The organism is Streptomyces sp. NPDC107654 (assembly GCF_055639035.1).
This window is the reverse complement of the sequence record NZ_JBVKBI010000002.1, coordinates 456184-511456: the sequence shown is the minus strand read 5'-3', so window position 1 is coordinate 511456 and position 55273 is coordinate 456184. Positions and strand designations below refer to the sequence as shown.

At 72.3% G+C, this 55273-nt stretch carries 50 protein-coding genes, 3 tRNA genes and 5 pseudogenes (2 of these 58 running past the window's edge); 34 read left to right on the top strand and 24 right to left on the bottom strand.

The features are described 5' to 3' along the window. On the top strand, positions 1-171 hold the end of the coding sequence (locus ACZ7N4_RS05430; RefSeq protein WP_471354029.1) for an MFS transporter. Its footprint begins 1380 nt before the window's first position; 171 of the gene's 1551 nt are visible here — the last part of the coding sequence; its start codon lies beyond the left edge, outside the window; its stop codon occupies positions 169-171. 373 nt (positions 172-544) lie between these two features. Here ACZ7N4_RS05430 and ACZ7N4_RS05425 read toward each other — a convergent pair whose 3' ends face one another. After that, on the bottom strand, positions 545-1051 hold the full coding sequence (locus tag ACZ7N4_RS05425; RefSeq protein ID WP_471354026.1) for a hypothetical protein: 507 nt from the start codon (positions 1049-1051) through the stop codon (positions 545-547). 331 nt (positions 1052-1382) lie between these two features. On the opposite strand from ACZ7N4_RS05425, the gene ACZ7N4_RS05420 reads away from it, so the two are divergent. Next, a complete protein-coding gene (locus ACZ7N4_RS05420; protein ID WP_471354024.1) occupies positions 1383-2333 on the top strand; it encodes a GlxA family transcriptional regulator in 951 nt (316 codons plus the stop codon). 10 nt (positions 2334-2343) lie between these two features. Here ACZ7N4_RS05420 and ACZ7N4_RS05415 read toward each other — a convergent pair whose 3' ends face one another. Next, a complete protein-coding gene (locus ACZ7N4_RS05415; RefSeq protein ID WP_471354021.1) occupies positions 2344-2649 on the bottom strand; it encodes a hypothetical protein in 306 nt (101 codons plus the stop codon). A gap of 149 nt (positions 2650-2798) precedes the next feature. Between ACZ7N4_RS05415 and ACZ7N4_RS05410 the strand changes: the two genes are divergently transcribed. The 7 genes from ACZ7N4_RS05410 (at position 2799) to ACZ7N4_RS05380 (ending at position 12309) form a co-directional block, all read left to right on the top strand. Further along, positions 2799-3221: an Hsp20/alpha crystallin family protein gene (locus ACZ7N4_RS05410; protein ID WP_471354020.1), complete on the top strand. Its 423-nt coding sequence runs from the start codon at positions 2799-2801 to the stop codon at positions 3219-3221. Between the two features lie 377 nt (positions 3222-3598). Next, a complete protein-coding gene (locus tag ACZ7N4_RS05405) occupies positions 3599-4078 on the top strand; it encodes a DUF2267 domain-containing protein (RefSeq protein ID WP_471354018.1) in 480 nt (159 codons plus the stop codon). Between the two features lie 223 nt (positions 4079-4301). Beyond that, entirely contained in the window at positions 4302-5828 is a 1527-nt protein-coding gene (locus ACZ7N4_RS05400; protein WP_471354016.1) for an ATP-binding protein, read from the top strand. 53 nt (positions 5829-5881) lie between these two features. Beyond that, positions 5882-6856 (top strand): PD-(D/E)XK motif protein, encoded by a 975-nt coding sequence (locus tag ACZ7N4_RS05395; protein ID WP_471354014.1) that lies wholly within the window; start codon positions 5882-5884, stop codon positions 6854-6856. A gap of 40 nt (positions 6857-6896) precedes the next feature. Continuing rightward, a complete protein-coding gene (locus ACZ7N4_RS05390; RefSeq protein ID WP_471354012.1) occupies positions 6897-9875 on the top strand; it encodes a Z1 domain-containing protein in 2979 nt (992 codons plus the stop codon). Positions 9876-9993: 118 nt separating this feature from the next. Next, positions 9994-11031 carry a DNA cytosine methyltransferase gene (locus tag ACZ7N4_RS05385; RefSeq protein ID WP_471354010.1) on the top strand — a complete coding sequence of 346 codons (1038 nt, stop codon included), beginning with the start codon at positions 9994-9996 and terminating at the stop codon, positions 11029-11031. Between the two features lie 63 nt (positions 11032-11094). Then, on the top strand, positions 11095-12309 hold the full coding sequence (locus tag ACZ7N4_RS05380; protein ID WP_471354008.1) for a DNA cytosine methyltransferase: 1215 nt from the start codon (positions 11095-11097) through the stop codon (positions 12307-12309). A 13-nt stretch (positions 12310-12322) separates the two neighbouring features. Here the strand turns inward: ACZ7N4_RS05380 and ACZ7N4_RS05375 are convergent, their stop codons facing one another. The 5 genes from ACZ7N4_RS05375 to ACZ7N4_RS05355 all read right to left on the bottom strand — a co-directional run bounded on the left by ACZ7N4_RS05375 (position 12323) and on the right by ACZ7N4_RS05355 (position 18024). After that, complete coding sequence (locus ACZ7N4_RS05375; protein WP_471354006.1) at positions 12323-13279, bottom strand: DUF6339 family protein; 957 nt, start codon at positions 13277-13279, stop codon at positions 12323-12325. Beyond that, positions 13279-14256, bottom strand: coding sequence for a hypothetical protein (locus ACZ7N4_RS05370; RefSeq protein WP_471354004.1), 978 nt, complete (start codon positions 14254-14256; stop codon positions 13279-13281). The genes ACZ7N4_RS05375 and ACZ7N4_RS05370 overlap by 1 nt, the downstream gene beginning before the upstream one ends. Beyond that, on the bottom strand, positions 14253-16367 hold the full coding sequence (locus tag ACZ7N4_RS05365; protein ID WP_471354002.1) for a helix-turn-helix transcriptional regulator: 2115 nt from the start codon (positions 16365-16367) through the stop codon (positions 14253-14255). Before ACZ7N4_RS05365 ends, ACZ7N4_RS05370 begins: the two co-directional genes overlap by 4 nt. A 157-nt stretch (positions 16368-16524) precedes the next feature. Beyond that, positions 16525-16947 carry a very short patch repair endonuclease gene (locus ACZ7N4_RS05360; protein WP_471354000.1) on the bottom strand — a complete coding sequence of 141 codons (423 nt, stop codon included), beginning with the start codon at positions 16945-16947 and terminating at the stop codon, positions 16525-16527. 66 nt (positions 16948-17013) lie between these two features. Continuing rightward, on the bottom strand, positions 17014-18024 hold the full coding sequence (locus ACZ7N4_RS05355) for a tetratricopeptide repeat protein (RefSeq protein WP_471353997.1): 1011 nt from the start codon (positions 18022-18024) through the stop codon (positions 17014-17016). 205 nt (positions 18025-18229) lie between these two features. Between ACZ7N4_RS05355 and ACZ7N4_RS05350 the strand changes: the two are divergent. Together ACZ7N4_RS05350 and ACZ7N4_RS05345 are read left to right on the top strand one after the other, a co-directional pair. Continuing rightward, positions 18230-18657: pseudogene (locus ACZ7N4_RS05350) on the top strand (permease); the annotation flags it as partial. After that, positions 18653-18859, top strand: a pseudogene (locus ACZ7N4_RS05345) (TIGR03943 family putative permease subunit); the annotation flags it as partial. The pseudogenes ACZ7N4_RS05350 and ACZ7N4_RS05345, both read left to right, overlap by 5 nt. A 10-nt stretch (positions 18860-18869) precedes the next feature. Here the strand turns inward: ACZ7N4_RS05345 and ACZ7N4_RS05340 are convergent. After that, positions 18870-20342: a glycoside hydrolase gene (locus ACZ7N4_RS05340; protein WP_471353995.1), complete on the bottom strand. Its 1473-nt coding sequence runs from the start codon at positions 20340-20342 to the stop codon at positions 18870-18872. A 242-nt stretch (positions 20343-20584) separates the two neighbouring features. Between ACZ7N4_RS05340 and ACZ7N4_RS05335 the strand changes: the two genes are divergently transcribed. Continuing rightward, positions 20585-21418: a class E sortase gene (locus ACZ7N4_RS05335; RefSeq protein WP_471353992.1), complete on the top strand. Its 834-nt coding sequence runs from the start codon at positions 20585-20587 to the stop codon at positions 21416-21418. A gap of 277 nt (positions 21419-21695) precedes the next feature. Here ACZ7N4_RS05335 and ACZ7N4_RS05330 read toward each other — a convergent pair whose 3' ends face one another. Beyond that, positions 21696-23087, bottom strand: a complete 1392-nt coding sequence (locus ACZ7N4_RS05330; protein ID WP_471353990.1) for an MFS transporter — start codon at positions 23085-23087, stop codon at positions 21696-21698. A 142-nt stretch (positions 23088-23229) separates the two neighbouring features. Here ACZ7N4_RS05330 and ACZ7N4_RS05325 point away from each other — a divergent pair, with 142 nt between their 5' ends. The 4 genes from ACZ7N4_RS05325 (at position 23230) to ACZ7N4_RS05310 (ending at position 25930) form a co-directional block, all read left to right on the top strand. Beyond that, complete coding sequence (locus tag ACZ7N4_RS05325) at positions 23230-23769, top strand: winged helix-turn-helix transcriptional regulator (protein ID WP_471353988.1); 540 nt, start codon at positions 23230-23232, stop codon at positions 23767-23769. Between the two features lie 35 nt (positions 23770-23804). After that, positions 23805-24128 (top strand): DUF6412 domain-containing protein, encoded by a 324-nt coding sequence (locus tag ACZ7N4_RS05320; protein WP_471353986.1) that lies wholly within the window; start codon positions 23805-23807, stop codon positions 24126-24128. 97 nt (positions 24129-24225) lie between these two features. Continuing rightward, on the top strand, positions 24226-24936 hold the full coding sequence (locus ACZ7N4_RS05315; RefSeq protein ID WP_471353984.1) for a YidC/Oxa1 family membrane protein insertase: 711 nt from the start codon (positions 24226-24228) through the stop codon (positions 24934-24936). Between the two features lie 136 nt (positions 24937-25072). Then, the gene (locus ACZ7N4_RS05310) at positions 25073-25930 is read left to right on the top strand and encodes a fumarylacetoacetate hydrolase family protein (RefSeq protein WP_471353982.1); all 858 of its coding nucleotides are present in this window, start codon (positions 25073-25075) and stop codon (positions 25928-25930) included. A gap of 81 nt (positions 25931-26011) precedes the next feature. Here ACZ7N4_RS05310 and ACZ7N4_RS05305 read toward each other — a convergent pair whose 3' ends face one another. The 3 genes from ACZ7N4_RS05305 to ACZ7N4_RS05295 form a co-directional block, all read right to left on the bottom strand. Further along, entirely contained in the window at positions 26012-26878 is an 867-nt protein-coding gene (locus ACZ7N4_RS05305) for an LLM class F420-dependent oxidoreductase (RefSeq protein WP_471353980.1), read from the bottom strand. A 91-nt stretch (positions 26879-26969) separates the two neighbouring features. Continuing rightward, entirely contained in the window at positions 26970-27473 is a 504-nt protein-coding gene (locus ACZ7N4_RS05300) for a heme-degrading domain-containing protein (protein WP_471353978.1), read from the bottom strand. Continuing rightward, a complete protein-coding gene (locus ACZ7N4_RS05295) occupies positions 27473-28546 on the bottom strand; it encodes a Gfo/Idh/MocA family protein (RefSeq protein WP_471353975.1) in 1074 nt (357 codons plus the stop codon). Before ACZ7N4_RS05295 ends, ACZ7N4_RS05300 begins: the two co-directional genes overlap by 1 nt. Positions 28547-28594: 48 nt before the next feature. On the opposite strand from ACZ7N4_RS05295, the gene ACZ7N4_RS05290 reads away from it, so the two are divergent. The 8 genes from ACZ7N4_RS05290 (at position 28595) to ACZ7N4_RS05255 (ending at position 36905) form a co-directional block, all read left to right on the top strand. Beyond that, positions 28595-29827, top strand: a complete 1233-nt coding sequence (locus ACZ7N4_RS05290) for an ROK family transcriptional regulator (protein WP_471353973.1) — start codon at positions 28595-28597, stop codon at positions 29825-29827. A 407-nt stretch (positions 29828-30234) separates the two neighbouring features. Next, positions 30235-31254 carry a hypothetical protein gene (locus ACZ7N4_RS05285; protein WP_471353970.1) on the top strand — a complete coding sequence of 340 codons (1020 nt, stop codon included), beginning with the start codon at positions 30235-30237 and terminating at the stop codon, positions 31252-31254. 371 nt (positions 31255-31625) lie between these two features. Next, positions 31626-32381: a GntR family transcriptional regulator gene (locus ACZ7N4_RS05280; RefSeq protein WP_471353967.1), complete on the top strand. Its 756-nt coding sequence runs from the start codon at positions 31626-31628 to the stop codon at positions 32379-32381. Positions 32382-32532: 151 nt separating this feature from the next. Further along, complete coding sequence (locus ACZ7N4_RS05275; protein WP_471353965.1) at positions 32533-33657, top strand: TIGR03364 family FAD-dependent oxidoreductase; 1125 nt, start codon at positions 32533-32535, stop codon at positions 33655-33657. A 125-nt stretch (positions 33658-33782) separates the two neighbouring features. Further along, entirely contained in the window at positions 33783-34505 is a 723-nt protein-coding gene (locus tag ACZ7N4_RS05270) for a phosphonatase-like hydrolase (RefSeq protein WP_471353963.1), read from the top strand. Positions 34506-34763: 258 nt separating this feature from the next. Then, entirely contained in the window at positions 34764-35543 is a 780-nt protein-coding gene (locus ACZ7N4_RS05265; protein WP_471353960.1) for an HAD-IIA family hydrolase, read from the top strand. Between the two features lie 110 nt (positions 35544-35653). Further along, positions 35654-36229, top strand: coding sequence for a hypothetical protein (locus tag ACZ7N4_RS05260; protein WP_471353958.1), 576 nt, complete (start codon positions 35654-35656; stop codon positions 36227-36229). 7 nt (positions 36230-36236) lie between these two features. Continuing rightward, positions 36237-36905: a class F sortase gene (locus ACZ7N4_RS05255; RefSeq protein ID WP_471353956.1), complete on the top strand. Its 669-nt coding sequence runs from the start codon at positions 36237-36239 to the stop codon at positions 36903-36905. A gap of 25 nt (positions 36906-36930) precedes the next feature. On the opposite strand, the gene ACZ7N4_RS05250 is transcribed toward ACZ7N4_RS05255, so the two are convergent. Together ACZ7N4_RS05250 and ACZ7N4_RS05245 are read right to left on the bottom strand one after the other, a co-directional pair. Continuing rightward, the gene (locus tag ACZ7N4_RS05250) at positions 36931-37620 is read right to left on the bottom strand and encodes a FadR/GntR family transcriptional regulator (RefSeq protein ID WP_471353954.1); all 690 of its coding nucleotides are present in this window, start codon (positions 37618-37620) and stop codon (positions 36931-36933) included. A 90-nt stretch (positions 37621-37710) separates the two neighbouring features. Beyond that, positions 37711-37784, bottom strand: a tRNA-Lys gene (locus tag ACZ7N4_RS05245). A 186-nt stretch (positions 37785-37970) separates the two neighbouring features. On the opposite strand from ACZ7N4_RS05245, the gene ACZ7N4_RS05240 reads away from it, so the two are divergent. The 5 genes and pseudogenes from ACZ7N4_RS05240 to ACZ7N4_RS05220 all read left to right on the top strand — a co-directional run bounded on the left by ACZ7N4_RS05240 (position 37971) and on the right by ACZ7N4_RS05220 (position 43525). Next, positions 37971-39257: a peptidoglycan-binding protein gene (locus tag ACZ7N4_RS05240; protein WP_471353952.1), complete on the top strand. Its 1287-nt coding sequence runs from the start codon at positions 37971-37973 to the stop codon at positions 39255-39257. Between the two features lie 69 nt (positions 39258-39326). Further along, positions 39327-40463: an SPFH domain-containing protein gene (locus ACZ7N4_RS05235; RefSeq protein WP_471353950.1), complete on the top strand. Its 1137-nt coding sequence runs from the start codon at positions 39327-39329 to the stop codon at positions 40461-40463. 124 nt (positions 40464-40587) lie between these two features. Next, on the top strand, positions 40588-41193 hold the full coding sequence (locus ACZ7N4_RS05230) for a lytic polysaccharide monooxygenase auxiliary activity family 9 protein (protein ID WP_471353948.1): 606 nt from the start codon (positions 40588-40590) through the stop codon (positions 41191-41193). A 118-nt stretch (positions 41194-41311) separates the two neighbouring features. Beyond that, positions 41312-41776 carry a DUF3592 domain-containing protein gene (locus tag ACZ7N4_RS05225; RefSeq protein ID WP_471353946.1) on the top strand — a complete coding sequence of 155 codons (465 nt, stop codon included), beginning with the start codon at positions 41312-41314 and terminating at the stop codon, positions 41774-41776. 40 nt (positions 41777-41816) lie between these two features. After that, positions 41817-43525, top strand: a pseudogene (locus ACZ7N4_RS05220) (AMP-binding protein). Here the strand turns inward: ACZ7N4_RS05220 and ACZ7N4_RS05215 are convergent. The 6 genes from ACZ7N4_RS05215 to ehuB all read right to left on the bottom strand — a co-directional run bounded on the left by ACZ7N4_RS05215 (position 43491) and on the right by ehuB (position 47586). Then, positions 43491-43564, bottom strand: a tRNA-Lys gene (locus ACZ7N4_RS05215). The pseudogene ACZ7N4_RS05220 and the gene ACZ7N4_RS05215 overlap by 35 nt on opposite strands. A 93-nt stretch (positions 43565-43657) precedes the next feature. After that, the gene (locus ACZ7N4_RS05210; protein WP_471353943.1) at positions 43658-44410 is read right to left on the bottom strand and encodes an IclR family transcriptional regulator; all 753 of its coding nucleotides are present in this window, start codon (positions 44408-44410) and stop codon (positions 43658-43660) included. Between the two features lie 195 nt (positions 44411-44605). After that, complete coding sequence (gene ehuA / locus ACZ7N4_RS05205) at positions 44606-45388, bottom strand: ectoine/hydroxyectoine ABC transporter ATP-binding protein EhuA (protein WP_471353941.1); 783 nt, start codon at positions 45386-45388, stop codon at positions 44606-44608. Then, the gene (gene ehuD / locus ACZ7N4_RS05200) at positions 45378-46028 is read right to left on the bottom strand and encodes an ectoine/hydroxyectoine ABC transporter permease subunit EhuD (protein WP_471353938.1); all 651 of its coding nucleotides are present in this window, start codon (positions 46026-46028) and stop codon (positions 45378-45380) included. The genes ehuA and ehuD overlap by 11 nt, the downstream gene beginning before the upstream one ends. After that, entirely contained in the window at positions 46025-46672 is a 648-nt protein-coding gene (gene ehuC / locus ACZ7N4_RS05195) for an ectoine/hydroxyectoine ABC transporter permease subunit EhuC (RefSeq protein ID WP_471353936.1), read from the bottom strand. The genes ehuD and ehuC overlap by 4 nt, the downstream gene beginning before the upstream one ends. Further along, positions 46669-47586 (bottom strand): ectoine/hydroxyectoine ABC transporter substrate-binding protein EhuB, encoded by a 918-nt coding sequence (ehuB, locus tag ACZ7N4_RS05190; RefSeq protein ID WP_471353934.1) that lies wholly within the window; start codon positions 47584-47586, stop codon positions 46669-46671. Before ehuB ends, ehuC begins: the two co-directional genes overlap by 4 nt. Positions 47587-47617: 31 nt before the next feature. On the opposite strand from ehuB, the pseudogene ACZ7N4_RS05185 reads away from it, so the two are divergent. After that, positions 47618-47882 (top strand): annotated as a pseudogene (locus ACZ7N4_RS05185) (DUF3830 family protein); the annotation flags it as partial. Positions 47883-48049: 167 nt separating this feature from the next. Here ACZ7N4_RS05185 and ACZ7N4_RS05180 read toward each other — a convergent pair. Continuing rightward, entirely contained in the window at positions 48050-49003 is a 954-nt protein-coding gene (locus ACZ7N4_RS05180) for a D-2-hydroxyacid dehydrogenase (protein WP_471353931.1), read from the bottom strand. 237 nt (positions 49004-49240) lie between these two features. Here ACZ7N4_RS05180 and ACZ7N4_RS05175 point away from each other — a divergent pair. From ACZ7N4_RS05175 to ACZ7N4_RS05165, 3 genes and pseudogenes are all read left to right on the top strand, one after another. Beyond that, positions 49241-49602, top strand: a pseudogene (locus tag ACZ7N4_RS05175) (maleate cis-trans isomerase family protein); the annotation flags it as partial. 35 nt (positions 49603-49637) lie between these two features. Continuing rightward, the gene (locus ACZ7N4_RS05170; protein ID WP_471353929.1) at positions 49638-50369 is read left to right on the top strand and encodes a maleate cis-trans isomerase family protein; all 732 of its coding nucleotides are present in this window, start codon (positions 49638-49640) and stop codon (positions 50367-50369) included. Between the two features lie 136 nt (positions 50370-50505). Further along, the gene (locus ACZ7N4_RS05165; RefSeq protein ID WP_471353927.1) at positions 50506-51609 is read left to right on the top strand and encodes an LLM class flavin-dependent oxidoreductase; all 1104 of its coding nucleotides are present in this window, start codon (positions 50506-50508) and stop codon (positions 51607-51609) included. Here the strand turns inward: ACZ7N4_RS05165 and ACZ7N4_RS05160 are convergent. After that, the gene (locus tag ACZ7N4_RS05160; protein WP_471353925.1) at positions 51582-53387 is read right to left on the bottom strand and encodes a putative bifunctional diguanylate cyclase/phosphodiesterase; all 1806 of its coding nucleotides are present in this window, start codon (positions 53385-53387) and stop codon (positions 51582-51584) included. The two genes, ACZ7N4_RS05165 and ACZ7N4_RS05160, sit on opposite strands and share 28 nt — an antisense overlap. 376 nt (positions 53388-53763) lie before the next feature. Between ACZ7N4_RS05160 and ACZ7N4_RS05155 the strand changes: the two genes are divergently transcribed. After that, positions 53764-54978, top strand: coding sequence for a M6 family metalloprotease domain-containing protein (locus ACZ7N4_RS05155; RefSeq protein ID WP_471354277.1), 1215 nt, complete (start codon positions 53764-53766; stop codon positions 54976-54978). A 64-nt stretch (positions 54979-55042) separates the two neighbouring features. Here the strand turns inward: ACZ7N4_RS05155 and ACZ7N4_RS05150 are convergent. Continuing rightward, a tRNA-Lys gene (locus tag ACZ7N4_RS05150) sits at positions 55043-55116 on the bottom strand. Beyond that, on the bottom strand, positions 55107-55273 hold the 3' end of the coding sequence (locus ACZ7N4_RS05145) for a bifunctional DNA primase/polymerase (protein ID WP_471353923.1). Its footprint extends 403 nt past the window's final position; 167 of the gene's 570 nt are visible here — the last part of the coding sequence; the start codon falls outside the window, past its right edge — the gene reads right to left on this strand; the stop codon is at positions 55107-55109. Before ACZ7N4_RS05145 ends, ACZ7N4_RS05150 begins: the two co-directional genes overlap by 10 nt.

Sequence of the window (55273 nt, the reverse complement as noted above, 5' to 3'; positions counted from 1 at the left end):
GCCGGCCTGGTCGCGGCGGCTCTGGCGGTCCGGGCCGAACGCCGCTCCCTGGAGGACGTCGCCCGCCCGCTGACGGCGGTGGCCGGCCGGGCGAAGGCGGCGGCGCGGAACACCCGGCCCGGCAACCGGGGCGGTGGCCCGGCGGCTCCGCCGGCGGCGAGCCGGCCGTAGGGGCCGGGTTCGCGGACCACTGTCCTGGCCGGCTTCTTCCCTCCGGCGATGGCGTGGCACGGGCGAGGCCTCGCGGCGGGCGGCGGGGGACGGACGCCGCCCCGGTGCGAGGCCTCGGCGGGCGGTGGGAAGCCGTGTCTTTCGCCTGGTGTGAGGTCTCGGCGGCGGGCGTGAGTGTCGTCCGGTGTGCGACCGCGGCGGCGGGTGGCGGCGGCGAGCCGTGATTGTCGCCTGGGGCGAGGTCTCGGCGACGGGTGGCGGTGGCGGGCGGTGACTCCCGCCCGGAGTCCCGCCCGGAGCCTCGACGGGGTGACTCCCGCCCGGAGCCTCGACGGGGTGGCGGCGGGCCGTGTCTCTCGCCCGGCGGGCGACCTCAGGCGCCGGTGGTGGAGCCGGGCCGGACGATCATCAGGACGGTCACGGTGGCCCAGAGCAGGTTGAACAGTCCGGTGACCATGGCGAGCCGCGCGGTCGGGGCGGGCCTTCCTTCGAGGAGGGCGGTCTGGGCCGGCAGCACCAGCGCGACGAGGACGAGCGCGGCGAGTGCGGTGAGGGCGATCGACACGATCAGCCAGGCACTGCCGAGCACGCCCATCTCGCTCGCGGTGGCGAACCCGAAGACGGGGACGACGACGCCTACGACGGCGTAGACGCGGCAGATCCGGTGCAGCAGCCGGAGCGTCCCGCCGGCGTCCGGCTCACCAGGCCCGATGCCGACGACGCCACTGCCACCGCCACCAGCACCGACCCCGGCCCCGACGCCGGCTCCGGCGGTCAGGACGCGGCGGGCGGCGGGCGGGAACATGCTGGCGGCGACGGCGACGGGACCGACGGCGAGGATCGCGGCGATGACGTGGACGGCGAGGAGGAACTTGGTCACAGGGGGACGGTAGGAGCGGCGGAGACGGCGGAGGAGTGGCAGGAGTGCCAGGCTCCGACGGATTCTCGCCAGGAAGCGTGTTCACCAGGGCACATGCTCGCCTGGACGCATGCTCCCCTGCCCGGAGTCCCGCCTGCCGGGAGTCCCCCTGCCCGGAGTCCCCCTTCCCGGAGCCCCGCCTGCCGGGCCCCCTCCCGGAGTGCCGCCTTCCCGAATCTCGCCTGCCCGGAGTCCCGCCTGGCCGGATTCTCCCCCGGGCCGAAGCGAAGCCCTCCCCCGCATACCGGGAGCCCGTGTTGGCGAGACTCCGCCGTACCCCTACCCTCTCGCCATGCACACCGTGGCCGTACTGGCGCTGGACGGCGTCATCCCGTTCGACCTCTCCGCCCCCGTCGACACCTTCGGCTGGGCCCGGCTGCCGGACGGCCGGGAGCCGTACCGGATCCGGGTGTGCTCGGTGCGGGAGGAGGTGAGCGCGGGTGCCTTCACGGTCCGGGCGCCGTACGGCCTTCAGGCGCTCGCGGAGGCCGACACGATCATCCTGCCCGGGGTCGCGGACCCACCGGAGTCCCTGCCGCCCGGGGTCACCGAGGCGCTGCGCGCGGCGGCGGCGAACGGTACCCGTATCGCGTCGATCTGCGTGGGGGCGTTCCTCTTCGCGGCGACGGGGCTGCTGGACGGCCTGCGTGCGACGACGCACTGGATCGCGGCCCCGGAGCTGGCCCGGCGTCATCCGGGGGTGACGGTGGACCCGAACGTCCTGTACGTCGACAACGGCCAGTTCCTGACGTCGGCGGGCGCCGCGGCCGCCCTGGACATGTGCCTGCACATGATCCGCAGGGACTTCGGCTCGGCGGTGGCCGCGCACGCGGCCCGGATGTCCGTGATGCCGCTGGAGCGGGAGGGCGGCCAGTCCCAGTTCATCGTCCACGACCTCCCTCCGGCCCCCGCGGGCACCACCCTGGAGCCCCTCCTGACCTGGCTGGAGGACCACTGCGACCGCGATCTGACGCTGGCCGGGATCGCGGCGGAGGCCGGCATGAGCACCCGTACCCTCAACCGCCGTTTCCGGGAACAGACGGGCACCACGCCGCTCCAGTGGCTGCACCGGGCGCGGGTGCGGCGGGCCCAGCACCTGCTGGAGACCACAGCGCACCCGGTGGAACGGATCGCCGTCCAGACGGGCTTCGGCTCACCGACGGCCTTCCGGGAACGGTTCCGGAGGGTGGTGGGGACGAGCCCGCAGGCGTACCGGAGGTCGTTCAGGTCGGGTGTGTCGTAGCGGCGCGTTCTCAGGCGCTGCGACGGTCGGCGACGGCCCAGGAGGCGAGGGCGACGGCGCCGGCGACACCGAGGACGGACGGCCAGGCGCCGACCTTCTTGGCGAGCGGGTGGGACCCGGCGAACGCGGCGACGTACGCGGCGCTCAGCGCGCCCGCGGCCTTCCCGCCGGCCCGCGCCCGCCACTGCTGCGCGGCGGCGGCACCGGCCGCCGCCAGGACGACCCCGCCCAACTGCCGCTTCTTGGTCCAACGGGCGACGCCGTAACCCCCGACGAGCCCGGTGGCGGCTACGACCGCGCTGGGAACCTTGGCCATGTGTGCCTCCTCGTATCGGCATCGAGGCTAACGCGCGGGCGCGTGGAGGCCGTCAGCCTGAGCCGAGGCTTGTCAACTTTCCCGCGCAGAGCTATATAAATAGCCGTAGGGCATCGCACCCCAGTCCCTGAGGAGAGGAGTGACCTGTGATGCTCATGCGTACGGACCCGTTCCGCGATCTCGACCGGCTCACGCAGCAGCTTTTCGGCGCGACCGCCCGCCCGGCCGCGATGCCGATGGACGCGTACCGCTCGGGGGACGAGTTCCTGGTCCACTTCGACCTTCCCGGTATCGACCCCGAGTCGATCGAACTCGACGTCGAGCGCAACGTCCTCAACGTCCGGGCCGAGCGCCGCAACCCCGCCCCCGAGGATGCGGAGATGCTGGTCGCCGAACGCCCCACGGGCACCTTCACCCGCCAGCTGTTCCTGGGCGAGACCCTCGACACGGACCGCATCGACGCCTCGTACGACGCCGGCGTCCTGACCCTGCGCATCCCGGTGGCCGAACAGGCCAAGCCGCGCAGGATCCAGATCAGCGGGGGCGACGACCGCAAGCAGATCAGCGGCTGAGCCGACAGCCCCAGGACAGGGGCCGACCACGGCCGGCCTGCCCCACACGCAGGCCGGGACCGACCGCGGCCGGCCCCACCGTCCCACCCCCGTCCACAGCACTGCGCATCCACACGCATCCACGCGCACGCGTCCCGCGGCCGGAGCGGGCCCGGGACGCGGCGGCCTGCCCGGATACACGGGCCTCTTGGCCCACACCACTCGACACAGCTCACGAAGGCCACCCACGCCCCCGCAGCAGGCCCGCCATCGACGCCCCCACCCGACCGCACGACCCCACCGGCCGCAGCTTGGCCGAAGTCGCGCTCATGCCCGCCGCGTTACGGGGTAACCGGCATTCCGGTGCCCCGAAGTGTCCCGGAGGAGGAGCCACCACGATGACCGTGACGACCACGCAGCCCAGAACCACCATCGCCACCCCGTCCCCGCGCCCGCACGCCAAGGGCGAGGCGGAGAACGCCGACTGGCTGGCGCTGATCGAGGCGGTGCGTGACGCGGGCCAGTACCCGACGAGGGCGGAGGCGGAACGCGTCACCCGCATCGTCCTCTCGGCCCTCGGCGGCCACGTCACCGGCGACGAACGCGTGGCCCTGGCCCAGGCGCTCCCCCGCGAGGCGGGCAGCGTGATCGCCTCTCAGATCCCCGCGACCCGCCCCCTGACGGCCCGCGAGTTCGTCGAATCGGTGGCCACCCGCATCGAGGGCTCGACCCCGGCAACGGCCCGCTGGGACGTCAGCTCGGTCCTCAGCGTCCTGTCGACCCACATCGGCGAAACGCTGACCACCCGCGTCCTGACCCAACTCCCCACGGGCTACGCCCTGCTCTTCGGACGGGCGGAGCTGGCAGCGACGGTGTAGGCACTACGAAGGTCCGGGCGCCGCACCGCGCGGCGCCGGGCCTCGCCGACCGACGGCGTCTTCCGGCTTCGCCGGCAGGAGCCGCAGACACCGGTGAACCTGATGCGCCACGGCGTCGTTCCGGACGCGGAGTTCCCGCCTCCGGTCGACTACGGTCACCTCCTCGTCGCATGATGACGATGCCCGACTTCAGGGCAGCGGGCACTCGGCGAGAAGGCAGGTCATGGTCAGCGAGTGGCAGTTCGAAGTCCCCACGACCGGCAGCAAGCGGCTGCCACCCGACGGGCGCTACATGGAAGCGCTCAGCAGTCAGGGCTACGGCTTCGAAGCGGCCATCGCCGACTTGGTGGACAACTCCCTCGATGCGGGGGCGGCGAATGTAGTCATCCACTTCCTGCGCGACGGTGACCAGCTGGTCAGTCTGGTGATCGTCGACGACGGCAAGGGGATGAACGAAGACGAGCTGGACGTGGCCATGACGGTGGGTGGTCGTCGTGGCTATGCCAAGGGGTCGCTCGGTATGTTCGGCACCGGCTTGAAGTCCGCGTCGCTGAGCCACGCCGAATCGGTGACAGTGGTGAGTCGCACCAAGCGCACCCGTCCCGTCGGCCGGCGCTGGCTGATGGAGCACGCCAAGCAGAGCTTCGAGTGCGACATCATCGATCCCGACTTCGCCCAGGACTTCGTCGACTTCTACCAGGGACGACCGATCGGGTTCCAAGGCACGATCGTCCGATGGGACGGTGTCAAGGACTTCCCCAAGCATGGCGGTGGAGGCCAGACCGACCGTTATCTGCACCGCACCGTCAACAAATTGGGCCTGCACCTGGGGCTCTGTCTGCATAGATTCCTGGCCCGGGACGACTTCCACATCACCATCTCCGTCCAGGACGTCCGGACCGGCTTCGAATACGCGAACTACGGAGTGGAGTCGCTCGACCCGTTCGGCTATCCGGTTTCGGGAGACGCGGGTTACCCGAGCACATTCGTAGCCGAAACGGATTCCTTGGGGTCCATCGATCTGCGCGCCCATGTCTGGCCGCCGCGTTCCTCCCTCGACGAATACAAAGCCTTTGGTTCCGTCGTCGATCGGGAAGGTTTCTATTTCTACAGGAACGACCGCCTCGTGCAGGCCGGAGGGTGGAACAACTATCGTCAGCCGGAGCAGCACCTGGCCCTTGCCCGGGTGGCGGTCGACCTCCCGGACGACCCCGAAGGGGCGGTCTTCCGGCTCACCGTGAAGAAGGAGGGGGTGCAGGCGTCACCTGAGTTCACGGCAGCTCTTGACAACGCCAAGGATGATCAAGGGCGTACGTTCGGCGCATACCTCTCGGATGCCGAGCGGGTTTATCGAGAGGCGCGGAAACGAGCCGGTGTCACGCGCAAGGCCGCCGTTCCGCCGGGGCGTGGCGTTGATCCGCAGGTACGCCAGGTGATCGAGGAGGAACTGCCGTTGCTCCACGAGGAACCATTGCAGTTCCGCTGGCAGAAACTCCCCAACGACAGATTCTTCGAGATCGACCAGGAAGCCCGGGTCCTCCTGCTCAACCAGCACTACCGCGCCGCGCTGCTCGGTGGCCGCAGCGGTTCGCTCAACGACGCCCCGATGGTCAAGGCGCTGATGTATCTGCTGATGCAGGACGCGTTTCAGCGTGAGCGGCTGGGGAGCCGACTGAAGGACAACATCGAACTCTGGCAGTCCATTCTCGTCGCCGCCGCACGTACGGAGCTCGATCGGGTGGCCGACTGATGGGGGGCCGAGGAGGTGGAGCCGAGAATGCCCTGGGCACGACCGACTCGGCCGTGGAGACATCCACAGTCGAACTGCCCTGGACGACGGTGGAGCACTACCTTGGACGCGGGTTGGGAGCCAGCTATCGGCTCTCGGGCATCGACGAACCGCTGGTCTCCTACGAGATCGCAGACGCGGGACGCGGTATCGCCCTGCACGTCGAACTCGCGGGCCGCCACCAAGCCCCGCGCTCACCGCTGGCGGCCGTCCGCATCGACCGGGTTCTCCACGGCGGCCGGCGCCTGGCGCGCGTCACGACCTCGGAACCCGAACTGCTCCGGGACTTCCATGACCTTCTGCTGGCCGTGGCGGACCGCATCGTCGTCGACGGGCATGGTCTGGCACGGGCCTTCGACGAGACGGTGCACGGCTGGAGCGCTCTCCTGGGAAGACCTCGTGGCCTCTCACGGGAGAGGCGTCTGGGGCTCCACGGCGAACTTGCCGTACTGGTGAGGGTGGCCGAGACCATCGGATGGCAGGCGGCGCTCGACGCCTGGGTGGGGCCGACCGGTGAAGAGCACGACTTCGCCCTCGAATCGACGGACCTGGAGGTCAAGACGACTGCCTGGGAACGCCGTAGGCACACCATCCACGGTCTGGGGCAGCTGACGGAGACGGCCGGGAGGCCGCTCTGGTTCGCCTCGTTGCGCCTGACCCGAGGCGGTGCCGGCGGGCGCACCCTCGCGGACTCGGTGAAAGCCACGCGCGATGCGGCCGCCGCCGAGAGCATCGCCCTGGGACGACGGCTGGACGCACTGCTCGATGCCGTGGGCTGGGACGTCGAACAGCCGGACGACGAGCGTTGGACGCCACGCGACAGCCCTCTGGTGATGCGGGCGGCCGACATGCCTCGTCTCACGGTGGACGACCTGCCGGAAGACGCCGTCGGGCGCATCGACACGGTGAAATACGTGGTGGACGTCACGGGGTTGTCGTCTGTCGGACAACTGCCACCACTGGAACTTTCCGATCTACCGCTCCCCTGACCCATGACGCCCGGCACCCACCGGCACCCCGAGGAAACACATGACCGACAGCTCCACCGACGCCCTTCTCCTGCAGGTGCTCGACGCCGCTCTCGCGGACATGCGCACCAGCCGCCCCAAGAATCTCGAGCGCGCACTGGGCTACCAGGCGGAGAGCCTCTCTCCGGAGGCCGAGGATCTGGCACGTGAGGACGTCGTGCGCGCGGCGTTGGAAAGATCCCATCCCACGGATCCTCTGGTCGAGGCGTGGCGCAGGAAGCTGACCGACTGGGACTTCCTGCCGGACGCTCCGTGGTCCAAGAGCGCGGAGCGAACCCAGCAGCGTCGGGACGACGTTTACAGTCTGCTCGCGTTGTCCGAGGAGACGCGCAAGCTGTTGGACAGCCTGGTCCCCGTCGCCCGGGTCGATGCTCCCGTGGTCATCAGTGACGAGTTCGTTCCGTGGTACACGCCGCAGTCGATGCAGGGGCGGTCCTGGTACTGGCCGGCCTACCGCTCCTACCTGGAGAGGAAGAATTGGGGGCCCGAGGCGGTGGCCGGGCTCGACGTCGCCACCGATTCGGTGGTCGAGCGGTTGGCCGACCCGACGCAGCCTGCCGCCTACCAGTCGAAGGGACTGGTGGTCGGTTATGTGCAGTCCGGCAAGACCGCCAACTTCGCTGGTGTGATCGCCAAGGCGGTCGACGCCGGATACCGTCTGGTCATCGTCCTCGGTGGGACGCTCAACATGCTCCGGGCACAGACTCAGCGGCGCCTCGACATGGAGTTGGTGGGGCGTGAGAACATCCTGCGCGGGGCGAGCGAGTACGAGTCCGACTACGCCAACGACCCGGCGTGGATCCAGGGCAAGTTCACCAGCTTCGGTGACCTTCCGTCGACCCGGGGCGGGTTCGACATCGTGCGGCTCACCACGCGGGACGACGACTACAAGAGCCTGCTGCAGGGAATCACGGCGCTCGAATTCGAGAAGCAGGAGCCGGCGCTGCCGCTTTACGATCCACGCAATCTGCATCGGTCGTCGGCGCGTCTCATGGTCGTCAAGAAGCACAAGACGGTCCTGGGCAAGCTCGTAAAGGATCTCAAGAAGATCAAGACGCCGCTTTCCGAGATCCCCGTCCTGATCATCGACGACGAGTCCGACGAGGCTTCGGTCAACACCTCCAACCTCGCGAAGCCCGACGCGGAACGCAGCGCCATCAACCAGAAGATTTCGGAGCTGCTGCAGCTGCTGCCCCGCGCCCAGTACGTCGGGTACACGGCCACTCCGTACGCCAACGTGTTCGTCGACCCCAGCGACGCGGAGGACATCTTTCCGAAGGACTTCATCGTCTCCTTGCCGCGCCCCGCCGGGTACATGGGAGCCCGTGACTTCCACGACCTCGACTCCGCGATCCCGGAGACCGAGCGTGACTTCGCCAACTCCAACGAACTGGCGCACGTGCGCAACATCACCGTGCACGACGAGAGTGGAGACGACGACTTCTGCCTGCAGCAGGCCATGGACATGTTCGTCCTCACGGCGGCCATGAAGTTGTATCGAGAGGACAAGGGAGGACTGGGGGACCGCTACTTCCAGCACCACACGATGCTGATCCACGAGTCCGTGCGCACCGACGTGCACCGCGAGCTCCTGGGCAAGGTGACCGAGATGTGGTGGAACGCGGGGTACATGGGAGAGGCCGGTCGTCGCCGTCTGCAGGAACTCTTCGAGAAGGACGTGGCACCCGTGTCGGCCGTACGCGCGGACGGACATGCCGTCCCGCCCTCGTATGAGGCACTGGCCCGGTACGTGGGTCCGGCCGTCACCCGGATCGGAGGTGACGACCGTCCGATCATCGTCGTCAACGGCGACAGGGACATCGAGACCGGCGAGGCGGACTTCGACAAGCGCTCTGTCTGGAAGATCCTCATCGGCGGCCAGAAGCTCGCTCGTGGTTTCACCGTCGAAGGGCTCACCGTCTCCTACTTCCGCCGCCGTGCGGGCAACGCCTCCACCCTCATGCAGATGGGGCGCTGGTTCGGTTTCCGGGAGGGGTACCGGGACCTGGTGCGCCTCTTCCTCGGGCGCGCGGAGACAGTGGGGACCAAGGAGATCGACCTCTACGCCGGCTTCGAGGCGATCTGTCTCGACGAGGAGAACTTCCGCAAGGAATTGAAGCAGTACGCGAAGATGATCGGGGGCAAGCCCCAGGTCACCCCCGACCAGGTGCCTCCGCTCGTTTCGCAGCATCTGCCCTGGCTCAAGCCGACCAGCCCGAACAAGATGTACAACGCGCGCCTGGTCGAGTTGCGGTCCCCGGGGCAGTGGCAGGAGCCCACGGCCTACCCGACCCGGGCGGCCGACCTTCGACACAACACCGACCTGTGGTCTCCGGTGCTGGAGTCGTTGTCCACCACGGCCATGTCGTTCGCCTATCACTTCCCGCCCGAGCCCGACCGCGACGCCGTCACCCACCGGTTCGACGCGTTCGTCGGGAGGCTCACGCCCGCCGAGTTCCTCGCCCTCGTTCATCAGGTGCGTTGGGGGGCTCCCTCGCAGTTCGCGCCCCATCTCGCGTATCTGTCCGAGATCAACGACGCTGCCTCGTCGGACGTCGAGGACTGGCTGGTGCTCGCACCGCAGCACGCCAAGCGCGGACAACGTCTGTTCCTCGGCACCGGGAACCGCTCGTACGCCTGGTTCGGGCGCGAGCGGCGACGGGGACCGCTCTTCGGCGCGCTGAGTGAACCCAAGCACCGGGCCGTGCCCCTGCGCATCGCGGGCGGTCTCGCGGACTCGGGGGATCCGAGTACCGAGGCCTTGGTCGCCCCTCGTCGGGGCGTCGTCGTCGTATACCCCGTGGTGGAGTCGAAACACCGGGCCGACATCGGCGAGGACGGCCGGCTCGCGACCGAGAAGATCACCATGGCCTTCTCCTTCGTGGCACCCGCGTCGGCTCGACGGACCGACGGTCGCGTACTGCGCTTCACGACGGTCGACTCGGGCAAGAGAGGACAGGCGATCATCGACGCACCGTGATCGAAACGCGTCCCGGCAGGCCCGGTCGGCCAGTACCCTTGATCAAGGGGTACTTGCCCGGCCGGCGGCCGGGCGTGGGTTCGAACGGCCTCCGTTCGAGCGGGAGGGCTGGGGCAGCGTGATCGGGGGGAAGGTGCCGCCCGCTGCGGTACAGGGCGATGGGGCTTCGTCGAGGCGTCTCACCTCACTGGAGATTTGCGCCGGGGCCGGAGGGCTGGCGCGCGGTCTGGAGGACGCGGGGTTCGACCCGGTGCTGCTGCTCGACAATCGGCCGGTCGCCTGCGAGACGCTGCGCACCAACCGCCCCCACTGGGACGTCCGAGAGATGGATCTGGTCGACTTCGATCCCGTGGACGAGCAGCAGGTGTACGACGTTCAGCTGCTTTCCGGGGGGCTGCCCCGGGTCAAATCGCCCGCAGCGGCCAATCGCACTCGAGGAGACGACGCGGAGTTGGCGGTACTCGCGGCTGCCGTCGACCTGGTCTACGGCGTGCAGCCGCGCGCGGTTCTCCTGGAGAACGTACCCGATCTGGTCCGAAAGGGTGAGTATCAGCCGATTCGCGAATTCATCGGCGAGGAACTCGATCACCTCGGATACCGCTTCCGGTGGCTCGTGCTCAATGCCAAGGACTACGGCGTGCCGCAACACAGAGAGGTCGGCTTCCTCGTCGCGTTCAAAGGCGACCTGATCGACCGATTCGAGTCCCCCACGCCGCACCCAGGGCCGACCCCGACGGTGGGAGAGACGTTGCGGGATTCCATGGGAGCCCGGGGGTGGATCGATGCCGACAAGTGGGCCGACCAAGCCGGTGCGCCCGCGCCCACCATCGTCGGCGGCTCCTGGGATCGCGGCGGAGCGGATCTCGGGCCGACCGGTGCCAAACGCAAGTGGGCCCTGATGGGGGTTGACGGAGCCACCGTCGCCGACGAGGTTCCGGACACGGATTTCGCCTGGAATCCGGCCGCCGGCCGCAGCGGGCTCGTCCCGCTCACCGTCGAGCAAGCGGCTCTTCTGCAAGGATTTCCCCCGGAGTGGCGGATCGCCGGCCGGAAGACCGTGCGCTACAGACAAGTGGGCAACGCCACACCCCCTCCCCTCGCGCGGGCGGTGGGCGAGTCCATCGCCTCTGTCCTGCGATCCCGAGCCGATTCCTGATGCTCTGGGGCGGATGGTGAAGGGGGAGTCGGGCGGGTCGCCTGACCGATAGACTGTGCCACCATGACCAGCGCTCCGCCCGAAGAGGCCCGACGAGGGCAGTTCCAGATCGTCGACCTCTTCGCGGGGCCCGGGGGACTGGATCTGGCGGCCCACGTCCTGGACATCCCGTCGATCGGGATCGAGTGGGACGACGACGCCGTGGCCACCCGAATCGCCGCCGGACTGCCGACGGTCCACGGCGATGTCCGACTTTTCGGGCCCGATCACCGCGACTTCAAGGAATGCAACGTGCTGGCGGGCGGGCCCCCGTGTCAAACGTTCTCCATCGCGGGAAGCGGCTCGGGGCGCAAGGCGCTGGATGACGTCACGAAGTTCATCCACCGCATGCACGACTGGTACAAGCTCGAGAAGGCGGGCCACAAGGGCGAGACCTGGGAGGAAATCCAGCGAGAGCTGGAGAAGCTCGACGACGAACGCACGGGTTTGGTCCTCCAGCCGCTTCGGTGGATCTTCGAGGCGATGCTTCGTCCGCGCCATGGCGGGACGGAGCCCCGGCCCTTCGACGTGATCGTGCTGGAACAGGTCCCCGCGGTCATCGCGGTGTGGCACGAGTACGAGAAGGTCCTGAAGGCCGTGGGATACCAGACCACGGCGAGGATCTTCCACACGGAGCAGTACGGGGTGCCGCAGACCCGTCGTCGCGCCGTGCTCGTCGCTCGGCGTACCGAGTTCCCCAAGCATTTCGTGCCGCCGACGCACCAGCAGTACCGCAAGGGCGTCGTGCCCACCGAAGCGCTTTTCGGGCCGCGCGAGTCGTGGGTTTCGATGGAGAGGGCCCTCAAGGAGGTGTACGCGCGCGGCATCGTGGAGGAGGCGGCACAACGCACCGAGCCGTTCTGCGTCGTCTCCAATTACGGCAGTGGTGGCGACCCCAAGGCACGAGGTCGACGCGAATCCGACGAACCGTCCGCAACGATCACCGGCAAGTGGAAGCGGAACCGGATCGTGAGCCGCGGCGAGCCGGAGAGGGAGCTGGACCGCCTGAGCAACGAGGAGGCCGGCGTGTTCCAGAGCTTCCCCTATCGGTATCCGTGGCGGGGCAACGACCAGGCCCAGCAGATCGGCAACGCGGTGCCGCCGCGGTTCGGGGTGCACGTGTTGAGTGCGGCACTGGGCCTCGGCGTCCCTGGCGACGACGTATGGGAAAAGCTGCTGCGATGGTCCACGGAAGTGCCGGAACGGGCCACACCCGGCGAAGGCGAAGTCCAGGCGTAGCCCGCCACCAGCCTCAGGACATCCAGGGTGGCAGTTCCTTTTCCAGGCTGACACCTTGGCGCTGCGCCGGCACGGCGGTGGCCTCGGCTCCTTCCTTCCGGGCGTCGCTACGACGGCGCAGGGGTGCCTCGGACAGGAGCTTGTCGAACAGCGGGACGAGCGCGTCGACGGAGTCCGGGGGAACCCGACCGTCGTGAGGGCCTTCGGGCAGCCGGTCCCACCGCACCGGAGGCGCTTCCTCCGACTCGGCGATCCAGTCCTGGAGTTCGTCCACCAGCCGCGGGCGGTCCGGTGCGAGGACGTCGTAGACGAGCGTGCTGCCGGCGGCGTTCACTGCGGAGGACAGCGCGTTCACATGGTCGGCGGGGCGTGCTGTGCCGCCGGAGAGCAGTCTCTCGAAAACGCGCAGCAGAGCCTGAGCGGTCGGCCGGTGGTCGATCACGTCCAGGCGAAGCGTGGTGTTGAGGATGTCCTGGAGAGTGAAGGCGGTCTCCACGGGGCGGTAGTCGGGGCCGTTCCGGAACAGCTCGGCTGCCCACCACAGGCGAGAGAAGCACTGGGTGTAGTGAGGTCCGCAGAAGCGTGAACTCTGGGCGATCTCGGCGTTGCCTCGCCAGCGCCACACCACGTAGTCGGGTGCAACGAGCAGGGCGAGGTGGTTCCACAGCCTCCGATCGCCCGCCTCCGCCCGCGTGATGCGAAGGGTTGCGTGAAGACGGGGTGCGAGCCATCCGTCGGACGCGTGACGGTCGTCCGCGAAGTGCGTCATCGCCTGCTCGACGAGTTCCCGGATCGGCGCGGCGCGCCATCGGGCCTCCGTGTCCGAAAGGGACGTGCTCGCTTTGCGCAGAGCCACCTGAGGCGGGTTTTCCTGACCCGACTGTATGCCTCTGCTCAGATACTTGGCCACGGCCGCGTCGGGCAACAAGCCGAGTACCTGCGGAATGTCGAACGGCCCGCGGCGCGGCATCAGTCGGCGCTCCTCTCGGCGCGGTCGACGGTGCGCACCGCGTGTGTCAGTTTCTTCGCGATCTGTGCACGACGTCCGGCCGCGTACTGGACGCCCGTCTGCAATTCGGACCACCCGAACCCCTTCGTACGGCGTTCGTTGATCTCGTACAGGGCATCGGTGAGCTGTCGGCCGGGCAGTACGTCCGGAAGCATCGCGCGAAGCACGGCCTCCCGCCATCCGGTGGGCATCACGGGGGTTCCGTCCTCGTCCTCGTCCAGGTCACCGGCGGCCGTGTGGAACATTGCCGTCCAGGCATCCTGTGCGATCTGGGAAGCCGCCATCTCCCGTACGACACGCTCCGTCGCGCTGCCACCGCGGCCGTCGAGGACCTCGACAAGACCTTCGACCGCACCGGTGTTGAGGTAGACGGTGGGCATGTCGCCGGACGTCTCCACGATCCACGGTGCTTCCCTGAAGGGGCGCAACCACGGGTGGGGGCCGTCGCGGAAGTCCACCTGCACGATCTCGATCTCTCGCTGACGGACCGGTGTGGTCTCTTGGACATCGATGTACCAGTCGTCCTCGGCGGACCCCACAAGGCGGCCGGGGACCCCGTCGACGGTGGCGACGACCAGCAAGGACAGCGTCGCGCGTCGCAGATGGTCGGTGCGCGAAAGAGTGATCGAGCCGGTCATGGCGCCGTCCGACTCAGGACGAAGGCGGGACGTGACGCGTGCGTTGGTGGCCTTCTCGGTCAGCACCGCCAGGCAGGTCACGTCCTGCCAGGGGCCTTCCCGCAACTCGGCGTCCGGAAGCGTCACGCGGAGGTCGAGTCTTGCCTCCTCCCACCGCGCGCGTCCGGATTGGTGCAGGGCGACCACACGCTCCGTGGCCGAGACGTTGGTGTAGGGCAGCGGTTTGCCGTCCACGGCAACCGACACGATTCGGCAGGTCACGTCGCCGAGGAGTGTCGGGTAGGGGAAGACCGGCTTCATGCCTCACCTCCGCGGGCCTTGGGCACGTCGACCACCAGACGGGCGTAGCCACCCCTGACCGGATGACTGGCCGGATCGGTGACGCCACTGAAAACCGCCGTGCGGACACCGGGCTCCACGACGATCGTCCCGTTCTCCGCTCGGCAGGTTTCGGAGCCGACGAGCAGTTCCCACTCCACGGAGGGCCGGCCGCCCGAACGCACGTCGAACTTGGCCACCGGCGCGAGAACCCAGGGGTCGTCCGCGTCGGGCAGCTTCAGACGGACCGTGACGTGCCAAGCGCCCCGGTCGTCGAGCCTCGCCTCGATGTTGCGCACCGTTGGAAACGACTGGACCCGCCGACCGCCCACGCCGGCCGCGGTGTCCAGCTTCAAAAGCTCACGCAGTACCGCAGGACCACTGCTGCGCGTGATCTCGCGCTTGCCCAGGAGTGAGCGGACCGTGTGGTCGATCGCCGATCGGAACTCCTTGAGCCTGGTGAGGGCGCCCCTCTGGTAGGACGTCGTCAGTTCCTCGGTCCGATCCCACCGGTCGTGTTCGGGTGGCTCGGAGGCCCTCAGGAAGGCTTCGGCCAGGGCCACGTCCTCACCGTCCCGTCCGGTCGCGTAACCGGCGAGCAGGACGGCTTGGAACGGGGGCGACCCCAGGGGGAGGTCCCGAGGGCGCTGCTCGGTGATGGTCATTCGATTTCCGCGCATGCAGATCACGTGGTTGATGCGTGTGTCGTGATCGTCGGCCGGTGTGAGCAGCAGCACGGCGAGGTGTTCGCAGCCCCTGTCACGCGGTCGGCCGTGGTCCTTCAAGGGAGACACGACCAACGGGACGTCGGCGCGGACCACCTGGTCGGCGGCCGTCAGCTTGTCGACGGTGTCCCCGTCGAGATACGCCCGCAGAGCGCGGCTCAACGCCGGGTGATACTCGTGGGGATCGACCTGCTGCTCGGGCAGATAGACCTCGCCGTTGCGCAGGGTGGTGACCCGGGCGTCGAGAAGCGGCTCGGCGGACCGACCACCTATCATCGCGGCCCAGAAGTCGTCGGCGAGCGACCGGACGAGCTTGTCGTGCATCTCCTGGAGGGTTTCGGCGGCTCCCGAGGCGTCGTAGGCGCCCACGATGAGGAAGGACGTGCCGGGCTCGGTACCGGACCGCCGCAGATGCAGGCGGCGCAGGGTTGCGTCGTCGGCCCACCACGAGCGCGACACCCCGCGATGCTCGGGTTCGGTGTCCGGCTCGCCGAACCAGGCGGGACCGGCGAAGGCCTCGCCGCCCACCTCGTGCCAGGGCAGATCCAGACGTCCGATCACCCGGCCCTCGGTGCGTCCCTCGTGCGGCTCCGACAATGTCGAGTTGATCAATACGAGGCCCAAGCGGCTGGTCGCCCAGAGAGTCGCCTTGCCCAGGCCGTAGGAGCCGCCGGCCCGCCCGGAGGTGATCTTGTGGCTGTCGAGTTGGCGGCGTACGACCGCGGCGAAACGGCCGTCGCTGTACTCGGGCCCGGTCAACCCGGAGGCGTTGTAGTCGTCGATGCGCAGAAGCCGCAGTCGACGTTCCTGGGAGAGATCGGCAAGGGCGGAACGGAGGCTGCGCGAGACCTTCTGGTTGCCGCGGGCGGCCTCCTCGTAGTGCGGTAGCAAATCGTCCCAGTGCAGTGCGGCGAGGAAGGCGTCGAGGTATGCCCCGTCCAGCTCGTGGAGCGTGTAGTGGACGCGAACCGGTGAGCGGGAATCACATCGCTCGTCGAGCGAGTTCTGCGTCGCTTCGCGCGCGAGCACGGACAGATCCGCGTCGAAGGCGAACGCGGCCGCGTTTCCGTACTCGCGGCCGCCGTCGGTGTGCGCGAGGCGATGGTGCCAGCGGATCGGTCGGTCGATCGGTACGTCCGTCGTTCGCGTCACCAGGGACGCCAGATCGGTGCCCAGGATCTCGGCGATGCGCGCCTTCGTCTCGTCACGGGGTTCGGCGCGGCCGGTGATCCACGCGGAAACGGCCGCGCGTGTCTTGCCGAGCTTGGCCGCGAGGTCCGCCTGCGACATTTCGGCCCGAAGCAGCTGGCGTCGGAGCCAGGACCCGAAAGCCTCGCCCTCCACGGCGGATGGTGCCGAATGCGGCATCGTGCGTCATGCCTCCTGATCACGGGCCGGCCGACGGTGTGTCAGCTCGGACCGCACACAGTAGCAGCGATTTGACATCGATGAACATGTCAAAAAAAATCTGACGGTACCGTCGTCGCGGCATGGTCTCGATGGCCCGTGACGGCGTGACCGCTCGTCAGCTGCGGTCGGTACTCGTTCGGCGAGCCCTGACGAAAGCGACCACACGTGCTGCGGCCTCGACCGGGTCCTCGTGCTCCCAGACCCGAACGGCCAACCAGCCGGCCGATGCAAGCCGCTCGTCGGTGTCCATGTCCCGCCGCCGATTGCCTTCGATCTTGGTGCGCCAGAAGGTGGCGTTGGCCTTGGGCCAGGTCGCGTGCTGCGGACAGCCGTGCCAGAAGCAGCCGTCGACGAACACGGCGACCTTCGCCGGACCGAAGACGACGTCGGCTTCGCGGCGCACACCCTTCAGCGGTCTGCGGTGGACTCGGTATCTCAACCCCGCCGCATGCAGAGCACGCCGCAGGGCCATCTCGACTTCCGTGTTCCGGCTCTTCTGCCGGCTCATTCGGGCGCGGATTTCGGGGGTGGTGTCCACGGTCGGTCGTTCTCTCGTTCCTGCCGGGAGCGACGCTGCCGAACCGGCGGCCACGCCCCTGTCGGCCTACGCTCCGTGACAATCCCCGTACTGCCGCCCCACCCCACACCAACACCCCGCCCCCTCACCCGGCGGCCAAGCCACGGCACGTCCCCGGGCCGCCAGCGTCGTCGCGTACTGCGGCAGCAGCGTCGCGTCCCCCGGGGAGGTGCCCTCCGATGCCGCGAACGCCTCGTACGACGGGACCGTGCCCGTGACGATGCCGAGGTTGGGGGTGCCGGAGGCGGAGAGTTCGCGGAGGGAGGACTCTATGGTCGCCAGGTGGTCGGGGTGGGAGGGGTACTCCGACGACAGGGTGGGGTACGCCGACAACAACTCCGAGAGTTCCGGGGCCGGCCAGTGCAGTACCGCCACCGGGAACGGGCGGGAGAGGGCCTCGCGGTAGGCGCCCAGTTCGGCGCGGAGGCGGGAGATCTCCGCTTCCAGTTCCGCGGGGTTGTCCGAGCCCAAAGACCACACGCGTTTCGGGTCGTGGAGTTCGTCCAGGGGGACGGGGGACGTGTGGAGGGTGTCGGCGAGGGTGTCCCAGTCGTCGTGCGGCAGGCCCAGCATGCGGCGGACGCGGTGGCGGCCGTAGAGGACGGGGTGGGTGGCGGGAGGGGGCTGCTCCACCGAGGCCAGCAGGAGGTGGGCGGCCTCGCCGAAGGTGTCCGCCGCCGCCTCCAGCTCGTCGTGGGACTCCAGGGCCTCGGCCACGATCACCCAGGGGGCGGGGTCCCGCGGGGCCGTCGTGCGGATGCCCTCGATGATCGCCCTCGCCTCCGCCTCGTGGCCGTACTCCCACAGGTTCGACGCCTTCAGGGCGCGGACCAGGGCGGGGTTGTCCAGGCCCTCGGCGGAGGACAGCAGGCGGTCGTAGAGGGCCGTCGCCGCGGGGCGGTCGCCGGACAGTTCCAGGTGGGCCGCCGCCCGGAGGAGGAGGGTCTCGGCGTCCTCCGGGTACAGGCCGGCGGTCCGCTCCAGGCGTGCCGCTTCGGCGGTGTGGTCGACGTTCTCGGCAGGCGTGTCGGGGCGCATGGGGGACACCGTACTGCCGGGACGTGACAAACGTGAGGTGTCCCCGGGCCCCGCACCCCGGCAGGGATGTCCGGTAGTCGTACGGGGATGTCTTCGGTGCCGACGTCCACACGCGGAGTCGGTGTGCAGAAGGCGGTGCGCTGGTCGAGGACGGTCGGGCCCACGGTGCGGGCGAGGCGGACGTCCGGGCCGAGCCGCCCCATCACTGGGCCTCCTCCTCGTCGGTGCCGCCGTCGTCCCCGGTGCCCTCCTCTTCCTCCTCGGGCGCTGGGGGGACGTCCCGGCCGTGCAGGCCCGGCGGACCGTGTGTCTGGCCGTCGTCGTGCAGGCCCTGCCGTTCCCGCTGCTCGGTACGGCCCTGTCCGGCGCGATCAACGCCTCCGAGCCGGAGGGGGCGTTCCAGCGGCTGCTGCCCCGGCGGGCCGTGCTCGCCGTGCCCGGGGTCGCGGGAGTCGTGCTGCCGGGGTGCGAGTGCGCCTCCGTGCCCGTCACCGGCAGTCTCATCAGCCGCGGGGTCACCCCGGCCGCCGCCTTCGCGTTCCTGCTCTCCGCGTCGCCGTCAATCCCGTCGTGCTGACCGCCACCGCGATCGCCTTACCCGGGAACCCCGCCATGGTGCTCGCCCGGCTGCTGCGCCGCCGACGCCCAGTCCGTGAAGGTACGGGTCTACGGCGGGGCCGCCCTGCCCGCCGACACGTGGCTGACGGTCACCGGGGCCTGGCACCCGGGCGGGGCCCTGGGCACCGGCTCCGTGGCGGTCGCAGTGGACGCCCGCACGGTCACCAGGGTGCCCCGGCCCGTGAACGGCTACCAGGACGCCCTGCCGCTGGGCTGAACCCGGCGCGTCACACCGTCACGCCGTCCACCTGGAGCGTCTGCACCGACTTGGCCGCGAACGGCACGGACAGCGACTTCCCGCTCAGGCGGGTGTCCGAGTGGGCCGTGTAGCGGTCGCCGCCCGTCGTGACCGTGTTCCAGCGGGGGACCAGGCCGGCCGGGCCGCCGGTCACGGCGGAGAAGCGGGACAGGTCGAAGGTCAGGGTCTGTGCGGTGGAGGTGGTGTTCGCGGCGACGATCACCAGGCGTTTCGCCGCGCGGTCCAGGGCCGCCGCCGCGTGGCTCACGCCGGTGTCCAGGATCGTCATGCCGGGGCGGATGTGGCGGGTGAATTGGGCCAGGACGTAGTACTTCGTCTGGACCGCGCCCGGCTGGAGCGTGTCCGGGTCGTAGGCGATCGTCGCCCAGCCCGCGCTCGGGTCCATCACCTGCCAGTACACCCAGGCGGTGGGGTGCAGCCAGCGGAAGTCGTAGAGGAGGTTGCTCGCCGTCGTCAGGCCGGTGGCGTCGCCGTCGCCGGTCTCCGAGTTCCACAGGGATGTGCCGGCCGTGGTCACCACGTCCGTGTAGAGCAGGTCGCGACGGCCGCCGGAGCCCTGGTAGCCGTGCACGTTGACGCGGTCGACGTAGCTCCTGGTGGTGGCGGAGAAGGAGTTCCAGGTGGTGCGGGCGAGGTCGTAACTCGTCTCGTCCGAAGCGGAGATGCGGGTGCCGGTCAGGCCCCGCTCGTCCAGCTCGGCGCGCAGGTAGGGCAGTACGGCCGCCTGGGTGCCCGCGTCGATGTGGCAGCCCTCCTGGGTGCCGGTGGCCGTCCACCACGACGAGGACGGCTCGTTGAAGGCCTCGACCGTCGCGAAGGTCACGCCCCAGTGCTGTTTGGCGTACAGGGCCACGGCGGCGAGGTGGGAGGCGTGTTGGCGGTGGTTCCAGGACTGGAGGTTGTCGCCGCCGTCGGCAGCGCCGGAGGGGTTGTGGTTGGCACACATCCACCACATCGGGGAGTTGGCGAACAGTTCCGAGACGGCGCCGCGCTGGGTGGCCTTGACGAGCATGGCCCGCTGGGTCGCGTCCGCCGTCCACTTCCAGGCCGGGGAGGCCGGGTCCTCGTTCGTCCAGTCCTGCCAGTAGCCCTCGATCTGCTTGAAGGAGGGGATGTGGGGGGAGACGGCCATCGACGCGCCGCCCACGCTGTTCCAGCTGCACGCGCCCAGGTTGTAGCGGGCGATGTTCAGGCCGAGGCCGGGCAGCGAGGTGCCGTCGTACGTCGTGTTCCCGGTCGTGAAGAAGAGGTCGGCGAAGTCGTCCCGCGCGCCGAAGACGTTCGCCCACCAGGCCAGGGAGGTGCCCCAGCCCTCCCACGTGCCGTAGGTGGCGGCCGGGTTGACGGCGATCGTCGCGTCCGCACGGGCGGTGCCCGTGGCCGCCGCGGTGCCGAGGAGGCCGCCGCCCGCGGCGGCCAGCAGTGTTCTGCGTCGGATCATGGGTGGTTCGCTGCCTCTCCGTGCGGCTCGGGCACAGCGCTCCTGGCGCGGTGCCGACTCGTGCCCCCCGGCATGCCAACAGGAAGCATCGGGGGCGCCGTACGGCGTTGTCGAGGGGTGGGTCCCTTCTTTTTCGAACCCCTTTTTCCAACCCGTTGAGAAAGGGATCCGTCCTTTTCTGTATGGCCAGTTGAGGGTGTCGCGCCTATCGTGCGGGCGGCTCCGGGTGGAGGTGGGCGCGGATGCGGGCTGCGGCGGGCGTACGGGTCGTACGGCACAGCGATCGGCGCAGGAGCGCCCGGCGCAGACGGGTGCTGTGGGCCGGTGGCGAGGTGCTCGTGACGGCCGGGCTGGTGCTCCTGCTGCTGGTCGTGCACCAGGTGTGGTGGACCGACCGGGAGGCCCGGCGCGGGGCCGAGCACACGGTGGCGGCGCTGGAGCGGGAGTGGGGGAGCGGAGGCGGCACCGGTACGACGACCGGCCTGGACGGGGTCTTCCCCGGTGACTCCGCCCCGGCGGGCACCGTCACGGCGCCGGCCGGGGCGCCGGCCGCCCCCGCTGCCTCCGGGGGCACGCCCGCCCCCGCGCCCCGGCGCCCGTACACCCCGGCGGATCGGCCCGGACGCTCCCGGGCGTACGCCGTGCTCACCATCCCCCGGCTGCACCTGCGCGTCCCCGTCGCCGAGGGCGTGAGCAGGACGGAGGTGCTGAACAAGGGGTACGTCGGCCACTACCGCGGCACCCAGCAGCCGGGCCGGCCCGGGAACTTCGCGCTCGCCGGGCACCGGAACACGCACGGCGAGCCCTTCCGTCACCTGCCCCGGCTGCGGCGCGGGGACGCGATCGAGGTGGAGACGCGCTCCGCGACGTACACGTACGACGTCGACCAGGTCCTGCCGCGCACCTCGGCCCGGGACTCGGGGGTCCTGCGGCCCGTGCCGCGCTCGCTCGGCAGGCCCCGGTACGGGTACGACGACCCGGGCTCCTACCTCACCCTGACCACCTGCACCCCGGAGTTCACCTCCCGGTACCGGCTGGTGGTGTGGGCGAAGCTGGTGTCCGCGCGGCCCAGGTGAGCAAGGCCCGGCGGACCCGCGCGGTTCCGGCCCGGTGGCCCCACGTGAGCAGGACTCGGTGAACCCCCGCGGTTCCGGCCCGGTGGCCCCGGCGGGCCCACGTGATCCCGGCCCGGTGGACCCACCGTGGTCCCGGCCCAGTGGCCCCGCGTGATCCCGGCGCGGCGGCCCCGGTGGCCCTACCGTGATCCCGGCGCGGCGGCCCCAGGTGGGCCAGGCCCGGTGCCCAGGCAGCCCCCTTCACCGCGGAATCCCCCGTTCACCGCGGAATCCCCCGTCACGCCCGCTCCCGCGACGCCAGCACGCTCACCGCGCCCGCCACCGCCAGCCCCGCCGACACCAGCAGCGCCATGTCCGCGCCCCGGGTGAGGCTGCCGGCCGAGGTGGCGACGGCGATGGTCAGGGCCACGCCGGCGCAGGAGCCGACGTAGCGGAAGGTCTGCTGGGCGCCGGAGCCCATCGCGGCCCGCCCCGGTGGCACCGACTCCACGGCGAGCAGCGGCAGCGCGCCGTTGAGCAGGCCGCTGCCGAGGCCGCCGAGGATCAGGCCGGGCAGCAGGCGGGGCCAGGATCCGGAGCCGAGGGAGCCGAGCATCGTCACCACGGCGACCGTGTGCAGGGCGAAGCCGACGGCGAGCTGGGTGCGCGGGGCGATCCGCCCGGCCAGGTGTTTGACCTGGAGGGCGACGGCGAAACTCAGCCCGGACCAGAGCAGGAACAGCCAGGCCGTGGCGAGCGCGGAGAGGCCGAGCGTCTGCTGGAGCAGCGTCGGCAGGAAGCTGAACAGGCCGATCACGGCGAGGCCGGTGAACAGACCGCCCGCCGACGAGGCCAGGAAGCGGGGGTGGCGCAGCAGCCCCAGGTCGATCATCGGAGTGCCGGTCCGGCGCTCCACCGCGACGAAGGCGGCGACCAGGACGACGGCAGCCGCGAACAGCAGGCCGACCGGGGCGCGCAGCCAGCCGTCCCGGCCCAGGGTGAGGGCCGCGACCAGGGCCACCAGGGCCAGGCCGAAGGTGAGCGCGCCGAGCGCGTCCGGCCGGCCGCCGCGCGGGGCGCGCGACTCGGCCGGCGTCCGGGTGCCGAGAGCGGCCACGGCGAGGGCGGCCCCGCCGAGGACGACGTAGCCGGCCCGCCAGTTCGGCAGCGCGCCCGCGAGCAGCGGGCCGACGGCGATGCCGCCGCTGACGAAGGCGCCCCACACCCCGGTGGCGTGCAGCCGGCCGCGCGGACTGGGGAAGGCGTGCACGATCAGCCCGAGGGCGCTGGCCAGCAGGGCCGCGCTGGCCGCGCCCTGGGCGATGCGGGCCAGGGTGAACTGCCAGGTCGACGTGGTGAGGGCCCCGAGGGTGGTGGTGAGGCCGAGGCCCAGGGTGCCGGCGAGGAAGGTCCGCCGCCGGCCGTGGTCGTCGGCGAGGCTGCCGGCCACCAGGAGGAGGGCGGCGAGACCGAGGGGCGCGCCGTTCAGCAGCCAGGCCTGGGCGGAGAGCGGGGTGTGCAGGGCCCTCGCGGTGTCCGGCAGCGTGACCATCGGGGCCGTGTACGTCATCAGGGCGACGGCGGTGGCCGCGCTGGTCAGGGCGAGGGTGGCGCGGGGGCGTACGGCGGTGTCCGCGGGAGCGGCGGTGCCTGTGGCCGCCGAGGCGGCGGTGGAGTGGAGCCGGGGCATGGGCCGTCCTGTCCTGTCGCGTTCGTCGTGTTCATCGCATCCGATATAGGGTTCGGTCATTGAACTGACGCGTCTCCCGCCACCGTAACACCGAAGGTTCGTTCAGTGAACCCAAGCGCGCCCAGTGGTTACAGTGGACGTCATGGCACTGGGCAAGGACTACGTGACGCAGGAGTGCTCCATCGCCCGCGCGCTGGAGGTCGTCGGCGAGCGGTGGACGCTGCTCGTCGTCCGCGACGCGATCTACGGCGTCCGGCGCTACAACGACTTCCTCGTCCACCTCGGCATCCCGCGCGCCGTCCTCTCGGCCCGGCTCCGGACGCTCACCGAGGAGGGCATCCTCGAAAAGCGCCGGTACCAGCAGTCCCCGCCCCGGGACGAGTACGTCGTCACCGAGCGCGGCGCCGCCCTCTGGCCCGTGCTGCGCGCCCTCGGCCACTGGGGGCGCGAACACGTCGACGCGAGCCGGCTGCGCTCCTTCCGGCACGCGGACTGCGGCGGGGAGGTCGAGCCGTACGGAAAATGTGCGGCCTGCGGAACTCTGGTGACGGCCGGGGACGTTGTCATGGTGCCGGGGCCGGAACTCGACCCGGACCCGGCGGATCCGGTCAGCAGGGCGCTGCTGCGGCCCAAGCGGCTGCTGGAGCCCCTGGAGACCGATCCGGAGCACCTGGCACACTGACCGTCGGACATGAGAAGCGAGCGGGGGGAGTGGTGATGGCCGGCCGTTCCGGCGCCGTGCGCGCCCTCGCCTCCCTGCTGCTCCTGGCGCAGCTGCTGCTGCTCCAGGCCGCGCTCCTCGGCACCGGCGGCCTCGGCACCGCCGTCGCCCTCGCCGCGACCGCCACCGTGGCCGCCGGCCTCACCGCCTGCGCCCTGCTGTCCGCGCGCGGTGTGCCCGCCGTACCGCCGACCCGCGTCCGCACGGCGATACGCGACCGGGCCCGCCGTACGGCCTTCCTGCCCCAGCGCGATCCCGACGCGCCCGGCCGGCGGCGGCCCCGAGCACCCGGGCTCGCCGCTCCGGCGACCGCCGCGTAGGGCACGTCCGCACACTTTCTCAGCGCGTGACCCCGCGCGGGTCGTCATGCCGTCTTCCGCTCACTTCGGCACGACGAGACCCCCGGAGGGCTCACCCATGTCCGTTTTCGCCCGTCTGGTCGAGCAGCTGGCCGACCTGCTGACCCCGCTCTTCCACGCCTCCGCGGCAGCCGCCGCGATCGTCCTGTTCACCGCGCTGGTACGGCTCCTCGTCCACCCGCTGTCCCGGGCCGCCGCCCGCGGCCGCAAGGCCCAGGCCGCGCTCCGGCCGAGAATCGCCGAACTGCGCCGCGAGCACGCCGAGGACCCGCAGCGGCTCCAGCAGGCGGTGCTGGAACTGCACACCCGGGAGAAGGTCTCGCCGCTCTCCGGCTGCCTGCCGAGCCTGCTCCAGCTGCCCGCGTTCTTCCTGCTCTACCACCTCTTCTCCAGCTCCACGATCGGCGACGAGGGCAACGGCCTGCTCGGCCACCAGCTGCTCACGGCCCCGCTCGGCGGGCGCTGGGCCGACGCCCTGACGGACGGCGGACCGTTCGGCCCGGCCGGACTGGTCTACCTCGCCCTCTTCGCCGTCGTGGCGGCCGTCGCCACCGTCAACTACCGGCGCGCCCGGCGCCTGACGGCCGCGCAGCCGGCCCCCGCCGGCCCCGCGGGAGAGCTGGCCGCCCTGGCCGCGGTCACCCGGTTCACGCCGTTCCTGTCCTTCTTCACCCTCGTCACCGTGGCGGTGGTCCCGCTCGCCGCCGCGCTGTACGTCGTCACCAGCACGGCCTGGAGTTCGGCGGAACAGGCCCTGCTGTCCCGCTGAGCGGTGACGGCCGTCCGGTTACGGTCCAGTACGTGAACAGGGTCTTGCGGACTGGACGGCGGGCTTGGAGGATCGGCCAGTCCTCCGATGGCTGCACCCATCGGTCGGGCGCCCGCGATCGAGGGAGATTGTGACCATGAAGCTGCTGCGAGTCGGTACGGCAGGGGCGGAACGCCCCGCGCTGCTCGACGCCGGGGGAACCCTCAGGGACCTGTCGGGCCTCGTGGCCGACATCGACGGTGCGCTCCTCGCCGACGACACCGCGCTGGACCGGGTACGGGCGGCGGCCGAGAGCGGTGAGCTGCCCGCGCTGGACGCGGCCGGCCTCCGGATCGGCCCCCCGCTCGGCCGTATCGGCAAGGTCGTGTGCATCGGGCTCAACTACCACGACCACGCCCGCGAGACGGGCGTCGAGCCGCCGCCCGAGCCGGTGGTCTTCCTCAAGGCGCCGGACACGGTCGTCGGGCCGAACGACACCGTGCTGGTGCCGCGCGGTTCGGCCAAGACCGACTGGGAGGTCGAACTCGCGGTCGTCATCGGCCGTACGGCCCGCTACCTGGACTCCGCCGAGGAGGGCCTCGCGCACGTCGCCGGGTACGCGGTGGCGCACGACGTCTCCGAGCGGGAGTTCCAGATCGAGCGCGGCGGGACGTGGGACAAGGGCAAGAACTGCGAGACGTTCAACCCGCTGGGCCCGTGGCTGGTGACGGCCGACGAGGTACCGGATCCGCAGCGGCTGCCGCTGAAGCTGTGGGTGAACGGGGAGCTGAAGCAGGACGGCACCACGGCCGAGCAGATCTTCCCCGTGGGGGAGGTCGTGCGGTACCTCAGCCGGTTCATGACGCTGTACCCCGGGGACGTCGTCAACACGGGGACGCCGGCGGGGGTGGCCATGGGGCGGCCCGAGCCGAAGCCGTATCTGCGGGGCGGGGACGTGGTGGAGCTGGAGATCACGGGACTCGGTCGTCAGCGGCAGGAACTCAAGAGCGCCTGAAGGGGGGGCTGCGCGCGTGCGGGGGCCGCGCGTGCGGTGCGGTCGCCCGCGCGGTTCCCCCTGCCGCTCAGGCCGGTTCGCTCACGCCAGCAGGGCAGCCAGGCGACGCCACTCCTCCTTCGGGAGGGTGCCGTCCGTGGCCGCCGTCACGACCTGGAGGGCCACGTGGTCGGCGCCCGCCTCCTGGAAGGCGGTGACGCGCTCGCGGATCCGGGTCTCGTCGCCCCAGGCGAAGACCGCGTCGATGAGCTGGTCGCTGCCGCCGTCGGCGAGGTCGGTCTCGGTGAAGCCGAGGCGGAGGAAGTTGTCGGTGTAGTTGGGGAATTGCAGGTAGAGGGCCAGGTAGGCGCGGGCCGTCTCCCGGGCGCGGGCCGGGTCGGTCTCCAGGATCACCTTGAACTCGGGGGCCAGCAGCGGCTGTTCGCCGAGGGTCTCGCGGGCCCGGGCGGTGTGCTCGGGCGTGACCAGGTAGGGGATCGCGCCGGCCGCGCGGTCGCCGGCCAGGCCCAGCATCCTGGGGCCCAGCGCGGCGAGTACGCGGCGGCCGGCGGGGACGCCCGCCTTGTCCAGTTCGTCGAGGTAGCCGGCCATCGCCGTGTACGGGCGCCGGTAACCCTGCACCAGCGGGCCGTGGCTCACACCGAGGCCCAGCGCGAAGCGGCCGGGGTGGGCCGTCTCCACGTCGAGGAAACCGGCCGCCGTGGTGGTGGCGTCCTGCTGCCAGATGCTCTGGATGCTGGTGCCGACGACGATGCTCCGTGTCGCGCCGATGAGCGGAGCCGCGTGGTCCGCGGTGCTGTTGCCGCCCAACCACACAGCGCCGAACCCGAGTTCCTCCAGCTCGGCGGTGGCCTCGGTGAGTTCACCGCGCCGGGCCGGGTCGTCCGAGCGCAGCTCGTGGCTCCAGATGCCGTAGCGGCCGACGGTCTCCTTCAGCGAAGCGGTCATAGCGGTGATCCCTCCGGTGGACGGGTGCGTGATCATCACGCCCTCAGCCACAGCCAACCGGCCCACCTCCCGGCTGATTCCCGCCGCTCGCTCAGCCGGCCGGACGGTTCAGGAACACCTCCAGCGCCTCCACCACGAACCGGTGGTCCTGCAGTTGAGGCAGACCGGAGACCGTCACCGCGCCGATCACACCCGCGCCCTCGACCGTGATCGGGAAGGAACCGCCGTGGGCCGCGTAGGTGTCCGGGTCGAGACGGGAGGAGTCCTCGAAGGTCGTGCCCTTGGCGCGGAAGCGGGCTCCGACCAGGTAGGAGGGCGCGCCGTAGCGCTCCACCACCCGGCGCTTGCGGGCGATCCAGGCGTCGTTGTCCGGGGTGGAGCCCGGCAGGGCGGCGTGGAAGAGCTGCTGGCCGGCGCGGTGGATGTCGACGGCGACCGGCGCCTGGCGCTCCCGGGCCAGCTCCACCAGGAGGGAGCCGAGAGCCCAGGCGTCCTCGTGGGTGAACCGCTCGAAGACCAGACGGCGTTGCTGCGCCTCCAGCTCCTCGACGGACGGGACCGGTTCGGACGTGGTCCGGGGCGTGGCCTGGGGCATCAGAGGGTCACCGTCACCTTGTCGCGGGCGGACCTGCGGGCCGCTTCCAGTACGTCGAGCGCGGCGGCCGCCTCCAGGGCGGTCACCGGGTTGGGGCCGGTGCCGCGCAGGGCGTCGGCGACGGCCGCGTAGTAGGCCGGGTAGTCACCGGGAACGGTCGGCACCGGGGTGCCGCCGCCGGTCAGCGGGGACTCGCCGGAGCCGATACGGCCCCACAGGGACTCCTCCTCCGCGCCCCAGTCGGCGACGGAGCCGGGGCGGCCGCCCTCGCGCAGGGCCGCTTCCTGGGGATCCAGGCCGTACTTGACGTAGCCCGCGCGGGAGCCCAGCACCCGGAAGCGGGGGCCGAGCTGGGCGGCGGTCGCCGAGACGTGGAGGTGGGAGCGGACGCCGCTCGCGTGGGTGAGCGCGATGAAGGTGTCGTCGTCGGCCTCGGCGCCGGGGCGGCGGATGTCCGACTCGGCGTAGACCTCGGTGGCCGGCCCGAAGAGGACCAGGGCCTGGTCGACGACGTGACTGCCAAGGTCGTAGAGCAGACCTCCGATCTCTGTCGGGTCGCCGGACTCCCGCCAGCCGCCCTTGGGCCGGGGGCGCCAGCGCTCGAAGCGGGACTCGAAGCGCCAGGCGTCGCCGAGCTCGCCGTCCGCGAGGAGCCGGCGGAGGGTCAGGAAGTCGTTGTCCCAGCGGCGGTTCTGGAAGACCGAGAGGAGCAGGCCGCGCTCCTCGGCGAGGGCGGCGAGCGTGCGGGCCTCGGCCGCGGTGCCGGCGACCGGCTTGTCCACGACCACCGGCAGGCCGGCCTTGAGGGCGGCCGTGGCCAGCGGGACGTGCGTCTTGTTCGGGGAGGCGACGACGACCAGGTCCAGCGCGTCCGCGCGGTCGAACAGCTCCTCGGCGGTGGCGGCGAGCGTCACGTCCGGGAACTCGGCGCGGGCCTGCTGCTGCCGCTCCGGGTTCGAGGTGACCACGGTGTCCAGGGCGAGGCCCTCGGTGGCGGCGATCAGCGGGGCGTGGAAGACGGAGCCGGCGAGGCCGTAACCGATCAGGCCGACGCGGAGGGGGGTACCAGTCATGACTCCCACTTTGGCAACGCTGTTGCGAAAGTGCAAGCGGTGGGGAGAATGGGGGCTGTGAAGAGGGTGAACGCGGCGACTACGGGGCCGGGACCGAGAAGCGGGGCGTCCGCGGGGGCGAACCTCGGAGTGCTGCGCAGCCACAACACCGCGCTGGTGCTGGGGCTGCTGCGGGACGCCGGGGCCGAGGGCATCAGCCGGCTCGAACTCGCCGAGGGCACCGGGCTGACTCCCCAGGCCGTCAGCAAGATCACGGCACGACTGCGGGAGCAGGGGCTCGCCGCGGACGCCGGACGGCGGGCGTCGACCGGGGGCAAGCCGCGGACCGTGCTCCGGCTGGTGCCGGAGGCGGGGCACGCGGTCGGGGTGCATCTGGACCGCGACGAGCTGCGGGTGGTCCTCGTGGACCTGGACGGGGCCGTGGTGGCGGAGCGGTGTGCGGAACTGGACCTGGGGGCCGGGGCGGAGGCCGTGCTGGAGGCGGTGTCCGCGGCGGTACGGGGAGTGGTCGCGGGCTCGGCCGAGGACGGCGGTCCCCTGGGCGACGGTTCCCCGGCTGCCGGAGGGGAGGGCCCTGTCGCCGGTGTGGGGCTCGGCGGGGTCGCCTCGCTGGTGGGGGTGGGGGTCGCGCTGCCCGGGCCGTTGGACCACGCGCGGGGGGTGCTGCACCGGGTCACCGGGTTCCCCGAGTGGGACGGCTTTCCGCTGCGGGACGCGCTCGCGGAACGGCTGGGGGTGCCGGTGGTGGTGGACAAGGACACCAACGCGGCGGCGCTCGGACTTGCGGTCTGCGGGGAGACGGGCGGCGCGGGCCGGTCCTTCGCCTACCTCCACCTCGGTACCGGGCTAGGGGCCGGACTGGTGATCGGCGGGAGTGTGCACCGGGGGGCGCGGACCGGGGCGGGGGAGTTCGGGCACCAGGTGGTCCAGCTGGACGGACCGCTGTGCGAGTGCGGGAACCGGGGGTGCGTGGAAGTGCTCTGCCTCGGGGCGGTGGCGCGGGGGGACGTGACCGAGGCGGCACGGGTGCTGGGGGTCGCGGCCGGGAACCTGGTCGGGCTGCTGGACATCGACGTGGTGCTGCTCGGAGGGCGGACCGTGGCCGGGGCGCCCGAGGCGTACCTGCGGGGAGTGGCGGACGTGCTGGGGGCGCGGGCGCGGCGGGAGGGGACGCGTGGGGGCGCGGTGCCGGTACGGGTCGCTCCGCGGGGGGAGCGGGTGGTGGCCGAGGGGGCCGCACAGCTGCTGCTGGCGCCGCTGTTCGGGCGGGGGGACGCGTGAGGGGGCTTGTCGGGGCGGGGCTGTGTGACGGGGCTCGTTGGGGCGGGGGCGCCTGACGGGGCTTGGTCGGCGACCTGCGCTGCGGCCGGGCGGGGGTGGGTCCGGTCTGCCCGCGCTCGCCGGGCGCCCCAGCCGCCCAGCGGCACGACTGCCCACGGCTGCCCGGGTTCGGCGGAACAACTGCGCAGCGGCGGGCGGCACCGTCGAAGCCGACGGGGCCGCGACTCCCGAGGGGCGCGGAACCGCGCGGCCGGCCACGGTGAGCCCGCAGCGACCCACCGGCCTGCACCCCTGCGGTGCTGTCGGCCGCCATCGATCCCGACCGTTCCGCTGATCGAGGGGACTTCGCCCCCACCCCCGGAGCGGCGTCGCCCCTCGTCCACGCCGACCGGCATGGTTATGTGTTCATGCGACCGCGCACGTCCCTGTCCCCCCGCCGCACCGCGGCCGTCACCGCAGCCTTCGCCGCCGCGACCGTCGTCGTCCCCCCGTCGGCCCTCCCCGCCTTCGCCGCCACGACGCCACCCCCCTCCTGCGTCGGCGGTGACGCGCGGGCCTTCCCGCTGGCCACCCGGATCCACGGCGGCCCCGGCTCCTACGAGGCCGGCGGCGGATACGGCACCTGGTACATCGACCTCACCAACACCACCCGCCGGACCTGCGCCGCCGTCCACCCGGTCGTGGTGCTCGTCGACGACAAACGCGCGCTACGGCCGGACCAGCCCCACCTGGACTTCTACGACGGCGCCCGGAACCGGCCGGTGGCCTTCGAGAGCACCGACGAGCAGGAGCTGGTCGGCGTGCTGGACGGCGCCGGTTTCGGCGGGTTCACCGTGCCGCCCGGACGGACGGTGAGCGTCCGCGTCCGGCTGGCGCTCTCCGCCGACGCCGCAGCCGACCAGGTCACCGCCAACGCGGCCGTCGTGCAGCGGCGGGGCGCGGACGGGGACTGGGTCGGCGAGTCCAACGCGTACCGCTTCTCGATCGGCGAGGAGGGCGAGGAGGACACGCAGGAAGCGGCGCAGGAGGACGAGGACGCCCAGGAGACCGGGGACCCGCCGGCCACCTCGCCCAGCAGCGTGCCGACCACCGACTCCGGCACGGTCGGCACGGAGGGCACGGCGGACACCGCCGGAACGGAGGGCACCGCCGGGACCGACGGCACCTCCGTCACGGACGTCTCGCAGGGCACGGACGACCTCGACGATCCGGACAACCCCTACGACCCGGACGACCCGGATGACCCGGACGGCTCCCACGACCCGAACGACCCGGACACCTCCCTGACCCTCGCCCGGGAGGCGCGCGAGCTGGCCCGCACCGGCTCCGGCGGGCCCGGCGCCCTCGCCCACGGCCTCCTCGCGGCCCTCGCCGCCCTCGGCTGCGTAGGCGTCGGCGCCTGCCTCCTCGCCCGCAACCGCCGCTGACCACCGAACCGGCGGGCGCGAACCGGCAGCCCCGAGCCGCCGGACCCACCCCGCCGGCCCCCGCCGCCCCGAGCGGCCCGCCCGAAACCGGCGGCACCTCCCAACCGCCGCCCTCGCACAGCTCGCCCGGAACCGGCGGCCCCTCAACCGCCGGGCCTCGAAGCGCGCACCCGAACCTGCGCAGCTCCGGAACCGGCGGCCACCCCCGCCCACCGGCCCTCCATCACCGGCCCCCACCCGCCGCCCCCAAACCGGCGGCCACCCCAACCACCGGCCCCGGCCACCCCCACCCACAAGTCCCCACCCACAAGTCCCCCACCCGGACAGGCCCGGCACCCCGCCCGCCACCCCCGGTCTGCGACGATCCCCCCGTGGACTACCCCAACGACCAGGCCCCCGGCGCCCCCGTCCGCTCCGGTATCCCCGAGCACGGGCGCATCCCCAAGTACTACGCGGTGAAGGCGCGGATCGCCGCGCTGCTGGAGGAGCTCGGGGAGGGCGGCGTCATCCCCACGGAGCGGGACCTCGCCGAGCGGTACGACGTCGCCCGGGAGACCGTGCGCCAGGCCGTACGGGAGCTGGTGCTGGAGGGCCGGCTGCGGCGGCGCGGCCGGGGGACCGTCGTCGCCGGGCCCAAGCTGGCCCAGCCGCTGTCCCTCGCCAGCTACACCGAGGGCGTGCGCCGGCAGGGCCGGCAGCCCGGCCGTACCCTCGTCACCCTCGACCGGTTCCCGTGCCCGGAGCCGCTCGCGGCCGAGACCGGCCTCACCCGGGGGGAGCCGGTGTGGCACCTGGAGCGGGTGCTGCTCGCCGACGAGGAGCGGGTCGGCCTGGAGAGCACCTACGTCGCCGTGGCGCGGGTGCCCCGGCTGGACTCCGACTTCGATCCGGACTCCTCCTTCTACGGCTACCTCGCCGCCCAGGGCCTCGCCTTCGGCGACGCCGACGAGCGGATCGAGACCGTGCTGGCCACCCCCCGCGAGGCCCTGCTCATCGGCACCCCGCCCGCCCTCCCGATGCTGCTGATCCACCGGATCTCCCGGGACACGGAGGGCGGTCCGCTGGAGCGGGTGCGCTCGCTCTACCGCGGTGACCGCTTCTCCTTCACCACCCGCCTCCGGGGCTGAAAAGCCTGGACAGTCACCCAAATCGTCCACTTATACCCCCCCGTGGAAAGCAACGAAAAGATAACGGGTCTAGTCCAAACGGGGATACCTCGTTCACGCTCGTTGTCAGCCGGATGCCTCCGGTCCCCGAATCGCGAGGAGCGTTGCCTCCGTGAAAGTGACAGTCGTCGGAGCCGGCGTGGTGGGCACCATGCACGCCTGGCAGGCAGTGGAGCGCGGCCACCAGGTCGTCCAGATCGAGCGCGAGACCGAGGCGCGCGGCGCCTCGCTGCGCAACTTCGGGCAGATCTGGGTCAGCGGGCGCGCCGGCGGGGAAGAGCTGGAGACCGCGCTGCGGGCGCGGGAACTGTGGGAGGAGATCGGCGGACGGGTACCGGGGCTCGGCTTCCGGGCCAACGGGTCCCTCACCCCCGTCCGCGGGCCGCTCGAAGTCGCCGTCGCCGAAGCGGCCGTGGCCCGCGCGGACGCCGCCGCCCGCGGCTACAAGCTGCTCACCCCGGGCGAGACCCGCGCCCTCAACCCCGCCCTGCGCGGCGATTTCACCGCCGCCCTGTACTGCGAGCGGGACGCGGCCGTGGAGCCCCGCACCGCCCAGCTCGCGCTGCGCGAGGAGCTGCTGAAGTCCCCGCACTACACGTTCCTGCCGGGCCGGGAGGTGCGCGAGGTGACCGGCGCCGGGACCGTCCGCGACGACCACGGCGACGTGCACCACGCCGACGCCGTCGTGCTGTGCACCGGCGCCTGGCTCGGCGGGCTCGTGCGCGAACTGGCGGGCCCGGACCTCCCCGTGCGCCGCGTCCGGCTCCAGATGATGCAGACCGACCCGCTCGGCGAGCCGCTGACCACCTCGGTCGCCGACGCCGACAGCTTCCGCTACTACCCGGCCTACGCCTCCCCGGCGCTGGACGACCTCAACGCCCGGCAGCCGCAGGCGGACACCGCCGCCGCGCACCGGATGCAGCTGCTCATGGTCCAGCGTGCCGACGGCGGCCTGACCATCGGCGACACCCACGAGTACGAGCACCCCTTCGCCTTCGACACCGTCGAGGAGCCGTACGAGCACCTCACCGGTGTCGTGGAGTCCCTCCTCGGCCGGCCGCTGCCCCGCGTCCGGCACCGCTGGGCCGGGGTGTACGCGCAGTGCACCGAGCCCGGCCGGGTGGTGCACCGGCAGCGGGTGCGCGAGGGGGTGTGGCTGGTCACCGGGCCCGGCGGGCGCGGCATGACCTGCGCCCCCGCGATAGCCGAGACCACCGCGAACGAACTGGGCTGGTGAGCCACCCGATGAACACCCCGAACCATCCGAACACCCCGAACCCTCCGAACACTCCGACGGACACTTCGAACCCTCCGAACACTCCGAACCCTCCGAGCACTCCGACGGACACCCCGACCCCTCCGATGAAGACCCCGGACACCCGGACGGACCCCGAGGACATCCGGCTCGTCGTCCTCGACATGGCCGGTACGACCGTCGCCGACGGCGGTCTGGTCGAGCGGGCCTTCGAGGCGGCGGCCACCGGGCTGGGCGTCGAGCCCGGCTCCGCCGAGCACGCCGAGCACCTGGCCTACGTCCGCGCCACCATGGGCGAGTCCAAGATCTCCGTCTTCCGGCACCTGTTCGGCGACGAGGACCGCGCCCGGCGCGCCAACACCGCCTTCGAGAAGGCTTACGGCGACCTGGTCGGCGCCGGCCTGGTCGCCCCCGTCCCCGGCGCCCGCGAGGCAGTCGAGGAACTGGCCGGCAGCGGCCGTACCGTCGTCCTGACCACCGGTTTCGCCCGTGTCACCCAGGACGCGATCCTGGACGCCCTCGGCTGGCGGCACCTCGTCCCGCTCACCCTGTGCCCGGCCGACGCCGGCGGGCGCGGGCGGCCGTACCCGGACATGGTGCTGGAGGCGTTCGTCCGGACGAAGGCCGCGCGGGACGTACGGCAGGTCGCCGTCGTCGGCGACACCTCGTACGACGTGCTCAGCGGCGTACGCGCCGGAGCGGGCCTGGTCGCCGGGGTGCGCACCGGCGCCCACGGCGACGCGGAGTTCACCGCCGCCGGCGCCACCCACGTACTGGACTCCGTCGCCGAACTGCCCGCCCTGCTCGCCCGGCCCGCCGCAGAGCGGTGAGCGGTGAGCGGCGCGAATGCGGTGGCCGTCACCGTGTGAGGGACGGCGTCGGGGTCTTCGAGCCCGACCGGGACGGCATCGCGGAGAACCTCACGTCGTACGTCGAGGACCAAAAAGGCCCTCACCGGCGGCTGACCGGCGATGACGGGTGATCGACGGGGTCGGGAACGGCCGGTGCTGACTAGGCTGGGGGCGTCGGTACGCCGTGGTTCCGGCGCCCCCGCTTCACGTCCGTACGTACGCCAGGAGACGCACAGCATGGCAGACCGCAAGCCCATCGAGTCGTGGCTCACCGACATGGACGGCGTCCTGATCCACGAAGGCGTGCCGATCCCCGGCGCCGAGGCCTTCCTGAAGAAGCTGCGCGAGTCCGGCCGGCCCTTCCTGGTCCTCACCAACAACTCCATCTACACCGCCCGTGACCTGCACGCCCGGCTGCGCCGGATGGGTCTGGACGTGCCGGTGGAGAACATCTGGACCTCGGCGCTGGCCACCGCCCAGTTCCTGGACGACCAGCGTCCCGGCGGCACCGCCTACGTCATCGGCGAGGCGGGCCTGACCACCGCGCTGCACGACATCGGCTACATCCTCACCGACCACGACCCCGACTTCGTGATCCTCGGCGAGACCCGCACCTACTCCTTCGAGGCCCTGACCAAGGCCGTCCGGCTCATCAACAACGGTGCCCGGTTCATCGCCACCAACCCCGACAACGTCGGTCCGTCCACCGAGGGCGACCTGCCCGCCACCGGTTCGGTCGCCGCCCTGATCACCGCCGCGACCGGCAGGAAGCCGTACTTCGTCGGCAAGCCCAACCCCCTGATGATGCGGGCCGGGCTGAATGCGATCGGCGCCCACTCCGAGACCTCGGCGATGATCGGCGACCGCATGGACACCGACGTCCTCGCGGGCCTGGAGGCCGGGATGCGCACCTTCCTGGTGCTCAGCGGCGTGACCCAGCCGAACGACGTCGACCGCTACCCCTTCCGCCCCTCCCAGGTGGTCGACTCCATCGCGGACCTGGTCGACCTGGTCTGAGCAGGAAGTCCCGGCGAAACCCGGCATCACCCGTTCGGAGCAACAAGGCGCCTCCCGAGGATGCGGAGGCGCCTGGGGCGGGGGAGCCTCCAGATAACTGGAGGTTCACGATGGGCTCACTACGCCTCACTCTCTGTACCGGACTGCTCGCCGTCAGCACCGCCGGCGTAGCGGTCGCACCGGCCGCCCACGCGGCGGACGGCGGCGCCGTCACCGTGACCCCCGCCACCCCGGCGCCGGGCGACGACATCACCCTGCGGATCAGCGGCTGCGCCGGCGAGCAGGGCACCGCCGCCTCGGCCGCCTTCGTCGCCGACGCCCAGCTGACCGGCGCCCAGGGCAGCCTCACCGGTGAGACCCGGGTCCGCTCCGCCCTCGCGCCCGGCGCCTACCCGGTGAAGATCAGCTGCGCCGGTTCCGTGCGCACCGGCAGCATCACCGTCACGGAGGCGGGCGGCGCCGGCCGCCCGGCAGAGCCCATGGAGCCACCGGCCGCGGCCGCCGCGGTCGCCTCGCCCGTCGCCCCGGTCACCGCGGGCGGCGGCGGCACCGCACACTTCGCCACCGTGGCCACCACCAGCGGCTCCGGCCCCGACACCGGGCAGGCGGTGACCGGCCTCGCACTCGCCGGGATCGCCGCGGTCGCCGTCGGGCTGCGCGCCCGCCGGAGCCGCGACCCCCGCTGAACCCGCCATGTCCGACGAGGGGCGCACCACCGGCACCGGACGGCTGCTCGCCGTCCTGACCTGGACGCTGCTGCTGTGCGGGCTGTGGCTGTGGGGGCGCGCGGTGACCGGCACACCGGAGGGCCCGGGCGGCCCGGCCACCACCGGCGTCCTCACCGTCGGCCGGGACGTCGGCCCCCTGTGGCTGCCGAGCCCGGCGAAACCCCTGGCAGGATCGGTGCCCCAGCGCGTCGACATCCCCCGGCTGGGTGTCCAGGTCCCGGTGGTGACCCGCGGTCTGGACGCCCGCGGCGCGGTCGACCCGCCGCCCTACGACCAGCCGGGCGTGGTCGGCTGGTACGGCGCCGGCCCCGCACCGGGCGCCGTCGGTCCGGCCCTGCTGGTGGGACACCTCGACACCGAGACCCGGCCCGCCGTCTTCCACCGGCTCGGCACGCTCGAGCCGGGAGAGACGGTCCGGGTCTTCCGCGCGGACGGGAAGGTCGCCGAGTTCACCGTCGACGACGTCCGTCTGCTGCCCCGCGACGGCTTCGACGCCCGGCAGGCCTACGGCCCCCGCCGACCCGGCCGCGCCGAGCTGCGCCTGATCACCTGCGGCGGCTCCTTCGACCGCGCCGGCCGCAGCTACACGGCGAACGTCGTGGTCTCCGCCTACCTCACCGGGACGCGCGGCTGAGCGTCCCGGTGAGGCGGGCGGAGGCTCACCGCTGGGGCACGGCCGCCGGGGACAGCCGGCTGCGCAGGTTGCCGAAGTGGTCCCGTATGGCCCGCTCGGCGCGCAGGGAGTCACCGGAGCGCACCGCGTCCAGGATCTCCCGGTGCTGGCGGCAGGTGACCCGCGGATCCTGCGCCACCTCCACCAGGTCCCGCCGCACCCGGTGGAAGGCCTCCCAGAACGCCTCCAGCACCTCGCCGAGCAGCACGTTGTCCAGCCCCCGGTAGAGGGTGGCGTGAAAGGCGCGGTCGGTGCCGGCGAGCACGGTGCCCTCGGCGGCCTCCCGCTCCATGCGCTCCACGAGCGCCTCCAGCTCCACCAGGTCCGCCTCCGGCAGCCGCCCGGCCAGCCGCGACACCAGCCCGGTCTCGACGGCCTCGCGCAGCTCCAGCAACTGGAGCAGGGAGTCCTCGCCGCGGTAGTGGCCGGCGACGGTCCGGAAGCAGAGCCCCTCGATCATCGGCGCGAACGACATCGAGCCCACGTACGTCCCGAACCCGTGCCGGATCTCCACGATGCCCATCGCCTGGAGCGCCTTCAGGGCCTCCCGCACCGAGTTCCGGCTCGCCCCCAGGAGCCTCATCAGCTCCGGTTCGGTGGGCAGCGGGGCGCCCGAGGGCAGCCGCTGGTCCACGATCAGCTTCTTGATCCGCTCCTGAAGGTCCCGGGCTGCCATGGCGAGAGGGTATCCGGCCATTCGGGCGGAAGGGATAGAGCGGGGGGCATGCGAAAGGCCCCCCGCTTTCGCGAGGGGCCTTCCGGTCGGTGCGCCGCCAGGGACTCGAACCCCGGACCCGCTGATTAAGAGTCAGCTGCTCTAACCAACTGAGCTAGCGGCGCCTGCTGACGGGGAAAACTCTACCCGACCCCGGAGGGTGCTCCCGACCACCGGGAGGCGGCGGGGAAGGGGTGCGGAGGGCGGCGTACATCATTCGGACCGTCAAAATGCGCGTTCTGTGCACAGTTGGGAAACTGATCAACGTGCACACTCGCGGACAAAACCCCCCCGAATGTGAGGCAGATCGCATGACCGCTCCCGTGTTCGAGGACGTCGACCCGGCGAGCGACTGCGACTGCCCAGGCTGTGTCCACGGACGGCGGTCCGCCCCCCGCCCGCTGCCCGGCCGAGGCCGGACGGCCGCCCGCGGCGTGGTGGTCGTGGCCGCCGCGTCCGCCGCCCTCGCCACCGTCCCCCCGGCCGCCGCCCTCGCCCCCGGCCACTCCCCGCACCGCCAGGCCCTGCCCGGCGACGGCGAACCCGACACCCCGCAGGGCGCCAGGGCACCCCTGCACGGTCCGGCGGGCCGGCCCGGCGGACCCGCCACCGTCCCGATCCCCGCCACCACCCGCACCCAGATCATCAACCGGGCCAAGACCTGGGTCGCCGCGCAGGTGCCGTACAGCATGTACGCCTTCTGGTCCGACGGTTACCGGCAGGACTGCTCCGGCTACGTCTCCATGGCCTGGGGCCTGCCGAACAACGAGTGGACCGGCAGCCTCGGCGGGTTCGGGGTGAAGATCACCAAGGAGGAGCTGCAGCCCGGCGACATCCTGCTGTACCACAATCCCGACAACCCCGAGAAGGGCTCCCACGTCGTGATCTTCGGCGGCTGGACGGACCACACGCACACCTACTACACGGCCTACGAACAGACGCCCCCGCACACCCGCCGACAGGCCACCCCGTATGCCTACTGGAGCAACTCCGGCAAATACGTCCCCTACCGCTACAAGGGCGTGACCAAGGCCGCGGCCGCCGCCCGGCCGGCGGCCGGCGGGAAGGCGGTGGCGGCCTACCCGGGCGCGGCCTCCTTCGGTCCCGGCGCCGACAACCCCTACGTCACCCTGCTCGGCGAGATGCTGATCGCCAGGGGCGCGCGCGGCTACTACGGCACGGGCCCGGGCCCGGTCTGGGGCGAGGCCGACCGGCGTGCCACCCGGGCGTTCCAGCTGGCACAGGGCTGGACGGGCGCCGACGCCGACGGGATCCCCGGCCCGCGCACCTGGCGGCTGCTGAGCACGGGGCAGGGCAAGGACGTCGGACCCGGCACCGGCACACCCGCCTCGCACGGGGTGCCCGGTTATCCCGGCCGGCAGTACTTCCGGCCGGGCGCGACCAACGACCACATCACGCGCCTGGGCGTCCAGCTGGTGAAGAAGGGGTTCGGCCGGTTCTACGCCCTCGGTCCGGGCCCGCACTGGGGCGACTCGGACCGCAGGGCCGTCGAGGCCTTCCAGCGCGCCCAGGGCTGGCGGGGCGGCGCGGCCGACGGCTACCCGGGCCCGGAGACCTGGCGCCGCCTGTTCGCCTGACCGGCCCGGGCGCCGGCTCCCCACCCACCCCCTGTTCATGACGCGTCTGGCGCGGAGGCTGGAGCACGCATGAGTACGACCACATCCCACACGCCGCCCGAGTCCGAGGGGCAGTCGGACGGCGCGGGCACCGGCCCCGGCGTCCGGCCGGCCCGTCTGATCCACAACGAGGCGACCACCGAGATCCCCGTCCATCTGCTCTTCCGGGACGATCCCGACCCGGTGGAGGTGCCGCTCCGGCCCGCCGTGGTGGCCCGCCGGCAGGGCACCGGTGAACAGCCCCGGCTGGGGCGCCCGGTGCCGGTGCGCCGGCGGCCGCTGCCGGAGGTCGACGCGGGGCTGGCGGAACGGCCGGCGCGGGTGCTGCCCGGCGCGGCCGGGGTGTTCGCCGGGGCCTGCGGGGTCACCGGCTGTCTGGCCACCAGCTGGTGGGCGGGGCTGCTGCCGCCGCTCGCCGCCGAGGCGCTGCGGCTGCCGGCGGCCGCGGGCGCCGGTCTCGGTCCCGCGCAGTGGGCCGCGTACGCCGGGGCCGGGATGCTCGGCGTGCTGGGCTTCGGCGGGCTGGCCCGGGGCCGGACCGGCGGGGCCTGGGTGCTCGGGCTGTTCGGGCGGTACCGGGGCACGGTCCGGCGCACCGGGCTGCTGTGGGTGAACCCGCTCGTGCCGCGCCGCCGGGTCGACGTGCGGCTGCGGCACTGGCGCAGCGAGGCGATGCCGGCGACGGACCCCGACGGGGTGGCGCTGCGGGTGGTGCTGCTGGTGGTGTGGCGGGTGCGGGACACCGCGCGGGCCCTGCTCGGCATCGACGACCACGAGACGTACCTGCGCGAGTGCGTGGAGGCGGCGCTGGCCCGGGTGCCGGTGGAGCACGCGGGCGGGGCGCGGGGCGGGACGACGGCGGCCGGGGACGCGCTGACCCGGCTGGTGGCGCAGGAGACCGCGCCGGTCGGTGTCGAGGTGTTCTCCGTGCAGCCGGTGCGGGTGGACTACGCCCCGGAGGTGGCCGCCTCGATGCACCGCCGCCGGATCGCCGCGCTGGACGCCCGGCAGCGGGCCAGCATGCTCAGCTCGGTGGTGGACTCGGTGGAGGACACGGTGACCCGGCTGACCGTGCGCGGACTGGTCGAACTGGACGACTACGAGCGCAAGGTGCTGGTCCGCGACCTGACGGTGGCGTTCTGCTCGGGGCGTTCGGAGCCCGTGTAGGGCGGGTCCGGAGACACCCGGCGATTGGTATGGACATGTTCAACAGTCAGCAATAATCTGAGACTTGGTCTAGACCTACTCTGCACGGCTCACCGAACTCCCCACGTTCCCCAGGAGCGGCAGTATGCGCACCAAGACCAAGTTGTCCGCGGTCGTGCTGGGCGCGGTGACCGCCGGAGCGTTCGCGCTCTCCACCGGCGGCGCCAGCGGGCACGGCTACACCGACCTCCCCATCAGCAGGCAGAAGCTCTGCCAGAACGGCACCGTCACGGGCTGCGGCGAGATCCAGTGGGAGCCGCAGAGCGTCGAGGGTCCCAAGGGCTTCCCGGCCGGCGGCCCCGCCGACGGCCAGCTGTGCAACGCGGGCCTGGGCCAGTTCGCCCAGCTCAGCGCGCCGCGCACGCCGTCCGGCGCGGCCTGGCCCACCACCAAGGTGAGCGGCGGTCAGTCGTACACGTTCCGCTGGCAGTTCACCGCCATGCACGCCACGACCGACTTCCGCTACTACGTCACCAAGCCGGGCTGGAACCAGAACCACAACCTCTCCCGCTCGGACCTCAACCTCACCCCGTTCCTGACGGTGCCGTACAACGGCCGGCGCCCGCCGGCCACCCTCAGCCACAGCGGCACCCTGCCGACCGGCCTGAGCGGACACCACGTCATCCTCGCGGTGTGGACGATCGCCGACACGGGCAACGCCTTCTACGCCTGCTCGGACGTCACCTTCTGATCCCCCTTCGGCTCCAGCCCGGAAACTGAGGTTCCCTTGAGGCCGGGCGCCCCCCGGGCCGGGTAGGTTCCCGCCACACCGCTCGACCAGGAGCGGCGGACCTGTCCCGGGGGACCCCATGTTCCAGTTGCTCTTCTACGCCGTGCCCGCAGTGATGCTCGCGGGCTTCGCGTACGCCGCGTACCTGCTGATCCGCCGTGCCCGGCGGATCGGCAGGACGTGGGCGCACGGCCTGACCGCCGAGGCGCGCTGCCTGCGGATGTACACGACGACCAGCGGGGGTGCCGGGGACACCTCCGTGCGCACGACCCTGCACCACGTCTACGAGTTCACCACCCGCGACGGCCGCACGGTCCGCTTCGAGGAGGAGGACGGCCCCGCGACCGTCGTGGAGGGCGACTTCGTGACCGTCCGCTACCTCCCGGAGCTTCCCCAGCAGGCCACCGCCCGCCCCCCGGCGCCCGGGAAGCTCGCCGCCCGCACCGGCGTCGGACTGGTTCTCCTCGGCGTGGCATGCACCTTCTGCGTCGGCTTCATGGCCGTGGCCCACATGATGTTCACCGAGTCGGGCGGGATGCCGTAGCCCTCCCCATCTGACGCGCGGTCAGTTACCGTGCCGGGTCATGGAGTCCACGACGGTCGCCGCGTTCGTCGCGGCGCGCTGGGGCGACCACCGGCCGGGGCTGTGGTGCGAGGACCGGGTGCTGACCCACCACGAGACGGCCGCCGGAGCCGCCGCCCGCGCCGCGCTGCTGGCCGACCTGCTCCCGCCCGGTGCCGTACCGCACGTCGGGGTGCTGCTCGACAACACCGAGGAGTTCCCGCTGTGGCTCGGCGCCGCGGCCCTCGCCGGAGCGGCCGTCGCCGGGATCAACCCGACCCGGCGCGGCCCGGAGCTGGCCCGGGACATCCGGCACACCGAGTGCCCGGTCCTGGTCACCGAGGAGGCCCACCTGCCGCTGCTGGCCGGGCTCGGCCTGCCCGGGGTACGGCTCCTCGTCACGGACACCCCGGAGTACGGCGCCCTGCTGGCGCCCTACGCCGGCGCCGTGCCCGACCCGTCCCGGGCCGCCCCGGCCGACCGGCTGCTGCTGTACTTCACCTCCGGCTCCACCGGCGTCCCCAAGGCCGCGCTCTGCTCCCAGGGCCGGCTGGCGGCGGCCGGGCGGGCCCTGGTCCGGCAGTTCGGGGTCCGCGCGGACGACGTGCACTACGTCTGCATGCCGATGTTCCACGGCAACGCCGTGATCGCGGACTGGGCGCCCGCGCTGGCCGCCGGTGCCGGCGTGGCCCTGCGCCGGCGCTTCTCGGCCTCCGGTTTCCTGCCCGACGTACGCCGCTACCGCGCGACCTACTTCACCTACGTCGGCCGGGCGATCCAGTACCTCCTCGCCACCGGGCCCCGCCCCGACGACCGGGACCACCCGCTGCGCCTGGGCTTCGGGACGGAGGCGGGCGCGGTGGACGCGGCGGCCTTCGAGCGGCGCTTCGGGGTGCGGCTGGTGGAGGGGTACGGCTCCTCGGAGGGCGGCGCGGCGATCCGGTGGGCGCCCGGGACCCCGCCGGGCGCGGTGGGTCCGGCCGGGCCCGGCCTGGTGGTGCTGGACCCGGCCACCGGGCGGGAGTGCCCCCCGGCCGTCTTCGACGGCACCGGGCGGCTGCTCAACGCGGAGGAGGCGATCGGCGAGCTGGTCAACCGGGGCCCGAACCCCTTCGAGGGCTACTGGCGCAACCCGGCCGCCGAGGCCGAGCGGCGCCGCGCCGGGGCGTACTGGACCGGCGACCTCTTCTACCGGGACACCGGCGGTCATCTGTACTTCGCGGGCCGGACCGGCGACCGGATCCGCGTCGACGGGGAGAACCTCGCCGCCGCGATGATCGAGAACATCGTGGCCCGCTACCCCGGCGCGGACGCCGTCGCCGTCTACGGCGTGCCGGACCCGGTGACCGGGGACCAGGTGATGGCGACCATCGCCGGGACCTTCGACCCGGCGGCCTTCGCCGCGTTCCTGCGGGACCAGCCGGACCTCGGGACGAAGATGGCACCCCGGTTCGTGCGGGTGGTGGAGCGGATGCCGGTGACCGCGACCCACAAGATCGAGCGGTCCCGGCTGCGGCGGGAGGGGTACGCCTGCGCCGACCCGGTGTGGTGGCGGCCCCCGGGGGAGGAGTCGTACCGACGGCTGACCGCAGGGGGTGTGGGTGGCGGAGCCCCCACACGCGCGGCGAAGCCGCGCAATAACAGAGATGGCGAGCCAGTCCGCGATTTCTGCGGACGTGGCTCGCCATCGTCATCGTGCGCCGCCAGGGACTCGAACCCCGGACCCGCTGATTAAGAGTCAGCTGCTCTAACCAACTGAGCTAGCGGCGCATGACTCTCGCCTGCCTCGGTTTTCTACCTCCGTGGCCGGCGACGAAGAAAATACTACCTGGTCCCGGCGGGTGCTCGTGACCACCGCCAGATCTAGATCGTCAGCGAGAGGACCACCGGGGTCGCGCTCCGGTTCAGGGTCTCCGCCGCCCGCTTCAGCCGGTGCGCGTGCTCCACCGGGAGCGAGACGGCCAGGCAGCCCACCGAGGAACCCGCGGTGAGCGGTACGGCCGCGCAGACCGTGCCGACCGCGTACTCCTGGAGGTCCAGCACCGGCACCGTCGCCGGCTGGGACTCCAGCCGGGACAGCAGCAGCTTGTCGCTGGTGATGGTCCGCGAGGTCAGGCGGGCCATCCTGTACCGGGAGAGGTGGTCGCGGCGGGCGTTGTGGTCCAGCTGGGTCAGCAGGCTCTTGCCGACGGCGGTGGCGTGGGCGGAGCAGCGGAAGTCCACCCACTCGTTGACCGCCGGGGTGCTCGGCCCGGCGGCGTACTGGGTGACCCGGACCTCGCCGTCGAGGTACCGGCTGAGGTAGACGGCCGCGCCCACCGAGTCGCGCAGCCGGTCCAGGGTGTGCTGGAGCTTGTCCCGCAGGGCCCGTTCCCGGTCGTGCGCCGAGGTGAGCCGGCGCAGGGTGTCGCCGGTGACGTACGCGCCGTCGCCCACCTGCTCGACGTAGCCCTCACGGCGCAGCATGCGCAGCAGGGCGGTGAGCCGGTCGGGGCCGAGGCGGGTGCGGCGGGCCAGCTCGGTGTCGGTGGCGCCGGCGGGGTGCCGGGCCACGGTCTCCAGCACGCGCAGCGCGTCCTGGGCGGAGTGGTACGGGGCGGTCGGCTCGATCCTCATGTCGGTCCCCCTCGGCCACGACCCGGGTCGGCGGATCGTTACCACGATAGCCGTCAAAGGCTGCACGGCGAGAGGGTGTTGGCGAGATTGCGCTCGTGCGCCCCGGCCCCCAGCTGGGGCGGTGACCCGCTGACATATGCCAGGGTCATGCCCCAGCGAGCGGACCTCGGCTCTTTCCGCCCCTACGCCCCTCCGTCACAGGACCGCGCTGATGAACTCCCGGGTCCGTTCCCGCTCCGGGTCGCCGAAGATCTTCTCCGGCGGGCCCGCCTCGATGACCCGGCCCGCGTCGAACATCAGCACCTGGTCGGAGATGTCCCGGGCGAAACCCATCTCGTGGGTCACGCACAGCATCGTGATGTCCGTGCTGCGGGCGATGTCCCGGAGCAGGTCGAGCACGCCCGCGACCAGCTCCGGGTCGAGCGCGGAGGTCACCTCGTCCAGCAGCAGCACCCGGGGCCGCATCGCCAGCGCCCGGGCGATCGCCACCCGCTGCTGCTGGCCGCCGGAGAGGCGGGTGGGCCTGGCGTCGCACTTGTCGGCCAGGCCCACCAGGTCCAGCAGCTCCCGGGCCCGCGCCTCCGCCTCGTCCTTCGACAGACCGAGCACCCGGACCGGCGCCTCGGTGAGGTTGCGCAGCACCGACATGTTCGGGAACAGGTTGAACTGCTGGAAGACCATCCCGATCTTCTTGCGGACCTCCCGGACCTGCCGCTCCGGCGCCGGGAACAGCCGCTGCCCGACGACGGTGATCGTGCCCGCGTCCGGCTTGGCGAGGGTCATCAGCAGTCTGAGGATCGTGGTCTTGCCGGAGCCGGAGGGCCCGATCAGGGTGACGTGCCGGCCCGCGTCCACGGACAGGTCGAGACCGTCGAGGACGGTGTTGTCCCCGAACCGCTTGGTCACCCCCTCGATGCGGATCAGCTCGGTCGGCGGGGTGCCGGTCAGGGCCGGCTGCTTGCTGGTCTCAACGGACAAGGCGTCGCTCCAGGGTGCGCAGACAAACGGAGGCCAGGTACGAGACGACGACGAAGGCGACCCCGATCACCGTCAGGGGCTCGGTGAACTGGAAGTGCTGCTGGGAGACGAGCCGCGCCCGGCCCAGCATCTCCAGCACGCCGATGGTCATCAGCATCGGCGTGTCCTTCAGCATCGCGATGACGTAGTTGCCGAGCGGTGGCACCACCCGGCGGACCGCCTGCGGCAGGACCACCGCCGTCCAGGTGCGCCGCACCGGCAGGCTGAGCGCGGTCGCGGCCTCCCACTGCCCGGCCGGCACCGCCTCGATACCGGCCCGGTAGACCTGCATCGTGTACGTCGAGTAGTGCAGCCCGAGCCCCAGCACGCCGGTGGTCAGCGGAGACAGGGTCACGCCCGCCTCGGGCAGCACGTAGAACAGGAAGAACAGCTGCACCAGCAGCGGGGTGTCCCGCACGAACTCCGTGAGGACCCCCACCGGCCAGCGCACCCAGCGGGTCGGCGCGCGCATCAGCAGGGTCCACACCAGGCCCAGCGCGAACGAGATCAGCGACCCCAGGGCCAGCGCCTCCAGGGTGACCAGCAGGCCCTTCCAGAAGTACGGCATGAAGTCGGACACGGCTCCCCAGTCCCAGTTCACCGGGCCACCTCCGCCTTCAGCCGGCGCTCCAGCACCCGCATCCCGCGGGTGAGCGCGAACGCGATCACGAAATAGATCAGCAGCAGGTAGGCGTAGATCCGGCCGCTCTGCTGCAGCGCCAGGCGGACCAAGTTGCCGCTGAAGGCCAGGTCGCCCATGCCCGTGATGGACACCAGCGCGGTGCCCTTGAGCAGCTCGACCAGCAGGTTGGAGAAGGACGGGATCATCTCCGGCACCGCCTGCGGCAGCAGGATCAGCCGCAGCCGCTGCCAGGGCGAGAAGCCGAGCGCGATGCCGCCCTCCCGCTGGGCCGGGTCCACCGCCGCGAGGGCGCCGCGCACGATCTCCGAGCCGTACGCGCCGTAGGTGAGGCCCAGCGCGAGCGTGCCCGCCCACATCGGCACCAGCTGCCAGCCGAAGGCGACCGGCAGCACGAAGAACACCCAGAAGATCATCACCAGCGCCGAGATGCCGCGGAACACCTCGGTGTAGCAGCCCGCGAGGAAGCGGACCAGCCGCGAGCGGTGGGTGCGCGCGGCGCCCACGACGAAGGAGACCACCACGGCGAGCAGCGCGCTGTACACCAGCAACTGGAGGGTGATGCCGATCCCCTGGAGGACGAGTTCCCACAGTCCCGCGGTCATGAGCCGCACAGCTCCTTCGCGGTCAGGGTGGTCATCTCCGCCCGGGTGAAGCCGAAGGGCCGGACGATCCGGTACAGCTCCCCGCTGCGGCGCAGCTTGTGCAGCTCGGCGTTGAAGGCGTCCCGCAGCCGGGTCTCGGTCGGCCGGAACGCGAACGCCCCGCCGTCCGCCTTGGGTTTGCCGTCGACGAGCGCGACGAACGGCTTGGTGGACTCGGCCTTGGCGGAGCCCCGGGCGACCAGCCGGGCGGTGACGGCCGTGGCCGCGAACAGGTCGACCCGTCCGGACTCCACCGCGTTCAGCCCGGCGACCTGGTCGGGGACGATGACGAGGTCGTTCTCCCGGTAGCCCGCCTCCACGGCGTGCTGGATCTGCGCGTACCCGGTACCGGTGGCCACCTTGGCGTGCCGGCGCAGCGCGTCCGCGTAGGTGCGCAGCCCCAGCGGGTTGCCCTTGGGGACGATGAAGGCGTCCGGCATCCGGTAGTCGGGGTCGGCGAAGATCACCTGCTCGCAGCGGTCCGGGGTGACGTACATGCCCGCGGCCACCACGTCGAACTGCTGCGACTTCAGCCCGGGTATCAGCGAGCCGAACTCGGTCGGCACCGGCTGCACCCGGTCCACCCCGAGCCGCTTGAAGACCGCCTTCGCCAGCTCGGGCGCCTCCCCGGTGAGTTTCCCGTCCCGGTCGATGTATCCGAAGGGGATCTCCCCGGCGATCCCCAGCCGCACGACACCCAGCGCGCGCAGCCGGTCCAGCAGGTCGCCGCCGTCCTTCCCGGACGCCGACGCCACCCGGGTGCATCCCGCCGCGCCCAGCGCGCCGAACGCGGCGAGACCCGCCAGCACCGAGCGCCGGGTGTGTCTGTGTTCCGACCGGATCGTGTGTACGTCGTTGCCAAGTGGTGGAGCCATGGCGGCGCGGCTACCCAAGCGCAACCGGGCTATGCGCCCCGGTTTTCATGGCCGGACGCCTCGTCACGGTCGCGCCGGACGGCGGGATGTGCACCGTACGGCACGCCTGTTGACCGACCGCGCGCCTCCTGACCTGCGCGGCAGTGGGGGAGGCGCTGCCGCTCGCCGCCGACGTCCGCCACGCCGAGTACGCGCGCGACGAGACCCACGCTCTCTTCCCGTCTCTCGCCTCCACCGAACCCCCACCGGAGAACCCGAAGGTCACCCCGATCCCCGGCGATCTTCGTCACTTCTCCGGTTCCGCTCCACGAGCGCGACACCCCGCTCCCCGACGGCGACGTCGGATGGCCCAGGCCTGAGACGACCTGTGGCGGTCGGAGCGGCGGGGGAAACGCTCAGTGCGCGGCGGGGCCTGACCTCAGTTCCGGCGGCCCTGCGGGCAAGCGCGGGGGAGGCAGGCCCTTCAGTGCCCGGGCACGTAACCACGCGTCTTGTCGACCACGTTCGGCAGGGATCTGCCCGCCGCCCACCGCTCGTACAACTCCACGAACTGCGCGCCCAGTTCGTCCCGCCAGCCGACCGTGTCGCCGCTCATGTGCGGGGACACGATCAGTCCCGGCAGCTTCCACAGCGGGCTGTCCTCGGGCAGCGGCTCGGTGGTGAACACGTCCAGGGCCGCGCCCGCGATCCAGCGCCGGGTCAGGGCCCGCGCGAGGGCCTCCTCGTCGACCAGGCCGCCCCGGCCGACGTTCACGAAGAACGCCGACGGCTGCATCACACCGAACCGGTGGGCGTCGAACATCCGGTACGTCTGCGCGGTCAGCGGAGCCGCCGCGATCACCCAGTCCGCGCGGGAGACCAGCCGGTCCAGTTCGTCGGGGCCGTGGACACCGGTCCGGGGCACCCGCCCCACCAGCGCCGTCGTCACCCCCAGCGCCTTCAGAGTGCGGGCGATCGCCCGGCCGATCGGGCCCGAGCCGACCACGCACGCGCGCGTGCCCGCCACCCGCCGGGTCTCCCGGTGCCGCCAGGACCGGTCCCGCTGGTGCTCCAGCGTTTCCGGCAGGTCCTTGGCGACCGCCAGCACCAGGGCCGCGACGTACTCGGCGATCGGCTGGTCGAAGATTCCGCGGGCGTTGGTCACCACCGTGTCCGACGCGGCCAGCTCCGGGCACATCAGATGGTCCACGCCCGCGCTCGCCGTGTGCACCCAGCGCGGCCGGGGCCCGCCGCCGGGCCACGCCTCGCGTACCGCGTGCGAGGTGAAGTCCCACACCAGCAGCACGTCCGCGTCCGGCAGCCGCTCGGCCAAGCGCGCCGCGTCCGTGTGCACGATCCGGGCGCGGCCGGTGAGGCGGCCGAGCCGGGGCGGCGGATCGGCGTCGAGGACCACGATGGTGGGGGGTGTCGGCGTCATGCGGGGCGGCTCCCGGCGTCTGACATGCGCGGATCGACCACGCTCGCACCCGAACCCACCGTCGTCAACACGGCCGTGTCCCCGATCCGTTGCCCGTTCGTCTCCCGGCGCGAGGGACCGGTGCCGGCCATGGACGTCCCCTTTCCCGGCGCCCCCGCCCCAGGGGCCCGGCACCGGTCTCCCGCCCCACGCGCCGCGCGGCCCGCCCGGGCACCCCCGCCACGGCTCGCGCTCCAGGTCGCTTCCGAGGCCGTCGCCCACGCCCGCACCTCCGGCGGCCTCGTCGGCGGGACCGCCGGGGAACGGGCGAGGTGCGCGGTGATGACCATGGCCGGATCCCTCCCCCCGCCGACCACCTCCGGCGCGCTGCCGGAGGCACCGGCCGGGCTGGGCGCCCGAAGGCCCTCCGGCACCGCCGACGCGCTCTTCCCGTCCCGCACCGGCCCGCCGACCTACGACGTCACCCCCAGCCGGAGGCCGAGCCGCGGACGCCGGTGATCTCGGCCAACCAGGTCACGATGTGGGCGTCGCCGCGCCGACTGGGTACCCGGACCGTGGGGCCGTACCAGGCGCTGCCGGACGCGGCTGCCCACGCGTGACCCGTACTGCCGGAAGAACAGCAGGAAGGCTGGACATGACCGCACTCGGATTCCTCTACCCGGGCCACTCCGCCGAGGACGACTATCCACGCATCGAGCAGCTCCTGGGCAGCGACATCCGGGTGGACCTGTTCCACACCGACATCGGGGAGGACGCGCACCGGGTGGCGGCCCTGCGCGAGATGGGCTCCGTGGAGCGGCTCGCCGCGGGCGTGGAGGAGCTGCGGCTTTCCGGGGCCGAGACGGTGGTGTGGGCCTGCACCAGCGGCGGCTTCGTTCACGGCTGGGAGGGCGCCCAGGAACAGGTGCGGACCCTGGCCCGGCTCGCCGGCCTGCCGGCCTCCTCGACGTCCTTCGCCTTCGTGCACGCGGCCCGCGAGATCGGGGTGCGCCGGGTCGCCGTCGGCGGTACCTACCCCGAGGACATCACCGCGCTCTTCGCGGACTTCCTGCGGGCCGGCGGCCTGGAGGTGACCGGGACGCGTTCCTCGGGGATCGTCACCGCCGCCGAGGTCGGCACCTGGGGCGAGGAGGACGTGCTCACCCTGGCCCGCGCCGCGGACACTCCCGACGCCGAGGCCGTCCTCCTCCCGGACACGGCCCTGCACACGGCCGCCCACCTCGGCCTGCTGGAGAAGGCCCTGTCCAAGCCCGTCCTCACCGCCAACCAGGTCTCGGTCTGGGAGGCCCTCCGGCTCACCGACCGCCGGGTGAACGCGCCCTCCCTGGGGACGCTGTTCACACGGGAGCCCCTGGTGCAGGTCTAGGCGGCAGAGCCCGGGGGAAGGGCCAGGCTGCCGGGCCCGGGGAAAGGCCCAGGGGTCCCCGGTCCGGGGAATAACCGGAGACACCCTCCTGTTAGCAGCGCGAGGACAGCTCACCCGCGAACAGGAGGCCCACACCGTGGCGGCAGACGAGGCAGACGAGATCCGGGGAACCACACACGGCACCGCCCCCGTCCCCCTCTCCGTACTGGACCTGGCCACCGTCGGCGCGGGCAGTACCGCGAGCGACGCCCTGCGCACCGGTGTCGCGCTCGCCCGGCTCGCCGAGTCCCGCGGCTTCCACCGCTACTGGGTCGCCGAGCACCACTCCATGCCCGGCGTGGCCTCCTCCTCGCCCGCGGTGATCCTCGCCCACCTGGCCGCCCACACCGAGCGCATCCGGCTCGGCTCGGGCGGCGTGATGCTGCCCAACCACGCCCCGCTGGTGATCGCCGAGCAGTTCGGCACGCTGGAGGCCATGGCGCCGGGGCGGATCGACCTGGGCCTCGGCCGGGCGCCGGGCACGGACGGGGCCACGGCGGCGGCCCTGCGCCGCACCGACACCCTGAACGAGAGCGCCGACGACTTCCCGCAGCAGCTCGCGGAGCTGACCCGGTTCCTCGACGACGACTTCCCCGACGGGCACCCGTACGGCCGGATCCACGCGATCCCCGGCCCGGTGCAGGGCACCAGCCCCGGCGGCGTGCAGTCCCCGCACCGCCCGCCGGTCTGGCTGCTCGGCTCCTCCGGCTACAGCGCCCGGCTCGCCGGACTGCTCGGCCTGCCCTTCGCCTTCGCGCACCACTTCTCCGCGCAGAACACCATCCCGGCCCTGGACCTGTACCGGCAGACCTTCCGGCCCTCCGCCGTCCTGGCCGAGCCGTACGCCCTCATCGGCGTCTCCGCCCTCGCCGCGGACGACGAGCGGGAGGCCCGCCGGCAGACCCGGGCGCTGGCGCTGAACATGCTCCGGCTGCGCACCGGCCGTCCGGGCCTGTACCCCGCGCCGGAGGAGGCCGAGCGCCACGAGTTCGGCCCGATGGAGGAGGAGTTCGTCACCTCCTGGACGAGCAACGTCGTGCACGGCACCGCCGACGAGGTCCGCACCGGCCTGGACGACCTCCACAAGCGCACCGGCGCCGACGAGCTGATGCTCGTCACCCACGCGCACAGCGGTGATCTGCGCCTGCGTTCCTACGAGCTGATCGCCGACGCCTACGGCTTGCCGACCGCGCAGGCCTGAGCCCCGAGCAGCTCGGAGATACGATCCGGCGGCACCGGGCGGGAGTACAGCCAGCCCTGCCCGGTGTCGCAGCCGATCCGGCGCAGCCGGGTGGCCTGGGCCGAGGTCTCCACGCACTCCGCGGTGACCGTCAGCCCGAGCCGGTGGGCGAGCTGGATCATCGCCTCCACGATCACCTCGTCGGCCGGGTTGGGCACGCCCCCCTTCGCGGCCTCCTCGTACTGGAAGCCCCGGACGAAGGAGCCGTCCAGTTTCAGCGCGGAGACCGGCAGCCGGCTCAGGTAGGCGAGGTTGGAGTAGCCGGTGCCGAAGTCGTCGATGGCGATGTGCACGCCCATGTCGCTGAGGGCCTGCAGCGCCTGGAGCGGCCGGCCCGCCGAGCCCATCACCGCCGACTCGGTCAGCTCCAGCTGGAGCAGGTGCGGGGCGAGCCCGGTCTCCGCGAGGGTCTCCGCCACGTCGGCCACCAGGTCCGAGTCCCAGACCTGCCGCACGGCGACGTTCACGCTGACGAAGATGGGCGGTTCGCCGGGGTGGTCCAGCTGCCAGCGGCGGGCCTGCCGGCAGGCGGTGGCCAGCGCCCAGCGGCCCAGCTGGACGATCGAGCCGTCCTCCTCGGCCAGTCCGATGAACCGATTCGGCGTCAGCGTGCCGAACTGCGGGTGATGCCAGCGGATGAGGGCCTCGACGCCGTTGAGCCGGCCGTCCTCCATCGCCACCAACGGCTGGTACTCCAGCGCGAACTCGCCGCGCTCGATGGCGGGGCGCAGGGTGGAGGACAGTGCCTGGCGGGTCATGCGGTGGGCGTTGCGCTCGGGGTCGAACAGGGTCCAGCGACCCTTGCCGTCGGCCTTCGCCCAGTACAGCGTCGTATCGGCCGCCTGCATCAGACCCGTGGCCGTGGTGCCGGCCGCGTGCCGTTCCACGACCCCGATGGACGCCGTCAGCGACAGCCGCTGCCCGGACAGGTCGAAGGGCTGCTCCAGCGCCTTCAGCGCGGACTCGGCGAGGTCGGCGAGCTGTTCGGTGCCGGTGGAGTCCTCCACCAGCAGGGCGAACTCGTCACCGCCGAGCCGGGCCACCAGGGGAGTCGCGGCGCGGGCGTACCCGGCCTCGTCGGCGATCCCGGTCAGGCGCTCGGCCACGGCCGCGAGGAGCCGGTCCCCGACCCGGTGGCCGAGGGTGTCGTTGACGGCCTTGAAGCCGTCGAGGTCCAGATAGCACAGGCCGATCCGGCCGGTACCGCTCTGCTCGTACGACTCCGCCTCCAGCGCGGCCGAAAGACGCTCGAAGAACAGGGTGCGGTTGGGCAGCCGGGTCACCGGATCGTGCATCTGCAAGTGCCGCAGCCGCGCCTGGAGTTCGCGCCGGGAGCTGATGTCGGCGACCGACAGCAGGACGCCGGGCTCGCCGTCGGCCAGCGGGGCGACGGTGACCTGCACCCACAGCGAGTGGCCCCCGGGGTGCTTGAGGCGCCGGGTGCAACGCAGACGGGCCTGCCGGCCGCGCAGCACCTCGCGGTAGGCGTGCCCGCTGCGGGCGTCGGAGGCCAGGTCCACCAGGTCGGCCGCGACCCGCCCGACGAACGCCTCCGGATCGCCGCCGAGCAGCTCGCCGAGCGCGGCGTTGGCGCTGATGACGAGCCCGTCCGGGGCCACGACCGCCATGGCGAGCGGGGCCGTCGCGAAGACACGGTGGTAGGTGGTGTGGTGACTGTCTGTGACGGCTGACCGGTCGAGGTCTGCCGCGGGCGTCGGCCCTTCGGACGTTCCGCTCACCGCTCGCTCCCGCAGTGCACTCGATCTGTGTCCGTGCCTGTCCGTGCCGGAAAGTGTGCCGATCATAGAGGCTGGCCCCGGGCCCTTCCAGCCACTGTCCAGTCTCCCGGACGGAGTACAGGTTCTGACAGATCGTTTCTGCCCGCACCTGGACGGCTTCTTGAGGCCCTCGACCAGTTGTGACGTTCCGTGAGTGTTTCGGGGTGTCGAGCGCCGGGGCGCGCCGGCGTGCGACGGGGGCGCGCTCACCCTTCTGGTGCATGCAAACAGGGCGAAACACGGTGAATACCAGCAATCTGGGTGCGGGTCCCGCGAACCGCATCCGGAGGTCAAGTCCGTGCCCAAGCTGCGCAGCACCGCCGCCGTGTTCACCACGATGTCGGCGCTCGCCGCGACCTCGATCCTCACCGGCCCCTCGGCCGCCGAACCGTTCTCCACGGCCCCCTGCGCCCTGCACCGCAGCGAGGCCCACCACTCCGAGGGCGTGGACGGCTGGAACCCCTCCTACACCCGTCCGACCGGCACCCTCGACGCCGTGCTGGTCTTCCTCTCCTTCCCGGACTCCACCCCCCGGACCACCCCCGCCCAGTTGACCGCCGACCACTTCCCGGCCACCAGCCGCTTCTACGAACAGGCGTCCTACGGCAGGTTCACCCTGCGGCCGCACCCGCTGGGGCACTGGCTGCGCATGCCGCGCCCGTCGACGTCGTACGCCATGCGACGGGACTGGAACGCCGAGGACCGGGCCGCCTATCTGCGGGACGCGTTCGCCGTGGCCGACAAGGAGGTCGACTTCTCCCGCTACCCGGTCGTCTACCTCGTCGCCGATCCGGACGCGCCCGGCGTCGACTCGGACGCCACGAAGGTCGTGAACCTCGACACGCCCGCGCGCGTCGACGGCACCGACATCCGGCGGGTCGTCACCGTGTTCGAGCATCATCCGCCGGACCGGCTGGTCCTCGCCCACGAGACCGGCCATGTCTTCGACCTGCCCGACCTCTACCACCGGCCGGTCGACGGCAAGGGCGACTGGGACACCTACGTCGGCGACTGGGACCTGATGGGCAGCCAGTTCGGGCTGGCGCCGGACCTCTTCGGCTGGCACAAGTGGCGGCTCGGCTGGCTGGGCCCGCGCCAGGTGGTCTGCGTGCGCGGGAGCACGCCGACCCGGCTCACCCTGGAGCCCCTCGCGGCCGGGCCGGGCGTCGCGGTGCCGGGCGCGGGCGGCACCCCCGCCTTCGGCCTCGGGCACGGCGTCAAACTGGCCGTCGTGCGCACCGGCGAGGACAGCGCCCTCGCCTTCGAGGCACGCGGCACGGCCGGCAACGACCGGCTGTCCTGCCGGCAGGGGATCCTGGTCTACCGGGTGCGGGGCGACGCCCCGTCCGGCGACGGCCCGGTCCAGGTCGTGGACGCCCACCCGCGCACCGAGGCCTGCTGGGAGAACTCCGTCTACCCGCCCCTCGCCGACGCGCCGGTCCTCCTCGGGGAGAGCTTCACCGTGCCCGGGGAGGGCGTGAGGGTCGAGGTGGAGGGGCGGACGGCGTCGGGGGCCTGGACGGTGAAGATCACGCCCGGGACGAGTGACTGAGGGCCCGTGCATACGAAAACGGCGGGCCGGATTCTTTCGAACCGGACCCGCCGTTTCCTTCAGGTGCGCCGCCAGGGACTCGAACCCCGGACCCGCTGATTAAGAGTCAGCTGCTCTAACCAACTGAGCTAGCGGCGCCTGCTGACGTCGTAGACATTAGCATCCTGGTCGGCGGGAGGAAAAATCGAAATCCGTACGGCGGCCCGGGCGGCTCGTACGGCCGCCCAGAGCAGCACCTCGGGGCCGGGCAGCCAGGGGTGCCGGGTGTCCGGGGCGACCACCCAACGGCCGGTGC

Excerpts from the sequence above, each read along its gene's own strand:
- ehuC (WP_471353936.1), bottom strand. The coding sequence starts at position 46,672 with ATGACCGCGGGACTGTGGGAACTCGTCCTCCAGGGGATCGGCATCACC.
- ACZ7N4_RS05420 (WP_471354024.1), top strand. The coding sequence starts at position 1,383 with ATGCACACCGTGGCCGTACTGGCGCTGGACGGCGTCATCCCGTTCGAC.
- ACZ7N4_RS05290 (WP_471353973.1), top strand. The coding sequence starts at position 28,595 with ATGGGGGCTGTGAAGAGGGTGAACGCGGCGACTACGGGGCCGGGACCG.
- ACZ7N4_RS05365 (WP_471354002.1), bottom strand. The coding sequence starts at position 16,367 with ATGCCGCATTCGGCACCATCCGCCGTGGAGGGCGAGGCTTTCGGGTCC.
- ACZ7N4_RS05250 (WP_471353954.1), bottom strand. The coding sequence starts at position 37,620 with ATGGCAGCCCGGGACCTTCAGGAGCGGATCAAGAAGCTGATCGTGGAC.
- ACZ7N4_RS05315 (WP_471353984.1), top strand. The coding sequence starts at position 24,226 with ATGTCCGTTTTCGCCCGTCTGGTCGAGCAGCTGGCCGACCTGCTGACC.
- ACZ7N4_RS05170 (WP_471353929.1), top strand. The coding sequence starts at position 49,638 with ATGACCGCACTCGGATTCCTCTACCCGGGCCACTCCGCCGAGGACGAC.
- ACZ7N4_RS05260 (WP_471353958.1), top strand. The coding sequence starts at position 35,654 with ATGGGCTCACTACGCCTCACTCTCTGTACCGGACTGCTCGCCGTCAGC.
- ACZ7N4_RS05305 (WP_471353980.1), bottom strand. The coding sequence starts at position 26,878 with ATGACCGCTTCGCTGAAGGAGACCGTCGGCCGCTACGGCATCTGGAGC.
- ACZ7N4_RS05320 (WP_471353986.1), top strand. The coding sequence starts at position 23,805 with ATGGCCGGCCGTTCCGGCGCCGTGCGCGCCCTCGCCTCCCTGCTGCTC.
- ACZ7N4_RS05330 (WP_471353990.1), bottom strand. The coding sequence starts at position 23,087 with ATGCCCCGGCTCCACTCCACCGCCGCCTCGGCGGCCACAGGCACCGCC.
- ACZ7N4_RS05225 (WP_471353946.1), top strand. The coding sequence starts at position 41,312 with ATGTTCCAGTTGCTCTTCTACGCCGTGCCCGCAGTGATGCTCGCGGGC.
- ACZ7N4_RS05265 (WP_471353960.1), top strand. The coding sequence starts at position 34,764 with ATGGCAGACCGCAAGCCCATCGAGTCGTGGCTCACCGACATGGACGGC.
- ACZ7N4_RS05325 (WP_471353988.1), top strand. The coding sequence starts at position 23,230 with ATGGCACTGGGCAAGGACTACGTGACGCAGGAGTGCTCCATCGCCCGC.
- ACZ7N4_RS05270 (WP_471353963.1), top strand. The coding sequence starts at position 33,783 with ATGAAGACCCCGGACACCCGGACGGACCCCGAGGACATCCGGCTCGTC.
- ACZ7N4_RS05415 (WP_471354021.1), bottom strand. The coding sequence starts at position 2,649 with ATGGCCAAGGTTCCCAGCGCGGTCGTAGCCGCCACCGGGCTCGTCGGG.
- ACZ7N4_RS05375 (WP_471354006.1), bottom strand. The coding sequence starts at position 13,279 with ATGCCGCGCCGCGGGCCGTTCGACATTCCGCAGGTACTCGGCTTGTTG.
- ACZ7N4_RS05235 (WP_471353950.1), top strand. The coding sequence starts at position 39,327 with ATGAGTACGACCACATCCCACACGCCGCCCGAGTCCGAGGGGCAGTCG.
- ACZ7N4_RS05180 (WP_471353931.1), bottom strand. The coding sequence starts at position 49,003 with ATGACGCCGACACCCCCCACCATCGTGGTCCTCGACGCCGATCCGCCG.
- ACZ7N4_RS05255 (WP_471353956.1), top strand. The coding sequence starts at position 36,237 with ATGTCCGACGAGGGGCGCACCACCGGCACCGGACGGCTGCTCGCCGTC.
- ACZ7N4_RS05155 (WP_471354277.1), top strand. The coding sequence starts at position 53,764 with ATGTCGGCGCTCGCCGCGACCTCGATCCTCACCGGCCCCTCGGCCGCC.
- ACZ7N4_RS05370 (WP_471354004.1), bottom strand. The coding sequence starts at position 14,256 with ATGAAGCCGGTCTTCCCCTACCCGACACTCCTCGGCGACGTGACCTGC.
- ACZ7N4_RS05340 (WP_471353995.1), bottom strand. The coding sequence starts at position 20,342 with ATGATCCGACGCAGAACACTGCTGGCCGCCGCGGGCGGCGGCCTCCTC.
- ACZ7N4_RS05380 (WP_471354008.1), top strand. The coding sequence starts at position 11,095 with ATGACCAGCGCTCCGCCCGAAGAGGCCCGACGAGGGCAGTTCCAGATC.
- ACZ7N4_RS05295 (WP_471353975.1), bottom strand. The coding sequence starts at position 28,546 with ATGACTGGTACCCCCCTCCGCGTCGGCCTGATCGGTTACGGCCTCGCC.
- ACZ7N4_RS05400 (WP_471354016.1), top strand. The coding sequence starts at position 4,302 with ATGGTCAGCGAGTGGCAGTTCGAAGTCCCCACGACCGGCAGCAAGCGG.
- ACZ7N4_RS05405 (WP_471354018.1), top strand. The coding sequence starts at position 3,599 with ATGACCGTGACGACCACGCAGCCCAGAACCACCATCGCCACCCCGTCC.
- ACZ7N4_RS05390 (WP_471354012.1), top strand. The coding sequence starts at position 6,897 with ATGACCGACAGCTCCACCGACGCCCTTCTCCTGCAGGTGCTCGACGCC.
- ACZ7N4_RS05355 (WP_471353997.1), bottom strand. The coding sequence starts at position 18,024 with ATGCGCCCCGACACGCCTGCCGAGAACGTCGACCACACCGCCGAAGCG.
- ACZ7N4_RS05240 (WP_471353952.1), top strand. The coding sequence starts at position 37,971 with ATGACCGCTCCCGTGTTCGAGGACGTCGACCCGGCGAGCGACTGCGAC.
- ACZ7N4_RS05285 (WP_471353970.1), top strand. The coding sequence starts at position 30,235 with ATGCGACCGCGCACGTCCCTGTCCCCCCGCCGCACCGCGGCCGTCACC.
- ACZ7N4_RS05300 (WP_471353978.1), bottom strand. The coding sequence starts at position 27,473 with ATGCCCCAGGCCACGCCCCGGACCACGTCCGAACCGGTCCCGTCCGTC.
- ACZ7N4_RS05210 (WP_471353943.1), bottom strand. The coding sequence starts at position 44,410 with ATGAGGATCGAGCCGACCGCCCCGTACCACTCCGCCCAGGACGCGCTG.
- ACZ7N4_RS05410 (WP_471354020.1), top strand. The coding sequence starts at position 2,799 with ATGCTCATGCGTACGGACCCGTTCCGCGATCTCGACCGGCTCACGCAG.
- ACZ7N4_RS05230 (WP_471353948.1), top strand. The coding sequence starts at position 40,588 with ATGCGCACCAAGACCAAGTTGTCCGCGGTCGTGCTGGGCGCGGTGACC.
- ACZ7N4_RS05310 (WP_471353982.1), top strand. The coding sequence starts at position 25,073 with ATGAAGCTGCTGCGAGTCGGTACGGCAGGGGCGGAACGCCCCGCGCTG.
- ACZ7N4_RS05335 (WP_471353992.1), top strand. The coding sequence starts at position 20,585 with ATGCGGGCTGCGGCGGGCGTACGGGTCGTACGGCACAGCGATCGGCGC.
- ehuB (WP_471353934.1), bottom strand. The coding sequence starts at position 47,586 with ATGGCTCCACCACTTGGCAACGACGTACACACGATCCGGTCGGAACAC.